This is a genomic window from Methylosinus sp. R-45379, from assembly GCF_001644125.1.
Lineage (GTDB): Bacteria > Pseudomonadota > Alphaproteobacteria > Rhizobiales > Beijerinckiaceae > Methylosinus.
Window position 1 is genome coordinate 1 of sequence record NZ_LUUM01000113.1, and the last position, 53,578, is coordinate 53,578.

59 protein-coding genes, 2 tRNA genes and 2 pseudogenes (1 of these 63 cut by a window edge) are annotated in these 53,578 nt (G+C 65.4%); 34 read left to right on the forward strand and 29 right to left on the reverse strand.

From position 1 onward, the window contains the following. Positions 1-954: pseudogene (locus A1351_RS05595) on the forward strand (DNA-directed RNA polymerase subunit beta'); the annotation flags it as partial. A 245-nt stretch (positions 955-1,199) separates the two neighbouring features. Here A1351_RS05595 and A1351_RS05600 read toward each other — a convergent pair. From A1351_RS05600 to A1351_RS05615, 4 genes are all read right to left on the reverse strand, one after another. Then, positions 1,200-2,060: a hypothetical protein gene (locus A1351_RS05600; RefSeq protein ID WP_245267425.1), complete on the reverse strand. Its 861-nt coding sequence runs from the start codon at positions 2,058-2,060 to the stop codon at positions 1,200-1,202. Between the two features lie 67 nt (positions 2,061-2,127). Further along, positions 2,128-2,655, reverse strand: coding sequence for a translation initiation factor IF-3 (gene infC, locus A1351_RS05605; protein ID WP_024881579.1), 528 nt, complete (start codon positions 2,653-2,655; stop codon positions 2,128-2,130). Between the two features lie 200 nt (positions 2,656-2,855). Then, on the reverse strand, positions 2,856-3,083 hold the full coding sequence (locus A1351_RS05610) for a zinc ribbon domain-containing protein (RefSeq protein ID WP_024881578.1): 228 nt from the start codon (positions 3,081-3,083) through the stop codon (positions 2,856-2,858). A gap of 94 nt (positions 3,084-3,177) precedes the next feature. Next, positions 3,178-3,795 (reverse strand): DUF2239 family protein, encoded by a 618-nt coding sequence (locus tag A1351_RS05615; RefSeq protein ID WP_024881577.1) that lies wholly within the window; start codon positions 3,793-3,795, stop codon positions 3,178-3,180. A 123-nt stretch (positions 3,796-3,918) separates the two neighbouring features. On the opposite strand from A1351_RS05615, the gene A1351_RS05620 reads away from it, so the two are divergent. Continuing rightward, positions 3,919-5,103 carry a sorbosone dehydrogenase family protein gene (locus tag A1351_RS05620; RefSeq protein ID WP_064032472.1) on the forward strand — a complete coding sequence of 395 codons (1,185 nt, stop codon included), beginning with the start codon at positions 3,919-3,921 and terminating at the stop codon, positions 5,101-5,103. Between the two features lie 70 nt (positions 5,104-5,173). Next, positions 5,174-5,482: a DUF1778 domain-containing protein gene (locus A1351_RS05625; protein WP_064032473.1), complete on the forward strand. Its 309-nt coding sequence runs from the start codon at positions 5,174-5,176 to the stop codon at positions 5,480-5,482. A gap of 126 nt (positions 5,483-5,608) precedes the next feature. On the opposite strand, the pseudogene A1351_RS23755 reads toward A1351_RS05625, so the two are convergent. Continuing rightward, positions 5,609-5,731 (reverse strand): annotated as a pseudogene (locus tag A1351_RS23755) (transposase); the annotation flags it as partial. Positions 5,732-5,844: 113 nt separating this feature from the next. Here A1351_RS23755 and A1351_RS05630 point away from each other — a divergent pair. Continuing rightward, positions 5,845-6,270 carry a DUF6869 domain-containing protein gene (locus A1351_RS05630; RefSeq protein ID WP_024881574.1) on the forward strand — a complete coding sequence of 142 codons (426 nt, stop codon included), beginning with the start codon at positions 5,845-5,847 and terminating at the stop codon, positions 6,268-6,270. Between the two features lie 49 nt (positions 6,271-6,319). On the opposite strand, the gene A1351_RS05635 is transcribed toward A1351_RS05630, so the two are convergent. Both A1351_RS05635 and dapF read right to left on the reverse strand, forming a co-directional pair. Continuing rightward, the gene (locus tag A1351_RS05635) at positions 6,320-7,477 is read right to left on the reverse strand and encodes a MiaB/RimO family radical SAM methylthiotransferase (RefSeq protein WP_064032475.1); all 1,158 of its coding nucleotides are present in this window, start codon (positions 7,475-7,477) and stop codon (positions 6,320-6,322) included. Beyond that, positions 7,474-8,340, reverse strand: coding sequence for a diaminopimelate epimerase (dapF, locus tag A1351_RS05640; RefSeq protein WP_064032532.1), 867 nt, complete (start codon positions 8,338-8,340; stop codon positions 7,474-7,476). The genes A1351_RS05635 and dapF overlap by 4 nt, the downstream gene beginning before the upstream one ends. Positions 8,341-8,429: 89 nt before the next feature. Between dapF and A1351_RS05645 the strand changes: the two genes are divergently transcribed. Further along, positions 8,430-9,170 (forward strand): GyrI-like domain-containing protein, encoded by a 741-nt coding sequence (locus A1351_RS05645; RefSeq protein WP_064032533.1) that lies wholly within the window; start codon positions 8,430-8,432, stop codon positions 9,168-9,170. Positions 9,171-9,186: 16 nt separating this feature from the next. Here A1351_RS05645 and A1351_RS05650 read toward each other — a convergent pair whose 3' ends face one another. From A1351_RS05650 to A1351_RS23760, 4 genes are all read right to left on the reverse strand, one after another. Next, the gene (locus tag A1351_RS05650) at positions 9,187-9,474 is read right to left on the reverse strand and encodes a DUF1778 domain-containing protein (RefSeq protein ID WP_024881570.1); all 288 of its coding nucleotides are present in this window, start codon (positions 9,472-9,474) and stop codon (positions 9,187-9,189) included. Positions 9,475-9,551: 77 nt separating this feature from the next. Then, the gene (locus tag A1351_RS05655) at positions 9,552-10,001 is read right to left on the reverse strand and encodes a hypothetical protein (protein WP_024881569.1); all 450 of its coding nucleotides are present in this window, start codon (positions 9,999-10,001) and stop codon (positions 9,552-9,554) included. Positions 10,002-10,119: 118 nt separating this feature from the next. Continuing rightward, complete coding sequence (locus A1351_RS05660) at positions 10,120-10,344, reverse strand: helix-turn-helix transcriptional regulator (RefSeq protein WP_026599658.1); 225 nt, start codon at positions 10,342-10,344, stop codon at positions 10,120-10,122. Between the two features lie 5 nt (positions 10,345-10,349). Next, positions 10,350-10,913, reverse strand: coding sequence for a DUF2975 domain-containing protein (locus tag A1351_RS23760; protein WP_026599657.1), 564 nt, complete (start codon positions 10,911-10,913; stop codon positions 10,350-10,352). A 128-nt stretch (positions 10,914-11,041) separates the two neighbouring features. Between A1351_RS23760 and A1351_RS05670 the strand changes: the two genes are divergently transcribed. The 3 genes from A1351_RS05670 to A1351_RS05680 all read left to right on the forward strand — a co-directional run bounded on the left by A1351_RS05670 (position 11,042) and on the right by A1351_RS05680 (position 13,316). Then, on the forward strand, positions 11,042-11,674 hold the full coding sequence (locus A1351_RS05670) for a hypothetical protein (protein WP_024881566.1): 633 nt from the start codon (positions 11,042-11,044) through the stop codon (positions 11,672-11,674). A gap of 94 nt (positions 11,675-11,768) precedes the next feature. Then, entirely contained in the window at positions 11,769-12,470 is a 702-nt protein-coding gene (locus A1351_RS05675; protein ID WP_024881565.1) for a TerC family protein, read from the forward strand. A gap of 6 nt (positions 12,471-12,476) precedes the next feature. Next, positions 12,477-13,316, forward strand: a complete 840-nt coding sequence (locus A1351_RS05680) for an alpha/beta hydrolase (RefSeq protein WP_064032476.1) — start codon at positions 12,477-12,479, stop codon at positions 13,314-13,316. A gap of 3 nt (positions 13,317-13,319) precedes the next feature. On the opposite strand, the gene A1351_RS05685 is transcribed toward A1351_RS05680, so the two are convergent. Both A1351_RS05685 and rpsU read right to left on the reverse strand, forming a co-directional pair. After that, the gene (locus A1351_RS05685) at positions 13,320-14,195 is read right to left on the reverse strand and encodes a tetratricopeptide repeat protein (RefSeq protein ID WP_083967168.1); all 876 of its coding nucleotides are present in this window, start codon (positions 14,193-14,195) and stop codon (positions 13,320-13,322) included. A gap of 106 nt (positions 14,196-14,301) precedes the next feature. Further along, positions 14,302-14,541, reverse strand: a complete 240-nt coding sequence (gene rpsU, locus A1351_RS05690; protein WP_024881562.1) for a 30S ribosomal protein S21 — start codon at positions 14,539-14,541, stop codon at positions 14,302-14,304. 312 nt (positions 14,542-14,853) lie between these two features. Here rpsU and A1351_RS05695 point away from each other — a divergent pair, with 312 nt between their 5' ends. Beyond that, entirely contained in the window at positions 14,854-15,708 is an 855-nt protein-coding gene (locus A1351_RS05695; RefSeq protein WP_064032535.1) for a nitroreductase family protein, read from the forward strand. Between the two features lie 399 nt (positions 15,709-16,107). After that, entirely contained in the window at positions 16,108-18,042 is a 1,935-nt protein-coding gene (thrS, locus tag A1351_RS05700) for a threonine--tRNA ligase (protein ID WP_064032477.1), read from the forward strand. A gap of 114 nt (positions 18,043-18,156) precedes the next feature. On the opposite strand, the gene A1351_RS05705 is transcribed toward thrS, so the two are convergent. From A1351_RS05705 to A1351_RS05745, 8 genes are all read right to left on the reverse strand, one after another. Then, entirely contained in the window at positions 18,157-19,563 is a 1,407-nt protein-coding gene (locus A1351_RS05705) for a HAMP domain-containing sensor histidine kinase (RefSeq protein ID WP_064032478.1), read from the reverse strand. Continuing rightward, positions 19,560-20,237 (reverse strand): response regulator transcription factor, encoded by a 678-nt coding sequence (locus A1351_RS05710; RefSeq protein ID WP_024881558.1) that lies wholly within the window; start codon positions 20,235-20,237, stop codon positions 19,560-19,562. The genes A1351_RS05705 and A1351_RS05710 overlap by 4 nt, the downstream gene beginning before the upstream one ends. 390 nt (positions 20,238-20,627) lie before the next feature. After that, positions 20,628-21,476: an energy transducer TonB gene (locus A1351_RS05720; RefSeq protein ID WP_024881556.1), complete on the reverse strand. Its 849-nt coding sequence runs from the start codon at positions 21,474-21,476 to the stop codon at positions 20,628-20,630. Then, positions 21,473-21,922, reverse strand: a complete 450-nt coding sequence (locus A1351_RS05725; RefSeq protein ID WP_024881555.1) for a biopolymer transporter ExbD — start codon at positions 21,920-21,922, stop codon at positions 21,473-21,475. Before A1351_RS05725 ends, A1351_RS05720 begins: the two co-directional genes overlap by 4 nt. Beyond that, positions 21,923-22,570 (reverse strand): MotA/TolQ/ExbB proton channel family protein, encoded by a 648-nt coding sequence (locus A1351_RS05730; protein ID WP_024881554.1) that lies wholly within the window; start codon positions 22,568-22,570, stop codon positions 21,923-21,925. 128 nt (positions 22,571-22,698) lie between these two features. Further along, complete coding sequence (locus tag A1351_RS05735; RefSeq protein WP_245267451.1) at positions 22,699-25,050, reverse strand: TonB-dependent receptor; 2,352 nt, start codon at positions 25,048-25,050, stop codon at positions 22,699-22,701. A 472-nt stretch (positions 25,051-25,522) separates the two neighbouring features. Beyond that, entirely contained in the window at positions 25,523-25,726 is a 204-nt protein-coding gene (locus tag A1351_RS05740; protein ID WP_024881552.1) for a hypothetical protein, read from the reverse strand. A 52-nt stretch (positions 25,727-25,778) separates the two neighbouring features. Further along, complete coding sequence (locus tag A1351_RS05745; protein WP_024881551.1) at positions 25,779-26,489, reverse strand: L,D-transpeptidase; 711 nt, start codon at positions 26,487-26,489, stop codon at positions 25,779-25,781. 362 nt (positions 26,490-26,851) lie between these two features. Here A1351_RS05745 and A1351_RS05750 point away from each other — a divergent pair, with 362 nt between their 5' ends. The 4 genes from A1351_RS05750 to A1351_RS05765 are packed head-to-tail and all read left to right on the forward strand — an operon-like array spanning position 26,852 to position 29,324. After that, entirely contained in the window at positions 26,852-27,136 is a 285-nt protein-coding gene (locus tag A1351_RS05750; protein ID WP_024881550.1) for a DUF2282 domain-containing protein, read from the forward strand. A gap of 60 nt (positions 27,137-27,196) precedes the next feature. Continuing rightward, positions 27,197-28,066: a DUF692 domain-containing protein gene (locus A1351_RS05755; protein WP_064032479.1), complete on the forward strand. Its 870-nt coding sequence runs from the start codon at positions 27,197-27,199 to the stop codon at positions 28,064-28,066. 14 nt (positions 28,067-28,080) lie between these two features. Next, positions 28,081-28,842 carry a DNA-binding domain-containing protein gene (locus tag A1351_RS05760; RefSeq protein ID WP_064032480.1) on the forward strand — a complete coding sequence of 254 codons (762 nt, stop codon included), beginning with the start codon at positions 28,081-28,083 and terminating at the stop codon, positions 28,840-28,842. After that, positions 28,839-29,324, forward strand: coding sequence for a DoxX family protein (locus tag A1351_RS05765; protein WP_024881547.1), 486 nt, complete (start codon positions 28,839-28,841; stop codon positions 29,322-29,324). The genes A1351_RS05760 and A1351_RS05765 overlap by 4 nt, the downstream gene beginning before the upstream one ends. Positions 29,325-29,736: 412 nt before the next feature. On the opposite strand, the gene A1351_RS05775 is transcribed toward A1351_RS05765, so the two are convergent. Both A1351_RS05775 and A1351_RS05780 read right to left on the reverse strand, forming a co-directional pair. Further along, complete coding sequence (locus A1351_RS05775; RefSeq protein ID WP_064032482.1) at positions 29,737-30,144, reverse strand: hypothetical protein; 408 nt, start codon at positions 30,142-30,144, stop codon at positions 29,737-29,739. 97 nt (positions 30,145-30,241) lie between these two features. Continuing rightward, positions 30,242-30,318 (reverse strand) — tRNA-Met (locus A1351_RS05780). 186 nt (positions 30,319-30,504) lie between these two features. On the opposite strand from A1351_RS05780, the gene yidD reads away from it, so the two are divergent. Next, a complete protein-coding gene (yidD, locus tag A1351_RS05785; protein ID WP_051465467.1) occupies positions 30,505-30,831 on the forward strand; it encodes a membrane protein insertion efficiency factor YidD in 327 nt (108 codons plus the stop codon). A gap of 2 nt (positions 30,832-30,833) precedes the next feature. Here the strand turns inward: yidD and A1351_RS05790 are convergent, their stop codons facing one another. Beyond that, on the reverse strand, positions 30,834-31,727 hold the full coding sequence (locus A1351_RS05790) for a hypothetical protein (protein ID WP_064032483.1): 894 nt from the start codon (positions 31,725-31,727) through the stop codon (positions 30,834-30,836). A gap of 116 nt (positions 31,728-31,843) precedes the next feature. Beyond that, complete coding sequence (locus tag A1351_RS05795; protein WP_024881474.1) at positions 31,844-32,179, reverse strand: hypothetical protein; 336 nt, start codon at positions 32,177-32,179, stop codon at positions 31,844-31,846. A gap of 141 nt (positions 32,180-32,320) precedes the next feature. On the opposite strand from A1351_RS05795, the gene A1351_RS05800 reads away from it, so the two are divergent. From A1351_RS05800 to A1351_RS05815, 4 genes are all read left to right on the forward strand, one after another. Then, positions 32,321-32,692, forward strand: coding sequence for a helix-turn-helix domain-containing protein (locus tag A1351_RS05800; protein ID WP_024881473.1), 372 nt, complete (start codon positions 32,321-32,323; stop codon positions 32,690-32,692). Further along, positions 32,689-33,537 carry a DUF6456 domain-containing protein gene (locus A1351_RS05805; protein ID WP_024881472.1) on the forward strand — a complete coding sequence of 283 codons (849 nt, stop codon included), beginning with the start codon at positions 32,689-32,691 and terminating at the stop codon, positions 33,535-33,537. The genes A1351_RS05800 and A1351_RS05805 overlap by 4 nt, the downstream gene beginning before the upstream one ends. A 360-nt stretch (positions 33,538-33,897) precedes the next feature. Further along, a complete protein-coding gene (locus A1351_RS05810; protein ID WP_064032484.1) occupies positions 33,898-35,679 on the forward strand; it encodes an ABC transporter ATP-binding protein in 1,782 nt (593 codons plus the stop codon). A 78-nt stretch (positions 35,680-35,757) separates the two neighbouring features. Then, positions 35,758-36,162 (forward strand): rhodanese-like domain-containing protein, encoded by a 405-nt coding sequence (locus A1351_RS05815; protein WP_036309047.1) that lies wholly within the window; start codon positions 35,758-35,760, stop codon positions 36,160-36,162. On the opposite strand, the gene A1351_RS05820 is transcribed toward A1351_RS05815, so the two are convergent. Continuing rightward, positions 36,143-37,099: an S-adenosyl-l-methionine hydroxide adenosyltransferase family protein gene (locus A1351_RS05820; RefSeq protein ID WP_051465465.1), complete on the reverse strand. Its 957-nt coding sequence runs from the start codon at positions 37,097-37,099 to the stop codon at positions 36,143-36,145. The genes A1351_RS05815 and A1351_RS05820 overlap by 20 nt on opposite strands. A gap of 428 nt (positions 37,100-37,527) precedes the next feature. On the opposite strand from A1351_RS05820, the gene A1351_RS05825 reads away from it, so the two are divergent. Both A1351_RS05825 and A1351_RS05830 read left to right on the forward strand, forming a co-directional pair. Beyond that, positions 37,528-38,136 (forward strand): TetR/AcrR family transcriptional regulator, encoded by a 609-nt coding sequence (locus tag A1351_RS05825; RefSeq protein ID WP_245291584.1) that lies wholly within the window; start codon positions 37,528-37,530, stop codon positions 38,134-38,136. Beyond that, positions 38,133-38,606, forward strand: coding sequence for a hypothetical protein (locus tag A1351_RS05830; RefSeq protein WP_024881467.1), 474 nt, complete (start codon positions 38,133-38,135; stop codon positions 38,604-38,606). Before A1351_RS05825 ends, A1351_RS05830 begins: the two co-directional genes overlap by 4 nt. 375 nt (positions 38,607-38,981) lie before the next feature. Here A1351_RS05830 and A1351_RS05835 read toward each other — a convergent pair. Beyond that, positions 38,982-39,071, reverse strand: a tRNA-Ser gene (locus A1351_RS05835). Between the two features lie 240 nt (positions 39,072-39,311). Between A1351_RS05835 and A1351_RS05840 the strand changes: the two genes are divergently transcribed. The 5 genes from A1351_RS05840 to gor all read left to right on the forward strand — a co-directional run bounded on the left by A1351_RS05840 (position 39,312) and on the right by gor (position 45,497). Continuing rightward, on the forward strand, positions 39,312-40,715 hold the full coding sequence (locus A1351_RS05840; RefSeq protein WP_198162232.1) for a M23 family metallopeptidase: 1,404 nt from the start codon (positions 39,312-39,314) through the stop codon (positions 40,713-40,715). Positions 40,716-40,795: 80 nt separating this feature from the next. Next, positions 40,796-42,610: an ABC-F family ATP-binding cassette domain-containing protein gene (locus A1351_RS05845; RefSeq protein WP_064032486.1), complete on the forward strand. Its 1,815-nt coding sequence runs from the start codon at positions 40,796-40,798 to the stop codon at positions 42,608-42,610. A 111-nt stretch (positions 42,611-42,721) separates the two neighbouring features. Then, a complete protein-coding gene (gene rpiA / locus A1351_RS05850; protein WP_064032487.1) occupies positions 42,722-43,438 on the forward strand; it encodes a ribose-5-phosphate isomerase RpiA in 717 nt (238 codons plus the stop codon). Between the two features lie 38 nt (positions 43,439-43,476). Next, complete coding sequence (locus A1351_RS05855; RefSeq protein WP_024881462.1) at positions 43,477-44,037, forward strand: DUF2059 domain-containing protein; 561 nt, start codon at positions 43,477-43,479, stop codon at positions 44,035-44,037. Positions 44,038-44,129: 92 nt separating this feature from the next. Next, complete coding sequence (gene gor / locus A1351_RS05860) at positions 44,130-45,497, forward strand: glutathione-disulfide reductase (RefSeq protein WP_064032488.1); 1,368 nt, start codon at positions 44,130-44,132, stop codon at positions 45,495-45,497. Positions 45,498-45,564: 67 nt separating this feature from the next. Here gor and A1351_RS05865 read toward each other — a convergent pair whose 3' ends face one another. Both A1351_RS05865 and A1351_RS05870 read right to left on the reverse strand, forming a co-directional pair. Next, positions 45,565-48,072, reverse strand: a complete 2,508-nt coding sequence (locus A1351_RS05865) for a TonB-dependent receptor (protein ID WP_064032489.1) — start codon at positions 48,070-48,072, stop codon at positions 45,565-45,567. An 80-nt stretch (positions 48,073-48,152) separates the two neighbouring features. Next, the gene (locus tag A1351_RS05870) at positions 48,153-48,518 is read right to left on the reverse strand and encodes a DUF2946 family protein (protein WP_024881459.1); all 366 of its coding nucleotides are present in this window, start codon (positions 48,516-48,518) and stop codon (positions 48,153-48,155) included. 139 nt (positions 48,519-48,657) lie between these two features. Between A1351_RS05870 and A1351_RS05875 the strand changes: the two genes are divergently transcribed. The 8 genes from A1351_RS05875 to A1351_RS05910 form a co-directional block, all read left to right on the forward strand. Further along, positions 48,658-49,038 carry a hypothetical protein gene (locus tag A1351_RS05875; protein ID WP_051465462.1) on the forward strand — a complete coding sequence of 127 codons (381 nt, stop codon included), beginning with the start codon at positions 48,658-48,660 and terminating at the stop codon, positions 49,036-49,038. A gap of 178 nt (positions 49,039-49,216) precedes the next feature. Continuing rightward, the gene (locus A1351_RS05880) at positions 49,217-49,858 is read left to right on the forward strand and encodes a MotA/TolQ/ExbB proton channel family protein (RefSeq protein WP_024881457.1); all 642 of its coding nucleotides are present in this window, start codon (positions 49,217-49,219) and stop codon (positions 49,856-49,858) included. After that, the gene (locus A1351_RS05885; RefSeq protein ID WP_024881456.1) at positions 49,858-50,388 is read left to right on the forward strand and encodes a biopolymer transporter ExbD; all 531 of its coding nucleotides are present in this window, start codon (positions 49,858-49,860) and stop codon (positions 50,386-50,388) included. Before A1351_RS05880 ends, A1351_RS05885 begins: the two co-directional genes overlap by 1 nt. After that, positions 50,385-51,104: a hypothetical protein gene (locus A1351_RS05890; protein WP_064032490.1), complete on the forward strand. Its 720-nt coding sequence runs from the start codon at positions 50,385-50,387 to the stop codon at positions 51,102-51,104. The genes A1351_RS05885 and A1351_RS05890 overlap by 4 nt, the downstream gene beginning before the upstream one ends. Before the next feature lie 27 nt (positions 51,105-51,131). Next, positions 51,132-51,500, forward strand: coding sequence for a hypothetical protein (locus tag A1351_RS05895; RefSeq protein ID WP_024881454.1), 369 nt, complete (start codon positions 51,132-51,134; stop codon positions 51,498-51,500). Between the two features lie 27 nt (positions 51,501-51,527). Continuing rightward, on the forward strand, positions 51,528-52,043 hold the full coding sequence (locus tag A1351_RS05900; RefSeq protein ID WP_024881453.1) for a hypothetical protein: 516 nt from the start codon (positions 51,528-51,530) through the stop codon (positions 52,041-52,043). A 54-nt stretch (positions 52,044-52,097) separates the two neighbouring features. Next, on the forward strand, positions 52,098-52,484 hold the full coding sequence (locus A1351_RS05905; protein ID WP_245267419.1) for an energy transducer TonB: 387 nt from the start codon (positions 52,098-52,100) through the stop codon (positions 52,482-52,484). Between the two features lie 64 nt (positions 52,485-52,548). Then, positions 52,549-53,578 carry the 5' portion of a sialidase family protein gene (locus tag A1351_RS05910; protein ID WP_024881451.1) on the forward strand. The gene runs 260 nt beyond the window's last position, so only the first 1,030 of its 1,290 coding nucleotides appear in the window; it begins with the start codon at positions 52,549-52,551; the stop codon falls past the right edge of the window.

The window sequence follows — 53,578 nt, forward strand, 5'->3', positions numbered from 1 at the left end:
AAGGTGATCAAGCTGCAGCGCGGCGGCGACGCCCGCTACACGCTGCCGGTCGACTCAATCATTGCGGTCGAGCCGGGTGGGCACATCAAGGCCGGCGACATTGTCGCGCGTATCTCGCTCGAGAGCGCCAAGACCCGCGACATCACCGGCGGTCTGCCGCGCGTCGCCGAGCTGTTCGAGGCGCGCCGTCCCAAGGATCACGCGATCATCGCGGAGATCTCCGGCACGGTGCAATTCGGCCGCGACTATAAGAACAAGCAGCGCCTCTCGATCGTCCCGCATGAGGAAGGCGCGGATCCGGTCGAATATCTGATCCCCAAGGGCAAGCACATCCATCTCCAGGACGGCGACGTCGTGGAGAAGGGCGACTATATCGTCGACGGCAATCCGGCGCCGCACGACATTCTGGCGATCAAGGGCGTGGAGGAGCTGGCGGCTTACCTCGTCAATGAGATTCAGGAGGTCTACCGGCTGCAGGGCGTCAACATCAACGACAAGCACATCGAGGTGATCGTGCGTCAGATGTTGCAGAAGGTCGATATCGTCGATGCGGGCGACACCGGCTTCCTCGATGGCGAGCAGGTCGATCTCACCGAGCTCGAGGAGGCCAACGCCAAGGCGCTCGAGGAGGGCGGCAAGCCGGCCCATGGCACGCCGGTCCTGCTCGGCATCACCAAGGCCTCGCTGCAGACGCGCTCCTTCTTCTCGGCGGCCTCCTTCCAGGAGACCACGCGCGTGCTCACCGAGGCGGCGGTCAATGGCAAGGTCGATCCGCTGGTCGGTCTCAAGGAGAATGTCATCGTCGGCCGGCTGATCCCGGCGGGCACGGGCGCTGCCATGGCGAAATTCCGTGGCATCGCAACGGGCCGCGACGATCTCATCATCACGCAGCGCGCCGCCGAAGCCGAAGCGCGCCCGACGACACCGCGCCTGCCGCCCGCCGCGGCGGAGTGAGGCGAGGGGTTTTGTCCCTCTCCTCTACAGAGGAGGGGGAGAGGCCCGCGCAGAATGAAAAAGGCCGCCAGCGATTGGCGGCCTTTTTTTATTCCGTATCAAAGCTGTTTCGAGCGGATTCGAAGCTGCGTCATGCTCGGAAAATGGCCGGCGCCCTCATCCGACCCGGCTACGCCGGGCCACCTTCTCCCACGCGTGGGAGAAGGATTCGCGCCGAGTCTTTTGTGCCAGCGCAAATCCGAGCCTCAGCGCTTCTTCTTCTTCCCCTCGGCTTCCGCCGTCTTTTTGAAGCCGCTCGCCAGCTGCGTGCCGAGCGTGAGGGCGCGCGCCTCTGTCACGCGCAGCGCGCAATAGCCGAAATCCGCCTCCTGCACATAGGAGCGGCAAATTTCCTCGCGGCGCGCGGAAAAGCCGGCCTGCTCGCGGACGAGCTCCTTGCGCTGGCCCTTTTCGGATTTCATCTTGTCGTAGAGCGCTTTGTAATCATTGCGAACGGTCTGATCTATGCGCGCGCGCGTCGTCAGCATTTCGCCGGCCCGCTTGGGGTCGAACTCGCCGGCCCCCATGCCCCAGAGTCCATTGGGGTCGGCGCGGCAATCGGCCTGCTTCAGCTCGCATGCCCTGCCCTCGGAGCTGACCAGAATTGCGCCGTCGAGCGCGTCGAAGCCGAAGGGGCAGGCGGGAAATTCCACCTCATAGCGAAGAAGCCCGCTGGTCGTCTGCCGCGGCGTCAGGCGCAAGGGCTCGGACACCTCGATGCGGCAGGTTTCCCCGGAGCGCGTCAGCCGATCGCCCACAAGCGACAGCCGCGCGACCTCGAGCGCGCCGCCACGCCGTTGCAGCTCGATCGAGCCGCGCGCCTCGCCATCTTGATAGAGGATGCGTCCGACGATCGTCTCCTCGCTCGGCAGCTTGGGCGCGACGGGCGTCACGGCGGCGCGGGGCTTGGGCTTGGAGCCGGGCTCGACGGGGGCCGCGACAGAACCCGCCGGCGCCGGCGCGACCGCGCCCGGCAGCGCCATCTGAGCGATGGCGCCGGTCGTGGCGGGGAGCGCCGAAAGAAGCGCCGCGCCGGAGAGAATCGCGCGGAGGGAGACGTTGGACATGAAAGACAACAAAGACTGAAAGACGCGGCCTCGGCAAGTGCGGATCGAGGCCCCGCCCGAAGCCGCGTCAGCGCGGCGCCAGCACCATGATCATCTGCCGGCCTTCCATGGACGGCTCGAGCTCGACCTTGGCGATGGTCGCCGTCTCCGCCTTGACGCGAGTCATCAGACGGTAGCCGATATCCTGATGCGCGATCTCGCGACCACGAAAACGCAATGTGACCTTGACCTTGTCGCCCTCCTCGAAGAAGCGCTGCACGGCTTTCATCTTCACATCATAGTCGTGCTCGTCGATGCCGGGACGGAGCTTGATCTCCTTGACCTCGACGATCTTCTGCTTCTTGCGGGCCTCGGCGGCCTTTTTCTGCTCGAGAAATCGAAATCTGCCGTAATCGAGAATTTTGCAGACCGGCGGCTCGGAATTGGGCGCGATCTCGACGAGATCGAGCGCAGCCGTTTCCGCCAGAGAGAGGGCGTCGACAAACGGAACCACGCCGTGGTTCTTGCCTTCCGAGTCGATCAGTTGCACCTCGCGCGCGCGAATCTCCCGGTTGATGCGCGGACCCTCTTTCTGTGGGGCCGCGGTGCTCTTCATTGGACGGCGAATGGATGTTCTCCCTTCAGGATGAATTCGATCGTCTTCCGATCCGATCCGATGCGCGAGAGAAAGCGGCGTAAGCCGTCATTTCCCCCGGGGCTACCCGGCGGAGGGCCGACGCCGAAAGAATCTCACTCTCCTCGACGAAGTCAACCGTCGATATAGAACTATTCGCGGCGAACGCCTGAAATTCGCGCTCACCCGCAGTCGGCGAAAGCGGGGCAGGAGGCTCCGCAGCCGCCCCCTCCGCCCATGGAGGCGCAGGAGGCCTCGGTCTCGCCGCCGCTCGCCGGCTTGGCGATCAGCGAGAGCTGGCGTGTCAATTCGACGCCGCCGCAGGCCGGACAGGCGGGAATATCGTCCGAGCGAACCAATGTCTCGAATTCATTGTCGCAGGAATTGCAGCTATAGGCGTAGAGCGGCATTTAAATCCTCGTCGCCGGAAACGGGTGTCGCGCGTTACATGCGCTCCCGATCGCGCCATTGCAAGCCGCGGCCACCGTGTCGTCGTCGTTCCGCTCACGCGCCGCCGCTTTCGGCGAGGCGTAGCGCATAGGCGCGCACATCCTGCGGCCAATCGGCCATGAGCGATTCGAATCGCGCCGCGTCGCCGGCGAAGAGCGCACGCAGCGCCTCCTCATAGCCGGGGAGATTTCCGGCGACGGCGGCGAGAAATCGATAGGCGGCCTCGCGCGCCTCGCGCTTTTGGCTCTCGGCGCCGCCCTCGCGGCGCGCAGTCTCGACGAGGCGGCGCAGCGTCGCCGAAGCGCCGCCCGGCTGCGCGGCGAGCCAGTCCCAATGGCGCGGCAGCAGCGTGACCTCACGCGCCACCACGCCGAGCTTGGGCCGTCCGCGACCGCGCGCGCCTTCCTCCGCGCCTTCCTCCGGCGCGGCGTCGCTGCGCTGCCCGGCCGGCGGGGCGGCGGCGAGGCGCGCGATGATCTCCGGCTTGGCGCCGCGCAGATCGAGATCGACCACCTCGCCGGTGGCGTCATCGAAAGTGAGGATATAACCATCGGCCGCATCGGCGTTCTTCACCGCCAAGGCGACCTCTACCAGCGGGCCGGCGGCCAGCATGCGGCCATCGGCGAAAGCGGCGCAGGGCCGCGACAGGCGGGAGAGAGCGTCTTTTTCCATGCGCTATTTATACCCATGATAAATTTGTCGAGTCAATAATACCCGGGCTAAATAATCGGCGCGCCGGCGGCGGGTTGCTCCCCTATCTTTCTTAAGAGGCGCGGCCGCCCCGGAGATTCCTCCATGATCGCCCGATTCTTTCTTTGCCTCTTTCTGTGCGCGACGACCTCGCTCGCCGCCCATGCCGTGCCTTCGGCGGAGGCCGAGGCCAAGCAAATCGAAAAGGACCTGCGCCGCATTCAACTGCCGGAGGGGTTTTCCATTTCCCTCTATGCGCTGGTTCCGCATGCGCGCACGCTCGCCATCGGTCCGCGCGGCGAGGCGATTTTCGTGGGCACGGATGCGAGCCGCATTCATGTGCTGACGCCGGGCGGCGAGCGCGCCGCCTCTGTCGAGACTTTCGCCGCGGACGCGCCTTTCGTGATTCCGCATGGGCTCTGCTTCGACGAGGATGGAACATTGTTCGTTGTCGAGCAGAATCGCGTTTCGAGCTTCGCTTCAGCCGAGAAGGACTGGCGCCGGCTCGCCTGGAAGGATGCGCGCAGCCTCGCGCCGCAAGGCGGGCTCATCCCCGTCGCCGAGCAGAGCGCCAATCACACGACGCGCGTCTGCCGCATCGGGCCGGACGGCAAGCTCTATGTCTCGCTGGGCCAGCCCTATAACGTCACGCCGCGCGACAAGCTCGAGCTGTTCGAACGCATCGGCATGGGCGGCATAATCCGCATGAATCGCGACGGCTCCGGCCGCGAGGTTTTTGCGCGCGGCATTCGCAATTCGGTGGGCATGGATTTCGATCCTTCGGATGGGACGCTCTGGTTCACCGACAATCAGGTGGATCGCATGGGCGACGACACGCCGCCCGGCGAGCTGAATCGCGCGCCGCTGGCGGGGCTGCATTTCGGCTTTCCCTGGTATGGCGGCGGCCATGTGCGAACTGACGAATATTCGCGCGATACGCCGCCGGAGGGCATCGTCTTTCCGCAAGTGGAGGAGGCGCCGCACGCCGCGGATCTCGGCATGACCTTCTATCGCGGCTCGGCTTTCCCGCCTTATTATCGCGGCGGGATTTTCTCGGCGCAGCACGGCTCCTGGGACCGCACCATGCCGGTCGGCGCGCGCATGATGTTCACCCGCGTCGGCCCGGAGGGAAAGCGCGGCGTCAGCGAGCCTTTCGCGGAAGGCTGGAACGATGGCGATCCGCAATATCTCGGCCGGCCCGTGGATGTGGCGGAGCTGCCGGACGGATCGCTGCTGGTGACGGATGACCAGAATGGGGCGGTGTATCGGATTGTTTACAAGGCGCCATGACGAATGTCATTTTGTGTTGACGTTGTCCCTACTCACACTTTTCATTAGGTTGATCGTAGAGGAGAGCCGAATGGCGACCGAGGCGTCGAAGCAGGCCGCCGCACCGGCCAGAGAACGGCATGATTCCACAGTGAATGTGCGCATGTCGACGACGACACGCAATCTGATCGACACGGCGGCGTCGCTCATCGGCAAGACGCGCAGCGAGTTCATTACGGCGAGCGCTCGACAGCATGCGGTCGACATATTGCTCGACCAACGTCTGTTCGTGCTGAGTGAAAAAGACTTCGCGGAGTTCGAAACGGCGCTGGACCGGCCGTCACCGCCCAATGACGAGCTGAGAGCGCTGCTGAAGAAGAAGCTTCTATGGGAGAAATAGAGCGCGGGGCGAGATTTCATGCACTCGTGCGGCTCGATCCGCCCAAGCATGTTTTTCGGACCATCGACTGCGGCAAGCGGCAGCTGAATGAATGGCTGAAGCAGCACGCGGTCGCGAGCGAAGGACGCGCTCGGGCAAGTCGCGCCACGGCGTACCCGACCGCAGTGTCCAGAATATGCCGTTTAGAGCGCGGCGGTCATCGACGCGCGGCACGCCTCGCGGCTCGTTGGGTAGCAGTGGATGGGTCATGCGCCATTCGTATGGGCTCACGCCGACGCTGAATCAGATATTTGCGCGATATGAAAGTCGTCAGTCCGCATTCGTCCCCCTTGCGAACACAGATGTTGCACAGGCTGTCGTACATGACTTGGACGAATCCCACCCCAAACGAGCTTGCAGCCGATTGGATAGCCTGCCGAGGGAGCGTTGGAAGTGACGCGTCGAACGGTTTGGCGCAGTTTTTATTGTCGGACTTCCCGCGAGAGGAGCCGGAACTCACGTGGGACACGATCATGTTGATCGTGAAAGCCTACCCGGAGGCAGACTTTTACGACGAAGCCGCAACGGAAGCGCAGGCGGTGTGCTGCGCACTTGCTGCAGGCCCCGTCGAAGACTTGCTCTCGTTCCATGGCCGAGACTATATCGATAGGTTCGAAAGCGAAGCGCGCCTAGATCGGCGAATGGCTTGGGTTCTCGGTGGTGCGTGGCAGTTCGAGATGAGCGATGAAATTTGGGATCGCGTTCGGCTTGCGGCGGACGACACGTATTGGAAACGCAACACTTCCTAGCGGCAGCTATCCACCCCATCTCGGTCATTCGGTTTTATGGGTTCGCGGCCTAAATCATTCGCCCGCTCAACGCCTTCCCGTCATGCCCCGTCACGCGCATTTCCAGCATGCGCCCCGCCTCCGCGCCGGGCGTGCGCAGGGCTGTGAAATCTTCGGCGCGGGCCATGCCGCCTTTTTCTGTCAGCACGCGCAACGTCTTGCCGATCTGCGCGTCGAGATGGCGCCCGAGCGCCGCTTCTCCGGCCGCGCGCAGGCGGGCGGCGCGCTCCTTCACCAATGCGCCATTCACTTGCGGCATCAGCGCCGCCGGCGTCCCCGGACGCGGCGAATAGGGGAAGACATGCAGATGCGTCAGCCCGCATTCCTCGACGAGAGCGAGCGTGCGGGCGAACATGTCTTCCGTCTCGGTGGGAAAGCCGGTGATGAAATCGGCGCCGAAGACGATATCCGGCCGCGCCGCGCGCAGCTCGCTGCAAAAGCGAATGGCGTCGGCGCGCGAATGGCGGCGCTTCATGCGCTTCAGGATCAGATCGTCGCCCGATTGCAGCGAGAGATGCAGATGCGGCATCAGGCGCGGCTCGGCGGCCATGCAATCGAAAAGCGCGGCGTCCGCCTCTATGCAGTCGATGGAGGAGAGCCGCAGCCGTTCGAGCTGCGGCAATTCCCGCAACAGCGCGCGCGCGAGGCCGCCGAGCGTAACGCCCTCGGCGGAATAGCTGGTGAGATCGACGCCGGTCAGCACGATCTCGCGCTTGCCGCTCTCGACCAGCCGCCGCGCCTCGGCGACGACCTCGCCCGGCGCGATGGAGCGCGAGGGGCCGCGGCCGAGGGGAATGATGCAGAAAGTGCAGCTATGATCGCAGCCGTTCTGCACGGCGAGAAAGGCGCGCGTCTGCCCTTCGGCGGCGCTTTCGGCGCGCGGCTCGCCCGGCTCGGTGAGCACGCGCGTGACGCCATCCATTGCGGCGAAGCTCTGCGGGTCGATGCGCGCCGCGCAGCCGGCGACCACGATCTCGGCCGTTGGCCGCTCGCGCTTGAGGCGGCGGATCGTCTGGCGCGCCTGACGCGTCGCCTCGGCGGTCACGGCGCAAGTATTGACGATGACGCGCTCGTTTTGCGCGCCGGCGCGCGCCTCGCGCAGCAGCCGCTCGGAATCGACGTAATTGAGGCGGCAGCCGAAGGTGACGATGTCGACCGCGGCGGTCACGCGTCCAGCTCGGCGAAGTAGCCGGCTTCCAGCGCCGTCTCGAATTCGAGCTCGACGTCGCCGGTCATCATCACATGATCGTCCGTCCCCCAAGCGATGACGAGCTCGCCCCCCGGCAGGCGAATGCGGGCCTCGCGGGCGGAGAGGCCGGCGCGGGCGGCCGCCACCAGCGTCGCGCAGGCGGCCGAGCCGCAGGCGCGCGTCTCGCCCGTGCCGCGCTCCCAGACGCGCAGCAAAATCTCGTCCGGCGCAATGATCTTGGCGAAGGAGATATTGGCGCGCTGGGGGAAGAGCCTGTGATGCTCGAGCTGCGGCCCGAGCGTCGCGAGATCCATGGACAGCGGGTCCGCGACGAAGAAGACCGCATGCGGATTGCCCATGTTGACAGCCGAAAAGGCGGCGGGCGCCCCCTGGACTTCAGGCGCGAGCGGCACATTTCTCGTATCGGGGGCTTCGGCGGCGAGCGGTATGTCCCGCCAGCCGAGTCGAGGCGCGCCCATATCGACGGTAAAGCGCGTCTCGCCCGCGCGCCATGTGCGCACCGGGCCGGCGTCGGTCTCCAGCGTCAGCGCCTCGCCTTCCCCGGCGCGGCCGAGCACATAGGCGACGCAGCGCGTGCCATTGCCGCAGGCGGCGGAGAGCGAGCCGTCGGTATTGTAGATGCGCATATAGGCGTTCGCGTCCGCATGGCGCGGCGCATGCAGGACCATCAGCTGGTCGAAGCGCAGGCCAGGGGCGCGGGCGATGGCGCGCGCCTCGGCGGGCGCGACCTCGAGGCCCGCGCTGCGCAAGTCGAGAACGAGGATTTCATTGCCGATCCCGTTCATGCGAAAGATCGGGAGTCCGGCGAGCGGGCTGGTCATCATGCCGTTCATTTCCTGTTACAGGCGTATATAGAGAATCGAATCGCGACGCTATGGCCGGCGCCCGCGCTTTCAAGAGGACGAGACCCATGAGCAATTCGAGCGATGAGGGCTTCACGCAGAGATTGAAGCGCGCTTGGCCCTTTGTCGCGGGTCTGGCCGTTCTCGCCGTCGTCGCGGGAGCCTTTTTCGGCGCGACATCCACTTCGCCCACCCCCACCGCCGTCGTTCCGGCGCCGAGCGCGCAGGTCGCGGCGGAGACGCCGCAAAAGTCCGCGCCGGACAGCCCCGTCGCGCCGAAGCCGACGCTGGACCTCAACGAGCCCTCTCAGGCCGAGGCGGAGGCGCAGGCGCAAGCCGACGCCATCGCCGGTCAGGCGACCGATATCATCGCCCGGCCCGTCCTCAAATTGCGCGGGCAGGGCACATGGGCGGACGGGCTCAAAACGCTTTCCGAGGCCATCGCCAATCTGCGCATCGCCGCCTCCAAGACCGGCCTCACCGTGGACGGCCGCCCGCTGGTCGCCTTCACCGAGACGGATGACAATGGCTTTCATTTCGAGGCCATGCTGCCGCTGACGCGTCCGCCCGAGGCCAAGACTAAGTTCGAGCATGGCGTCGAGGCCGGCGCCTCGCCCGCCGGCAAGGCGCTGAAATTCCAGCATCGCGGGCCTTATGAGGAGATCGACTCGACCTATGAGGCGATCACCGCCTTTCTGGACGAGAAGGGCCTCGACACGAAAAATCTGTTCGTCGAGGAATATCTCACCGAATTGAAGACCAGCGATGACGATGGGCTCGAGGTGGATATCTACGTGTTCTTGAAGTGAGAGCGGTAATCCGCGGTCACTTCGGAGCCTCGACGAGACGGCGATAGGCGTCGGCGGCGCGCAGCAGCCCCGGCGCCGGCGTCGGCGGGTCGAGGACGGCATCAGCGAAAATTCGCTGATCTTCCAACGAGAGACGGATGATCTGTGTTTCCGCGATCGTGCGCAGCGCCGCTTCCAGCGCGGCGACGACCACGAAATCACCGACGCTGCGGCCTTGAATTTCGGCGGCGCGTTCGATCATGGCCAGCGCCTCCGATCCGAGACGCGCTTCCAGCCTCGCCGTTCGCTCATTGTCCGCGCTCATGACGTCTCCGAAAGTCGGCCTAATTATGTATGGCGGATAATTGATCGTCTCGTTCGCTTCTGGCCATCATTGTGCTCTCAATGTTCTGCATTCAAGAAAGCTTGCGTCATCACATAGCTCAAAAGCATCGTCGAATAAGTGAGGATCGAGGAAGCGCTCCATCGATCCCATCGTCCTGTTCTCCGCGCCCAACCGATGAGCAGGTAAACGAACACGAGAAAAGGAATCCAGTTGAAGAGGAATCCATAAATGAGGGTTGCTGATAGTCCTAATAAGAGCAGAGGCAGAGCGCGTATGAGCGCTGCAAGGAATGGCATATCGTAGAATGTTCTGATAACGAAGGCGTCGAATATCAAAAAGATCATGGCGGTTTGCAGCAAGAAGCCAGGAAAGGCCGTAACCGACATGCACAGGGTTGGCCTCCACCCAAAGCGGTACGTCGCGACACCCCAAATAATCCCCGTGACTGCGAGAGTGCCGAACCACCTCGCCGCAAAATATTCCAGGTGGCTTCCGAGATATTCCATTCGCTTTCCTCTACACAATTCGGCGCAATGCTATTTCCAAGCTAACGTGAGCCAAACGAGTTCCGTCCGTAAGTAGCCGCGGTAGCAGGAAACTGCTACGCGCGCCAATGTGAACAAATCAACCTCCCTTTCCCTCCGCCTCCGGCCGATATTCCAGAATGTCGCCCGGCTGGCAGTCCAAGACCTCGCAGATCTTCTCCAGCGTATCGAAGCGAATTCCTTTCACCTTGCCGGATTTCAAAAGGCTCACATTCTGCTCGGCGATGCCGATGCGTTGCGCGAGATCGCGCGAGCGCATTTTGCGCCGCGCGAGCATCACGTCGAGATTGACCACGATCGTCATGGCGCTCACACGAATTGCGCGTGCTCGCCGGCGATGTCGGCGGCGGTCTTGAAGATATGGGCTATGGCGATCAGCATCAGCAGAAAGATGACGTTCAGCAGATCCTCGAGCCTTATGTAGCCGTGATGGCTCTGCGCGTAGGGAAGATGCGCGGCGATGGCCAGAATGATCGCGGAGCGCATCGCCACGTCCAGAAGGACTGTGAACAGTCCGATGACGCCCGCGCGCCGCAGCCATAACGCCGCCTCCGCGGAGAAGACGCCGCCCTCGAGATAGAGGCTGAACACGCGCCACAGGCAAAAGCAGATGACGGCGGCGAAGACCCAGACGACGAGGCTCAGCGCCGTCGCCGCCGCATATTGGCCTTGCGAAGCGCCCGAAACGTCGATCTGCAACAGCTCGCGATAATGGCGGCCGACCTTTCCGGGATCGGCCCAGAAGGTCAGCATAGCGAGCAGATCGGCCGCCGCGAAGAAAATGACGAGCGCGCGAATCGTCTGGCAGATCCAGCCGATGCGCGCCCGCAGCGCGGAAAGACGCGGGTCTTGGAATGCGGTGGCGTCGGTCATGGATTCTATCCTTTTCGCCTTTTCGGCCGCGTCGGCAAAAATTGCCAACATGCGCGATGGAAACAATTTGACACATATTATTTTTAATGTCAAATATGAAAATATCATCGAACAACAGGAAGCGATCCATGACCCGCGGCCTCCCGTCTCTCGCGCTCGCCTCTGCTCTTTTTCTTTCGGCCTGCAACGGCGTTCCGCTCTCCACGCAGTGGAAGCTGCGCTCCTTCGATCTCTCGACCGCCGATGTCGCGCCGCTCCGCGTCGCCTTGCGCGCGCCCGATTGGCTCGAGCCGACGCCGACGAGCGCGCGCGTCGTCGTGACCTATTGGCGCGAGGACGAGGAGACGGCGAAGCGCGTGCTGACAATTCGCCTCGTCGCCGCCGCGCATGCGGAAGACCGGCCCATTCTCGCCGGGCTCGACTCGGCGACGAACGGCGAACTGATGGTTTTCGAGGCCGACAGGCGCGATCTCGCCGCCATTCGCGCCGCGCAGGAGGAGGGAAAGCGCTGGCGCGAGAGCGGCGCGAAAGCCCATGGCTCGCTCGATCTCGAGGGCGGGCTGTTCTGCCGCCGCGCGGAACTCCCGAGCGGGCCTCTGCTCCTGGACGTCTACGCCCATGCGGATGACGCGCTCGGCTGGCTGCCTCTGCTGCTCGGCCATGACGCCCACGCGCCCGGCGCGGATGAGAAGAAGCTCGCCGAATTCATGCCGCCTTGCGCGCCGGCGCCGGCCAATATCGCGGCCAAGACGCGGCGATAGCGCGAAGCGCTGCCGATCTCGCTGGCGTTGGCCCCATGAAGCGCGATATGATCGCGCGCATACTGCCCTCGGGCAGGGTTGGACACCCAAGTCAATGAACGGCGACGAGCTTTCCGTCGGCTTCCAAGTCTTAGAGATCATCTGGATCGATCTGCTTCTCTCCGGCGACAATGCGATTCTCATCGCTCTCGCCTGTCACAAGCTCCCGAAACAGCAGCGACGATGGGGCATTTTGCTGGGCGCGGGCGGCGGCGTGCTGCTGCGTATCGCCTTCGCCTTCGTGGTCATTCAGCTCATGGCGATTCCGGCGCTCAAGGCGCTCGGCGGCCTGATGCTGCTCGGCGTCGCCACCAAGCTGCTCGTCGACGAGACCGAGCATCATATGGAGGCCAAAGAGGACCTCTGGGGCGCGGTGGCGGCCATCATCATGGCCGATGCGGTGATGTCGCTCGACAATGTCATCGCCATCGCCGGCGCGGCGGAAGGCTCCATGCCGCTCATCATCTTCGGTCTCGCCGTGTCGGTGCCGATCGTGGTCTTCGGCGCCGGCCTGCTGATGCAGGCGCTGTCGCGCTTTCCCATTCTGGTCTGGGCGGGCGCGGGCCTGCTCGGCTGGATTTCGGGCGAGCTCATCGCCAGCGATCCGATCTGGGAGAAATTCGGCTGGACCGCGCCGGCGCATTTCGAATTCGCCGCCTCTGTCGCCGGCGCCGTTCTCGTGCTCGTCGCGGGCTTCATCGCGGTGAAGCTCGAGGAGCGCGCCGAGGCGCGGCGCAAGGCCGAAAGCGGAGGCTGATCGCCCATGGCGCTCGCGCTGCTGAAATGGGCGGCGCTCGTCGCTATCGGAGCCTATGTTCTGGCGGCGGCGGGGCTCGGCTTGTTTCAGCGGCGCCTGCAATATCTGCCGGACACGCGCCAAATCTCGCCGCAGCAGGCGGGGCTCTCCGGCGTCGAGGAGCTGAAGCTCGCGACCTCAGACGGCGAGACGATCGTCGCCTGGCATGCGCCGCCGCGCGAGGGGCGGCCGGTGCTGCTCTATTTCCACGGCAACGCCGGCGGGCTCGTCGATCGCGTCGCGCGTTTTCGATTTTTCATGGGCGAGGGCTATGGCTTTCTCGCCATCGCCTATCGCGGCTATGCGGGCTCCAGCGGCGCGCCGACGCAAGAGGGCCTGATTCGCGACGCCGAGGCCGCCTATGCGGAGGCCCGCGCGCGCGGCTATGGGCCGGAGCGGATCGTCATCATCGGTGAATCATTGGGCTCGGGCGTCGCGACGCAGCTCGCCGCGCGGCGGGAGGCGGCGGCGCTGGCGCTCGACTCGCCCTTCTCCTCGGCGGCCGATGTCGCCGAGACGCGCTATGGCTTTCTGCCGGTGCGCTGGCTGATGCTGGATCAGTTCCGCTCCGATCTCGCCATTCGCGACGTGCATGTTCCCGTGCTGATCGTGCATGGCGACAAGGATGGCGTGGTGCCGATCGCGCTCGGCCGCAAGCTCTTCGATCTCGCCAATGAGCCGAAGCGCTTCGTGATCGTGTCCGGGGGGCAGCATCTGGTGCTGGGATTGCCGGACGTCTTCCCGCGCGTCGCCCGCTGGGTGGACGCCGCGCTGGCGACGCCGCGGCGTCTCGAGGCGAGCGATTGAGGCTCAGCCGCGCGAGGAGCCCTGTTTCGCGATCGGCTGCTGCGGATCGAGCGCCAGAGCGCGCTGATAGGATTCGCTCGCCTTCTGGCGATTGCCCTTGCGCTCATAGGCGAGGCCGAGCCACGCCCAGGCCGGCGCGCTCTTATTGTCGACATTGAGCGCCGCGTTGAAATCCTCGATCGCCTTGTCGTAATTGCCCATCGTCACGAGGCTCTCGCCGCGCGCCTGATAGGGCGCCGCCGCGAAAGGATCGCGATCGATGGCGTTGTCGAAATCGGTGACGGCGCGCTGATTGTCGCCGCGCTTCTGATGGATCAGCCCGCGTGCGTGAAACGCCTGTGCGCTCTCGGGATTGAGCCGGATCGCCTGGTCGAGGTCAGAGAGCGCCTGCTCCAGATTGCCCTGCGCGCGCAAGAGATTGGCGCGGCCGATATAGGCCGGGGCGTGATTGGGGTTGACGTCGATCGCGCGGTCGAAGTCGAGCCGCGCCTGATCGTTGCGGCCCGTCTGGCGGAAGGCGAGGGCGCGATTGGTGAAGGCGGCGGCGCTGCTGGGCTCGATCTTGATCGCCTGGGAGAAATCGGCGATCGCCTCCTGGAACTGGCCGATCTTGGCCAGCGCCACGCCGCGCGTGTTGAAGGCCTCGGCGCTGGGATTGCGGCGCACGACCTCGGACAGCGACTCTATATTGGCGTTGGCGGCCCTTGGATCGGCGGCGTCGGTCTCGGCGAAGCCCCGTCCCGGCGGCCGCAGCACGCCGGCGGTCTCACAGCCCGAGAGGGCGAGCAGAGTCAGGATCGCGACGCCCGCGCGCAAAGGCGCGTGGCGACAAAATGCGGGGGACGTCCGGCGAACCGCCGATCCGAGCGGCAATTCCATTCCGTCCGACCTCCTCAGACAAGCCCTGAAAGCGCTTCGAATGCGCGACGAAGACGAATCATAGCGGGCAATTCGGCGAGATTTCGACGCGCCCGCGTCTTTCTGCTCAGCGGCCGCCGACGGCGGGCTTCGGCTTCATCGGCAGCAGGCCTTCGCGCTGCAGCTTCTTGCGGGCGAGCTTGCGGGCGCGGCGCACGGCCTCGGCCTTCTCGCGGGCGCGCTTCTCCGAGGGCTTCTCATAATGGCCGCGGAGCTTCATCTCACGGAAAATACCTTCGCGCTGCATCTTCTTCTTCAGCGCCTTGAGAGCCTGGTCGACATTATTGTCGCGGACGAGAACTTGCACGAAGCGATCCTGTTTCTAGAGGCGGCGCGCGCCCCGGTTGGAGACGTTGCTGCGGGTGAGAATAGTCGGTCGGGCGCTGACGGAGCGCCTGACCCGTGCGCGGGGAATTAACAGAACTGCCCGGCGTTGTCCACAAGGAGCAGCTCGGACGACGCCGCTATCCGTATAAGCCGAGGGGTCCGGCTCGTCCCGCCGGCTTCCGGTTTTCCCGCGGGGCCAGGGTGGATTTTTGCGGCGGCTTTCGTCACCATGCCGCAAAGCGCGCGAGCGCGCATCTCGGGCGCGCGTCACGCGGCGTTTTCTGGAGACGATATGAACAAGCCGATCACGAGAGGGGAATTGAGCGCGGCCGATGGCGCGGAGGCGATCCGCGCCCGCTATCGCCGCGACGATTCGCCGACCCCGCCCGTTTGGAACGAGACGCTGGACCTTCTGCTCGCGCATCGGTCCATCCGCGCCTATCTGCCGGAAAAAATTCCCGCCGAGACTCTGGCGACCGTCGTGGCCGCCGCGCAATCGGCCGCCACCTCCTCCAATCTCCAGGTGTGGAGCCTCGTCGCCGTGGAGGATGAGGCGCGCAAGAGCCGCCTCGCCGATCTCGCCGGCAATCAGCAGCATATTCGCGACGCGCCTTTGTTTCTTCTATGGCTCGCTGATCTGTCGCGGCTCGAGAATATCGGCAAGGAGCAGGGCCGTGACGGGGCGGCGCTGCCCTATCTCGAAATGTTCCTCACCGCCGCGATCGACGCCGGCCTCGCCGCGCAAAATGCGCTGACCGCGTTCGAATCGCTCGGCTATGGCGGGGTCTATATCGGCGGGATTCGCAACAAGCCGGAGGAGGTGGCCAAGGAGCTGGACCTGCCGCCGGGCGTGTTCGCCGTCTTCGGCATGGCGGTCGGCCGCCCCGATCCGGCCAAGGCCGGCGGCGTGCGCCCGCGCCTCGGCCAAGGCGCCGTTCTGCATCGCGAGCAATATGCCTGGAACGAGGCGCAGCGCGAGGCGGTCGCCACTTATGACGAGAAGTTCCGCGATTTTCAAAAAGAGGCGGGCCTTCCCGAGCAGGGCTGGATTCGTCAGGCGCTCTCCCGTGTGCGCGGCCCCGAGAGCCTCAGCGGCCGCGACCGGCTGAAGGAGGCGCTGCGGGCGCTGGGCTTCGCGTTGAAATAGCTGGCGCTCGGCCTCCGCCTCGAGGGGCTAGCGAATGCGCACATCTTCCTCGCCGCCGCGACGTCATGGCCGGGCTTGTCCCGGCCATCTACGCCAACGCGCGCCTGGGTGTCTCGGAAATCTGGCGTGAGCCGAAGCTCCGGCTGTGTCCGACGTGGGATGAAACCATCGATGGCCGGCGCTTTCCCTTCGGTTTCTCAGCTGCTTGGCGTGGATGGCCGGGACAAGCCCGGCCATGACGGCCGCAGTGTCTCGCGATATGTGAGTCCGATAGCCCTCCGCGCCGCGCCGGCGATTGCCAAGCGCGACATGCTTGCCTTATCAATGCCCCCGGCCCATCTCGGGCCGCACGCGACTTACGCCGACTTGTATCGGCGAGTGGGCGCATGAGGAGAGCATATGATCGCCGTAACCTTCCCCGACGGGGCGTCCCGTCAATTCGAGCCCGGCGTTTCCGGCCTCGATATCGCCAAGAGCATTTCCCCTTCCCTCGCCAAGCGAACCGTCGCCATGGCTCTCGATGGAGAGCTGCGCGACCTCGTCGATCGCGTAGACCGCGACGCCAAAATCGAGTTCGTCGGCCGCGAGGACCCGCGCGCGCTGGAGCTGATTCGTCACGATTGCGCGCATCTTCTGGCGGAAGCGGTGCAGGAGCTGTTTCCCGGCACGCAGGTCACCATCGGCCCGGTGATCGAGAACGGCTTCTATTACGATTTCTATCGGTCCGAGCCCTTCACGCCGGACGATCTGCCGGCGATCGAGAAGAAGATGCGCGAGATCGTCGCGCGCGACGCCGCCATCACCAAGGAAGTCTGGAGCCGCGATCAGGCCAAGACCTATTTCACGGCGAAGGGCGAGGCCTTCAAGCGTGAGCTGATCGAGAGCATTCCCGGCGGCGAGGATCTGAAGATCTATCGCCAGGGCCATTGGCTCGACCTGTGCCGCGGCCCGCATCTGCCGTCGATCGGCAAGGTGGGAACCGCCTTCAAGCTGATGAAGGTGGCGGGCGCCTATTGGCGCGGCGACCACAACAACCCGATGCTCTCGCGCATCTATGGAACCGCCTTCGCGAAGCAGGAGGACCTCGACGCCTATCTGCATCGCCTCGAGGAGGCCGAGCGCCGCGATCATCGGCGCCTCGGGCGCGAGATGGACCTGTTCCATTTTCAGGAAGAGGGGCCGGGCACGATCTTCTGGCACGAGAAGGGCTGGGCGCTGTTCCAGAGCCTCGTCTCCTATATGCGCCGGCGCCAGAAGGCCGCGGGCTACAAAGAGGTGAACACGCCGCAGGTGCTCGACCGCGCTTTGTGGGAGACCTCCGGCCATTGGCAGACCTATCGCGAGAACATGTTCCTCACGAAAACTGAGGACGAGCGCATCTTCGCGTTGAAGCCGATGAACTGCCCCGGCCATGTGCAGATCTTCAAGAACGGCTTGAAGTCCTATCGCGACCTGCCGGTGAAGATCGCCGAATTCGGCATTGTGCATCGCTATGAGCCGTCGGGCGCGCTGCACGGCATGATGCGCGTGCGCGCCTTCACGCAGGATGATGCGCATATCTTCTGCAACGAGGACCAGATCATGGAGGAGGCGTTGAAGATCAACGACCTCATCCTGACGATCTATAAGGACTTCGGCTTCGACGATGTGGTGGTGAAGCTCTCCACCCGGCCGGAGAAGCATGTCGGCTCTGATGAAGCCTGGGCCAAGGCCGAGGCGGCGCTCCACAAAGTGCTGGAAGAGCTTTCCGCGCGGGGCCTCAAGACCGGCGTCAATCCGGGCGAGGGCGCCTTCTATGGGCCGAAGCTCGAATATACGCTGCGCGACGCCATCGGCCGCGAATGGCAATGCGGCACGACGCAGGTGGACTTCAATCTGCCGGGGCGTTTCGGCGCCTTCTATATCGGCGCGGACAGCGAGAAGAAGACGCCGGTGATGATTCACCGCGCCATGTTCGGCTCGCTGGAGCGCTTCACCGGCATATTGATCGAGCATTACGCCGGTCATCTGCCGCTGTGGCTCTCGCCGCTGCAGATCGTCGTCTGCACCATCACGCAGGACGCCGATGATTATGCGCTCGAGGTCGCGGCGGAGGCGCGCAAGCTCGGCCTCGCGGTCGATCTCGATCTGCGCAATGAGAAGATCACCTATAAGGTCCGCGAGCATTCGCTGGCCAAGGTCCCGGCGCTGCTCGTCGTCGGCAAGAAGGAGGCGGCCGAGCGCACCGTCTCCATCCGCCGTCTCGGCTCGCAAGCGCAGAGCTCTGCGAGCCTTGCCGACGCGCTGGCCGCGCTCGCCGCCGAGGCGACGCCGCCGGATGTGAAGGAAGCCTGAATCGCGAGATGAAGGACGGGGCCGGCGGCGGAAACGCCCCGAGCCCCGTTTCCGTCCGCGGCGCTCGCCTCAGAAACCGATCGTCGCGTCGCAGGCCAGTTGCTTTGTTGCCGCTCAGAGCTGCGCCTGTGCGTCCTCGTCCAGAGCTTCACGACGCATCGGGAAGGACATCACGAATGTCGCCCCGCCCCCCGGCGTGGTCGCAACGCCGATGCGGCCGCCGAGCATTTCGATCAGCTCCTCGACGATGGCGAGGCCGAGACCGTTTCCCGGCGCTTCGTCGCCGCGCCGCCAGAAGGGCTCGAAGATGAGCTCCCTATGCTTTTCATCGACTCCCTCTCCATGATCGATCACGCGAATCGTGCGATCGGCGCCGACCCGCACGAGCACAGTCCCGCCCTCCGGCTCGGCGCGCAACGCATTGTCGATGAGATTGGCGAGGGCGCATTCGATCGCGACGCGATTGCTGCGCAGAGCGACGGGCGCCGTGGGCGCCTCGAAGGCGATGCGACGGCGGGCCTTGAAGATCAGCGGCGAATAATCGGCGACGATGCCGCGCGCAACGGCGCTGAGATCGAGATCTCGATCCGGCGACGCTTGGCCTTCGCTCAAGCGCGCGGCGACGAGCATCTGCTCGACGATCAGTTGGATGCGGCGCGTGTCGCGCTGGAGATCGACGCGAAAGCCGCGCTCCTCCGGGTTTTCGAGGCGCGCGCGCAGAATCGCGACCGGCGTGCGCAATTGATGCGCGGCGTTGGCGGTATAGCGCCGCATGCGCGCGACGCTGGCGTCGAGACGCTTCAGCGTTCGATTCACCGCATCGACGAGCGGGCGGATCTCGCTCGGCGCATCATCGACGCATAGGCCTTGGCCGAGCGATTCGAGATCGATGCGTTCGGCCGCTTCCGCCGCGCGCCGCAAAGGGGCGAGGCTGCGTCGCACGGCGAGCCAGGCGACCGCCGCCGAAACGGAGAACACCACCGCGAGATAGAGGCTCTGGGAGACGAGCTCGTTTCGAAAAGCGTAGACGACATCCTTCCAATTGAAGGTCATGCCGCCGGAGGCGATGAACAAAGGCCCGGTCGGAGTCTTCCAGCGCCAGGCGGAGGCCGCCGTGCGACGGCCCGCATCGGAGATGAAGAAAAAGTCGAGCCCGCGCGTCTCTACCGAGGTGATCCCGATGAGCGCCGCGGAAATGTCCTCGGAGGAGCCGCGGAGAGCCGGTCCGCGCATCGACTCCAGAGCGGCGTAACGCAATGTCGGGGTTCGGCGCATCTCGTCGCGGAGCGTCTCATTGGGCTCGATATGGAGCGTTCCGTCCGCATCCCGCACGATCGATTGCAAGACCAGATCGCGAATATAGTAATAGCTGTAGAATTCATCGAGCCAATAATCATTGGCGCCGACGATGCCGAGCCCGCCGAGCGCCGTCGTTCCGAGCCATGCGACGACGATGGCGATGAGCTGCATATAGGACAGATCGACGATCAATCGGCGCGTGAGCGAGGGCGGCGGCCTCATTCCTCCGTCTCGCAGAGAAAATAGCCGACGCCGCGCACCATATGAATGTCCACCCGCGCCTCGAGCTTTTGCAGGCGCGCGCGCACGCGGGAGACGATGATCGTCAGCGCATGCGACTGCACAGGCTCGTCGAAGCCCCAAATCTCCGAGGCCAGAGCCTCGCGCTCCGCGACACGGCCCGCGCGGCGCACGAGCCCCTCGAGCAGAGCCAGCTCGCGATGATGGAACACGGCGGGCCGGCCGTCGATGGCGACGGCGCGCGTTCCAAGGTCGAACTCCAGCGCGCCGACGCGGATCGGCGGGGCGGAGTCGGCGCCCGGACGGCGCAAGGCCGCGCGAATGCGCGCCATCATCTCGTCGAGATCGAAGGGCTTGGTGAGATAATCGTCGGCGCCGGCGTCGAGGCCGTTGATCCGCTCGTCCACCGCATCCAGCGCGGAGAGGACCAGCACGCGGCTGCCGGGCTGGCGCCGTCTGATCTCCGGGACGATGGCGAGACCATCCCCATCCGGCAGTCGCCGATCCAGCATGGCGACGGCGTAAGAATGCGCCCGCAACGCCTCCAGCGCATCGCCCACCGAGCCGACATGATCCACCGCGAAGCCGTCGCGCCGCATTCGCCGCCGGATTTCTCCCGCGAGCTCGCTCTGATCTTCCACCAAGAGAATTCGCATGGGCGCCGCTCCCTGCGTATCGACCGGACATGCTCCCGCAAAGCGAGAGCGAGGCCGAAGTCTTCCTCGGTCACGGGCCGCATGGCAAGCGCCTGCGCCTGCTACGGCGTCTTCGAGCGGCGAGAACGGGCGCGACGCTTCGTCGATCCGGCGATCGAAGCCGAGGCGGCTCCAGGCCCGGCGTTTCGGCGGGCGGGCTTTATAGCGTTGAAATGCAAATCGTCTCTATTCGAGAGGCGCGGCGTCGAATCGAAAAGCGACTGCGATTCGGACCGAACCGCAGTCGCAAAGCGCTCGGCGGCCAGCAGCGCTTTCGCGGCCGCGCGGAGCTCCGGCGCGGGACCGCATTCTCTGCCGTGAAACGCCGGCGTACGAGATGCGCCCCTATTCTCAGCGGTCGTGACGAATATCGAAACGGATCGTCGTCTTGCCCTGGAAGCGGCCAGCGGGCGGCGGCGGCGCGACAGTCGCTTCGACCATGGCGAGAGCGGCGTGGTCGAGCGCCTCGTCGCCAGCGGATTTGACGATTTTGCGCTCGATCATATGGCCGTCGGCGCCCACGGTGAAAGTGACGACGGCGTCGCCCTTGACGCCGCTGCGACGCGCCTGCGGCGGATAGAACATGTGCTTTTGAATTTCGGCGAGGACCCGCGCGCCATAGCGGGCGCGCGTCGCGCCGCTCGGCGTCTTGCGCCCGTCCAGCGCGCCGACGCGATCGGCCGAGGAGGAGGAGGCTTCCGACGCCTGCGCGGCCGCTGTCGCCTCGCGCTGTACCTTGCCGTCCGCCGTCGGAGCGGGCGTCTGCTCGCTGGAATGCTCGCGCCGCTGCTCGAGCGTCGGCTTGCGCTCTTCCTCGCGCGGCTCGTCCTCGGGCAGCTCCAGAGCGTCGGGCGCGCGAATTTTCGGCGCGGCCATGGCGAGCGCGGTCGGCGCGTCGGGCGCCGAAGCCTTCGGCGCTTCCGCCATTTGCGCCTCGGCGGCCTCCTGCGCGATCGTGCTGTCCATGTTGTGCGCCAGCTCGTCGGGCGCGGTGTCGGCGCTGGCCTGCTGCGCGGCGTCGCCGTCCTGCACATAGGCGAGATCGAAACTGTCCGCCGTCGAGCTCGGCGGCTCCACCGTCGTCATGGCGAGAAGGCCGAAGATGGCGAGATAGACGAGCGGCGGCGCGGCGCCCGCGACCGGCCGCAGCCAGCGCGGACGCAATTGCGGAAATTGCTCGGGCTCGGCGACATAGGTCATTTCGCGGCGCCTTTCGCTTCGGCTTTCGCGTGCTTCGCCTGCATCGACAGAATGGCGATATGGGTCATGCCATTGGACGAAAGAGCGTCCATCAGCGTCACCAGATCGCCGAGCGAGGACTCCTTGTCGCCGCGCAGATGGATGACATGAGAGAGATCGCCATTGATCTTGGCGCGCACCGCTTCGACGATGCGGTCGAGCGGAATCTCGTCCGGCCCCAGCATCAGCCGTCCGTCCTTGGCGACGGTGATGACCACGGGCTCCTTGGGATTGACGGGCTTGGCGGAGCGCGCCTGGGGAAGATCGACCTTCATGCCCTGCGCCATCATCGGCGCGGTGATCATGAAGATGACGAGCAGCACCAGCATCACATCGACGAGCGGCGTCACATTGATGTCGGCGAGGGGCTGGAAGCCGCCGGAGCCGCGCTTGGCGGAAAAAGCCATTTAAGCGGCCTCCGCGATGCGGCGCGCGCCATCGCTCTCGACGCCGCCGACGAGCGTGATGGCGTGCTCCTCCACATGATCGCTGAGCGCTTCGCCCGTATGCGCCAGCGTGCCGCCGAGGCGGTTGAAGCCGATGGCCGCAGGAATGGCGGCGGCTAGGCCATAGGCGGTGGCGGCGAGCGCCTCGGCTATGCCCGGCGCGACGACGGCGAGGCTGGTGTCCTGCGAGTCGGCGATGCCGACGAAGCTCGTCATAATGCCCCACACCGTGCCGAACAGGCCGACGAAGGGCGCGACAGAAGAGATGACGGCGAGATTGGGCAGGCCCGCTTCCGTGGCGACGAGCAGCTTGCGCGCGGCGCGGCCCGTGGTCTCGACGATGCGCGCCCGGCGCTCGCCGACGCTTTCCCCCGGCACCATGACGCGGGCGGCGCGCGCCGCCTCGGCCATCACAGGCGCGAGCAGCGGCGGATGGCCTCCGTTCTGCGCCTCGCGGATCGCCTTGCGCAGGCGCGTCGCCAGCACGGCGACCTCGATGATGATCGCCCAGCCCCAGAGCGAGGCGACGCCGAGCGCGATCATCACGAATTTGCCGACAACTCCCGCCTGCATGAACAGCGAGACCGGCGAAATCGATATGGCTTCCATCTGAGCTCATCTCCAGCGGGCGCCCGAGGCTCCCTTTCTGGAAGAACTCGCATGGCGCCTCTACGCAACGTTTCGATTACGAAACGCCCGGCCGCTCGCGCGGCCGGGCGGAAATCTGTGCATGACGATCAGAAATCGACCTTCAGCGCGCCATAGAACAGCCGACCCGCCTGGAAGGAATAGGTCAGCTTGGTGTTGGCGACCGAGAGAAGGCCGGTCGGATCGCCGGCTATGGCCGTGACCGAGCGATTGTCGGCGATATTATTGACGCCGAGCTTCACCTCGATCTTATTGTCATGGCCCCATTCCTTCAGCCATTGGCCACGCGCGCCGACGACGAGATCGGTCGAGGCGTAGGACGGGATATAGTTGAGCGTCGGATTGGTGAGGCCGGAAGCGTAGATCGACGCCCATGAGCGTTGGCCGACGGCGCCCCATTGGTCGCCGACCTGCTTGTGCAGCAGCGAGCCGAAGAACTGCCCGTCGTCATAGACGACGCCGCCGACGGCCGTGTAGCGCGGCGCGGCGCCGACATAGAGCCCGGCATATTGGCCCTCGAGGAAGCGCGCGTCCGAGATGGAGCCATTGGCGGTGAGCGCGAGGCCCTCCATCAGCTGATAGGTGAGCTCCATCTCGACGCCGCGATAGCGCGCCGTTCCGCCGTTCTGATAGTTCTGCGTCTTGTCGGCGTTGGTGATGACGATCGGGAAGTTGTTCGCCGTGACCTGATAGATGGCGATATCGGCGGCGAGCTTCTCGGTCTTGTAGACGGCGCCGAGCTGGAAGTTGGTCGTCGTCTGCGGCTGGATATTGTTCGAATCCGGATTGACGACATAATAGGCCGAGACCGTCGGAACCAGAAAGCCGCGCGACGCCTGTCCATAGACGGCCAGCTCCGGCAGAACCTTATAGCGCACGGAGAGGAAGGGCAGACCAGCGCGATAGGTATGGTCGTAATAGAGCGGCGTGAGCGTCGTCTGATTGATGCGCGCCGTATGATTGCGATCGAAGGACACGAATTTATAGCCGGGCGTGATGGAGAGGCCGTCGATCGGGCGCCACTCATATTCGAGCCAGGGCTGCACATTCTGATAATGCGAGGCGAGATCGAGCTTATAGGAGCTCTGATATTGCGAGACCGAGGTGGCGATCGACGGAAAATCGACGCCATTCGTATAGTCCGTGTAGAACTGCCGGCGCCAATTGTCGCCGCGCTCCCACCAGACGCCAGTGCGCAGCTCGCCGCTCGCATAGCCCGCCGCGACATCATATTTCGCGTCGAACATATTGCCCCAGGCGCGATAATTATTGATCTGCAGGAAGCCGAGATCATGCTGCTTGGGCAGATTGATGCCCGTCGCCTTGGGCTGCACGCCATAGAGCGCGGAGCCTTCCACGGTCTGATCGGCGGAATTGCGCTGATACCAGGGATACCAATAGGAGTAGGTGTAGGATTTGTTGTTGAAGCTTATGCCGAAGGCGTCCCACTTCAGATTCACATACTCCATGTCCGTCTGCTTCTCGGACACGTTGTTGCCGAAATATTGCTGCGACGTCGGATCGGAGCCGACGGCGCCGTAATGCGAGCCCGCGGCGAAATACTGCGGATAGGTGATGCTGCTGACATTGCGATAGTGCTCTCGGCTGTAATTGCCGAACAATGTCACATTGACGAAGCCGAAATCGCGATCGGCCTTCATCAGCCAGCCATTCTGCTCGACCGTTCCATACTGCTGCGCGCCGGCGGTGTCGGAGTGCGAATATTGCACCAGCGCGCGCACGCCCGTCGTCTTGTCGAGGCCTGACTGCAAGGTCTCGGTGGTCACGAAAGTGCTGTAGCTGCCGTAGGAATTTTCGATGCTGCCGCCGAATTTGTCGGAAAGCTCGAGCGAGCGCAGCGCCAGCGTGCCGCCGAAGGTCGCATAGCCCGTCTGGGAGGCCGGGCCGGGACCGCGATCGACGGTCGCGCCGCCGATGAAGCCGCTCGGGAAATAAGAGGCCGAGTGGTGCGAGGGATTGTTCTCGTCGCCGAACGGAATTCCGTCGAAGGTGACATTGTACTGGCCGTCGGTGAAGCCGCGCCAGCCGCCCTTATTGGTGTCGCCGATGAGGCCATTGTTGGCGGTGGCGACGGCGCCGGGCGTATATTTGATGATCTCGTTCAGATCCGCGCTCGGCTGGATCATGTCGCGAATGACTTTGTCGCTCACGATCGAAGTCGGCTCGATCGCGTCGAGCGGCGCCTGCGAAGGCGCGAGCGCGGGAGCCGAGCCGGGAGGCGCCTTGGAGCCGACGGCGCTGGAGGCGAACACGGGAAGCTTCGAAGCGCCTGCAGCCGCCACCGGCGCCGCAGCGGCGACTTGCGCGGCGCCATGAGCAGCGCCTGCATTGCCGCCGCTCGTCCGGGCGACGGCCGGAACATGGCGCATATGCGCCTTTGCGACGGCTTTCGCCTTTTTCGGCTTCGCCTGGCGCGACACGACCGTCAAGGCGCCGATATCCGTCTGCGCAATAGCTTGAAGCGGTGGGGCCGCCGCTACGATGAAACCGAGCACGAACGCAGAAGCCTGCGTATTCAGCCTATGTTTGGACATCCCATAACCCCAGCTCTCGACCCCAGACTCGTCCCGCTGCTCGCGGCAATGCAGGAAAAGGCCGAGTCATTGTTTCAACGCGATTCCAACGCCGAGCCGGCCTCCACATTCGGCTGGAAACGCTTTCGCCTGCGCTTTCGCTTTCGGCTGGGGACGAGCCGTTAAGGAGCCGACATGACAGTCTCGCAACGTTTCTTTGAATTCGATCGAAATCACTCTGGGTGCGACAAATTTGCTATGGTTGCCCAAGAGTTCACTCATGGCTGTCCAAGTGTTCACTCATGGCGCCGCGACAGAGGCGGCATGCCGTCGCGCGCAATATTCCGGCGCGCCGATGCTATCGTTTCATTCTGTTATTTCAGTCGTTTCGGGGGGCCATGTGCTCGAACGCGGCCTCGAGGCGAGGCGAGGCGACGGAGGCGAGATTCACACGAGCCACACGGATCAGAAATAAAATGGCTCGATCAGAAATATATTCGAAATAAATAGAAACAAATGAATTGCGCAGATCATCATGGGCGCCGGCCTCTGCGCCGAAGTGTCGGAAACGCAGAGAAATCACGGCGAGGCGCGCTAAATCGGCGCGCTGCGGCGCTGGAATGAGCGATCGCAGGCTATGCCGGCAGGATCACCACTTTCGTCTTGATCGGCGTTCGTGAATAGAGGTCGATCATGTCCTGACTGAGGAGGCCGGTGCAGCCGCTCGTAACGCCGGTCCCGATCGTCTCTGGGTCGCTGGTGCTGTAGATCGTGTAGACCGTATAGACGCCGTTCCGATAGAGATAGAGCGCGCGGGAGCCGAGCGGATTGTCCAGACCTCCCGGCATGCCGCTGGCATATTTGCGCGCCTCCGGCTGGCGCTGGATCATCTCCTTGGGCGGCGTCCAGACAGGCCATTCGGCCTTGCGTCCGACATAGGTTTCGCCGCTCCACAGGAAGCCGGCGCGGCCGACATTGGCGCCGTAGCGGGTGGCGTTTCCGTCGCCTTCGATACGGTAGACAAAGTAATTGCTGGGATCGACGATAATCGTGCCGGGCGCTTCCTTGGTGTCGTAGCGCACCGTCTGGCGATAGAATTTGGGATCGACCTTGCGAAGATCGACCGCGGGAATCGGGAACTTCTCATGGGGCAGCGGCCCGTAGAGCTTCGCCACCTCGGCCGGGATCACGCGGTCGGAGGTCGCGCAACCGGCGAGTCCCAGCGCGCCGAGACCGGCGGCGGAGCCGAACAGAAACGACCGGCGGTCGAGGCGCCCCGTCCCGAGCCCGAGCAGAGATCCTTCATTTCTTTCGCCAGCGTCGGCAATCCCATCATCCGTGATCATGATTTCGGATTTTCCCATGTCCTTTCGTCCGGCCGGAGAATGCTCCTGCGTGAATCCACCGAACCTCTTCGTCGAGCTGAAATTGCCGTCACACGGCTCGATTGGCAAGCAAGAGCTTTGCTGCGCGGCGCTCGCCTCGCGCCAAAGTCGGTAATGTCCGGGGCGTCTCGCAGCTCGTGGCCGCTTCGGTCGCCTATTGCGGCGCGACGCCGACCGGCTGGGGCGTCGGCTCGGTCACAGGGGCCTCCTACTGCGTTTGCGGTCTTCGCCGCTTGCGCGGAAAATCGAGAGTCCGTAACAATTTTCGCAGTTGCGCGAATTTAGCTTGCACGCCGGTTTCGGCGCATAAGAGGAGGCATCGGATGGATCGTCGTACTTTCAATCTCGCGCTGGCGGGATCGCTCACCACGGCTCTCACCCTCTTGGCTTCCGCCGCTCCCGCGGAGGAAGAGGGTAAGGAAAAATGCTTCGGAGTGGCCCTCAAGGGTCAGAATGATTGCGCCGCCGGCCCGGGGACGACCTGCGCCGGATCGTCCAAGATCGATTATCAAGGCAACGCTTGGAAATATGTTCCGCGCGGAACCTGCGCCTCGATCAAGACGCCGTTCGGCAATGGCTCGCTGGAAGCGCTCAAGCGGCCAGTCTGATTTTCGCAACGTTCCGTAACAGAGGCGCGCGTGGAGAGACAGAGGCGCGTGGAGAGAAGCATGGACGAAGTTGTTTCGACCTTTTCGTCCCGGCTTCCCGCTCTCGCTGGGGTCGGCTTCAAGCCGGCGCATTTCGATGCGATTCTCTCTGGCGCGCCTTCTGTGGGATTTTTCGAGATTCACGCGGAAAATTATATGGGCGATGGCGGCCCGCCGCATCGCCAGCTTTCGCGTCTTCGCCAGGATTATCCGCTGTCGATTCACGGCGTCGGACTTTCGATCGGCTCCGGCGAGCCGATCGATCGTCGACATTTGGAGAGAGCGCGCATCCTTTGCGACCGCTATCGCCCCGAGAGCTTTTCCGAGCATCTGGCCTGGTCGACGCATGGCGGCGTCTTTTTCAACGATCTCCTGCCGCTGCCCTACACGCGCGAAACGCTGGAGCGCGCGATCGAGAAGATCGACGAGATCCAGAGCTGTCTCGGGCGTCAGATTCTGCTGGAAAATCCAGCGACCTATCTCTCTTTCGTGGAAACGGAGATTTCCGAGCCGGAGTTTCTCGCCGAGATCGCCGATCGCAGCGGCTGCGGATTGCTTCTCGACGTCGAGAACATCTATGTGACGGCGACGAACAAGGGCTTCGACGCAGCCGCCTATTTGTCCAGATTCGCTTTCGCTCATGTGCGCGAGATACATCTCGCCGGCCATTTCGAGTCGCGTGGCGCGAGTGGCGAGCCTTTTGCGCTCGACGCCCATTGCGCGCCTGTCGCCGAGGCCGTATGGGCGCTTTTCGCTCAGGCGCTCGCGCAGACAGGTCCTGTCGCGACCCTCATCGAATGGGACAATGAAACGCCCGAATGGGCGGCGCTCGCTCAGGAGGCGCAGCGCGCGCAATCCGTTCTCGACAACGCAGCGCGGCGGGCCGCATGAGAGAGGCCTCTCGAATGTGGGAGAGAACGCAGGCGCAATTCGCCGCCGCTCTGCGTGAGGCGCGCCTCGCGGCGCCTGCTTCTCTGGTTTCCGAGAGGGGCGCGGCCGCCGATCGTTTCGAGGTCTATCGCAATAGCGTCATCGGCGGGCTCATCCGGGCGCTGGCCACCCGCTTTCCAGCCGTAGAGCGTCTCGTGGGCGAAGAGTTTTTCGCCGCAATGGCGCGCGAGTTCGTGCTCCTGCGGCCGCCGACATCCGCTGTGCTGCTCGAATATGGCGAGGATTTCGCCGATTTCGTCGCGGGCTTCGCGCCCGCTTCGGAGCTGCCCTATCTCGCCGATGTCGCGCGGCTCGAGGATGCGCGCGTGCGCGCCTATCACGCCGCCGACATAGAGCCGCTGTCGCCGCTATCGCTGGCCTCGGTCGCTCCCGATCGTCTGGCGGAGCTCACCTTCGAAATTCACCCATCGGCCTTCGTCCTGCGATCCGATCATCCGATGGTGACGATATGGGCGATGAATGCGGGCGAAGCCGAGGCGGCGCCGCTCGGGCATTGGGACGGCGAGGACGCTCTCGTGACCCGTCCGCGAATGCGCGTCGAGACACATCGCCTCGCGCCCGGCGGAGCGGCGTTCCTTCAGCGCCTCGCCGCGGGCGCGCAATTCGGCGACGCCGTTCGCGCCGCGATCGCCGAGGAGCCGACATTCGATCTATCGATGGCGCTCGTCGAGGCGCTCACGGCAGGATTTTTCACTGCATTCGGAGGTGACACATGAATGATTCCGCTCATGAAGCGACGCGGCCCGCGTCGGGAGCGTCGCTCTGCGTCCTCACGCAGCGCGTGATCGGGACGCTCGAACGCATTCCCTATTCCCTCATCGCGCTCGGCGCCCGCATTTTCCCGGCAGCGGTCTTCTGGCAGTCTGGACAGACGAAGCTCGAGGGTTGGCGCGTCTCGGAAAACGCAATTTATCTCTTCAAGGAAGATTATAAGCTGCCGCTGCTCGATCCCGTCGTCGCGGCGCATGCCGCCACGATCATGGAGCATATATTTCCGGTTCTGCTCGCGTTCGGTCTCGCGAGCCGGCTCGCTGCGGCGGCGCTGCTCGCCATGACGCTGGTGATCGAAATCTTCGTCTATCCCGACGCCTGGCCGACGCATGGCGTCTGGGCGACCTGCCTGCTGCTCGTCGTTGCGCGCGGACCCGGCGTCATTTCGATCGATCGCCTGCTGCCGCGCCGGTGCGCGCGCATGTGAGAGCGGGCGCGTCACGCGGACAGCGAAATCCTCGTCACCAGACCGTCCGCGAACCATTGCGCGAGGAAGCCGGCGGCGCGCTGCAACAGTGTCTCGTCATTGCTCTGAAACTCGAGCAGCGTAGCTCTTGCCCGCTCGCGCCTCCATGAGCGCGAGACGCTCGTCCTCGCCGATCTCGCGAAAGACAGGCTCGTCGTCTCTGCGCCAGAGCAGGATCGTTTCGACGCCCGCATGGACGGCGTCTCGGCCGCGTCGCCATCGACAAGCGCGCCGTGGAGGCGCGCGGCGCGCGGCACAATGTCGATACGAGCATCGGCGCTGTGACGATATGAGCACGCGCAAAGGTCGACGCGCCGAAGCGCTTCCAATTGACATCCGCCGCCCCGCGACGCTCGGCCGTATCAATAATCGCTTAATCGTTCCGGTGAAGCGGCGAATGCACGCCGATCGGATGGTCGACCGCCCGAGCGGCGGCGATGAGGCGCAGCCCGGCGCGCTCGAGCATCTCCCATTCGACCCTCTGGTCCTCGGTATCGGGACCGGGAACCGCATGGCTTCGACGATCTGGCCAAAAATAGCTCACCGCCTGGGAGCGGTGATCGGTGCCGATCCTGAACTCGGCGATAATCGGCATGATACGCGACAACATTCGGAGCGCCACCGCGTAGGAGGCGGTCCGCAATGCGAATTGGACATGTTTTTTAGGGGCGCCGGGATTCGCGAAAGGGTCAAACCGGATCTGGAACCAATAGCGACCGTCCCGCCGCGTCAAAAAGCTCGCCCGCGCCATGCGCATTCCACCGCTGTTCGGCGTCGCCATGAACGTGGTCCTTCGACGCGGAAGGGTCACGTAGAGCCGACTACCGGCTGCCGGTTAAACCATTGTGCAGATTGGATTATTCCAGCGTTACGGCGAGTGGTAGCGGAGGAGGGATTCGAACCCCCGACACAAGGATTATGATTCCTCTGCTCTAGCCGACTGAGCTACTCCGCCCCGCGTCCTCTCGGACGAGCGTCGGCGGATATAGTCGACCCTCGTCAAAAGTGTCAAGCCGTCGTCCGGGGAATTGTCGCTCGCGGAGACCGCCTCGGCTTAGGAGGCGCGTGGCTTTTAGTCCAGCCGCGTCGGGCTCGCCGCGATCGATTCTGTCGCGCAATGCTTGCCGTGATAGGATGGGGCATGCTCGGATCGCTTCCCGCGCGGGCCGCTCGCGCGCTCATCCTGCTCTATCGGCTCAGCCTCTCGGCCTTTATCGGGCGCGAGTGCCGCTATTTGCCGAGCTGTTCCGAATATGCGGATGAGGCGATCCGTCGCCACGGCCTGTGGGCCGGCGGCTGGATGGGCTTTGCGCGTCTGTGCCGCTGCCGGCCGGGCGGCGGCGATGGCTATGATCCGGTTCCGCTGTCGGCGCCGGCGGCGGCGCATTCGCTCGCGCCCTGGCGCTATGGGGCGTGGCGGCGGCCGCTCGTCTGCGAGGCCGTCGAGAACGGAGATCGCGCGCGGTAAGATCAGGAGCGCGCCATCAGCTCCACGGCGAGGCCGTAGATGCGCAGGCGGATCGGCTCGGGCAGAGCGCGCAGCGCCTCGAGATAGGTTTGGCCGAGGGCGCAGGTCTTCTTGTCGTCGAAGGGCGGATCGGGCGTCTTGCCGTCCAGCAGCGAGTCGATCTCCGGCTTGCGCAGGCCCCGCGCAGCCAGCGCCTTCTCCAATGCGCGAAAATCCTCCTCGCTCGGCGCCGAGCGCTCTAGCTGCTTGGCTTGGCCGCTGGCGATGGCCTCGAGGCCGACCACCGCCATCTCCGCGACCAGCGCGCGCCGCCGCGCCGCGAAGCTGTGGAAATCCTGATCGACGCCGCCATAGAGAAAGGCCGCGCAGAGCTTCTTGTTCTCGGCGGAGATGGCGCGCAGCACATCGAGCTGCAGATCGAAGACGCGGGCGAGGACCAGCGGCTCCGCCCTGGCGGCGAGCACGCCGCGCGACTGACGCAGCCGGCGCACGGATTCGGCGAGATAGAAATCGACGCTCGCCGTGTCCGCGCCGACGCTCCGCTCCTGCGCGAAAGTCTCTATGGCGGCGGCGTAATCGGTCGGAAAGGCCTGGCGCATGCGCTGAAAAAACGATCTGTATTCCTCTGTGGCGGCGATCGCCTGCTCTATGCGCTCGCGGGCGGCGAGGCGGGGGGCGCGGGCGGAAGGGCGCGGGTCGGCCGGCTCGGGCGCGGGCTCCGACGCGGCTTCGGCGAGCGGCGCCTCTCGGGTCTCGGCGATATGAGTCGGCTCAGCGATATGGGCCGGCTCGGCGATTTTGCGGCCGGGGCCTAGCGCCATCATCACCAGTCCGAGGCCGAGACAGAGCGCGACGATCGCGCCCGTCGCCAGAGCGAGCAGCCTTTCCAAGAACATGGTCGGTCTTTCGATATGCCCGCTCGGGGAATGGAGCTTCGAACGCAAATACCAATGGAAAGGCTTTTCTAGCTCAATCCCGGCGGCCGACAAAGAGCGGGCCGGCTCGGTCGGCCTCATGGATGCGCGCGAGCGTCTCTTAGCGCCGCGCGGGCGAGACGCAGCGCGCGCGCCTGCTCGGCGCGATGCGCCACGAGAAGCGCGATATGGCGCGAGAGATCATAGGTCCAATGGCCGGCGCGGGCGCGTTCGGCCCGCAGCGCGCGCTCCAGCTCCTTCAGCACCACGGCGGCGGCCTGCGGCGTTTCGGCGGCGATGACGCTGCGCGACAGGCGATGAAACGAGCGCAGAAATTCCTCGCGGCGATAGGCGTCGGCTTTTGCGCGCAGCGCGCTCTGCAGGCTTTCCCGCGCGGCGGCGCGCAGGCGATCGGGTGATGGCGGATTTCGCATGAGGGTCCTCCCGCGCCGAAGCATGGGCGAGGGGCGGGGGATGGGGATAAGTTTTTTATCCGTTGTATAGGATTAAATTCATGATAGCGTCAGAGAGGTCGCCGGCTCAGCGCCGCTGACGCCCCGCACAGGCGAGACAGAATGCCTCTCCGACGAAACGCTCATTTTCCTTCATCGGCGCTCTGCGTCGCCGCGGCTTCCGCGGCCTGCGGCGTCGCGCCGGAGGCTCTGCGCGGCGCAAGCCGTGGGCGCGCCAATGTCGCCGACGCGCGCCATCTCGCCGTCTATCTCGATCATGTCGCTTTCGGCGCGAGCCTCTCGGCCTGCGGGCGCGCTTTTGCGCGTGATCGCGCCAGCGTTCGTCACGCCTGCGCGCGCATAGAGGATCGCCGCGACGAAGTGGATTTCGATCGCGCCGTGGCCGCGCTGGAACAAGCCCTGCGCGCGCAGCGGCGCCTCATCGAGACAATCGCTTTTTCCTTCACCTCGCATCCGACGGGAGACGATTCATGAGCACCACTCAGCGGCATAGTGACGAGACCGACGCGCGCGCGCTGCGCCGTCTGCTGGAGGCGATGAGCGAGCCCGGCGCGCAGGCGATGGCCGACCCGCTCGGCGCCCGGTCGATCATCGTCGCCGCGCCGCGCAAGGGCGTCACTGTCGCGCGGGCGCGTCTCGCCCAAAGCATCGCCGATATAGCGGCGGCGCGCGGATTGGCGCGCTGGGACGGCGCCGGCGAGGCGCGCCGTCTGCATCTGACAGATGAGGGGCGCGCTCATCTGAGACGCCTCGCGGCGCCGGCCGAGGCGAACCCCTTTTTCGCGCAGCACAGCGCGCTCGCGCCGCGCGTGGTGGAGAAGGGCGCGCGCCCGACGCTGGTCAATGAGGGCGAGAGCCCGCTCGCCTGGCTCGCGCGCCGCAAGGATCGCGACGGCCGTCCCTTTCTCGCGCCGGAGCAGATCGAGGCCGGCGAGCGCTTCCGTCGCGATGTGACGCAGGCCGCTATTCTCCAGCGCGTCACCGCCGATTGGGAGGCGGCGATCGGCTCCGCGCGCGGCGGCGGCGCGGGCGCCGATATCGCCAATGTGGCGATCGATGCGCGCCGGCGACTCTCTCACGCCTTCGATGCGGTGGGGCCGGAGCTCGGCGGATTGCTTACCGATGTCTGCGGCTATTTGAAAGGCCTCGAGCTCATCGAGAGCGAGCGAGGCTGGCCGCAGCGTTCCGCCAAAGTGGTGCTGAAAATCGCGCTCGAGCGGCTCGCTCTGCACTATGGATTGGCCAGTGAGGCGCAGGGGCCGGAGCGCGCGCGCCATTTGCTGCATTGGGGCGTTGAGGATTATCGTCCTACCCTCTGATGCGCCGAGCTCCGGCGGCGCGGTTGACAGAGCGGAGCTTTGGGCGCATGAATCTCGCCATATTGCACTGCAATATGGCGCGTCGCATCAGCGACGCTCGTCATCTCTATCGGGGAGTCGCCATGATGAAATTCGTCATGTCTCATCGTTCCCCGGGCCGCGCCTAGAGAGTTCAGGCAATGAGCCCGGTTCGAAAATACCGGGCTGCTCTCTCGCGCATGTCGCTCCGCCGATCCTGTCGGCGCTGACGACTTTCTCACGAAAGACATTCCGGAAACAGCCGCGACGCAGCCTCGTCTCGCGTCGCCTCGCGCCCATTCACGAAAAAGGGATCGGGACATCTCGCGTCCCGCAGGATTCATGTCCGCCTATTTGACCACGCTGCGCTTCGCGCTCCGCTATTGGCTTCTCTCGCCGCGCCTGCTCGCGGCGATGCTCGTCGCTCGCCTCATCTCCAATGTCGTCGATGTCTTCGTGCCCGTCGCCTCCGGCCATCTCGCCGATGTCGTCGCCGGCGAGAGCCGCGAGTTCGCTCCGGCGCTTTCGGCGCTCGCCGTGTTTCTCGGCACGGTGCTGCTGTTTCATTGCCTGCGCAATTTCGTCGCCTTCTCCGTCTGCCATGTCGCCGCTCACGCCATGGCGGCGCTGGTGCGCGACGCCTTTGCGCGCGTGCAGCGCTTCTCGGCCGACTGGCACGCCAACGCCTTCGCCGGCGCGACGGTGCGCAAGATCACGCGCGGCGTCTGGGCCTTCGATTCGCTCAGCGACACGCTGATCTTCGGCATGCTGCCGGCGGCGACGGTGATCGTGGCGATCACCTGTCTCCTGTCCTGGCGCTGGCCGCTGCTCGGCCTCGTCGTGGCGATCGGCATCACGCTGTTTCTGGCGATTGGCGTCGGCCTCTCGCTCGGCTGGATCAGCCCTGCGGCGCAAGTGTCGCAGGCGCTCGATTCCGCTGTGAGCGCGCGGCTCGCCGATTCGATCACCGGCAATCAGATCGTCAAAGGCTTCGCCGCCGAGACGCGCGAGGATGCGAGCTTCACGGCGCTGGTCGCCGATTGGCGCAAGCGCACGCTGATCTCCTGGTATCGCGGCACGACGGTCGGGCTGCTGCAGGCCGTGGTGATGATCGCCATGCAGGCGACCTTGCTCGGCTGCGGGCTGATGCTGTGGTCGCAGGGCGGCATGACGACGGGCGATGTGGTGAGCCTCATCGGCATACAGGGGCTCATCAACGGCTATTTGCGCGACATTGGCGAGCACGTCCGCAATCTGCAGCGCGCCGTCAATGAGATGGAGGATGTCGTCGCGTTCGACGCGCAGGAGCCCGATGTGGTCGATGCGCAGGGCGCGACGCCGCTGGTGGTGAAGCGCGGCGAGATCGTCTTCGACAATGTGACCTTCGGCTATCCGAATGCGCGCAGGAATCTCTATGAGAATTTCTCGCTGACGATCCGTCCGGGCCAGCGCGTCGGCCTCGTCGGCGCCTCGGGCGCCGGCAAGACGACCTTCGTCAAGCTGCTGCAGCGCCAGTTCGATCTCGATGCGGGCCGCATTCTCATCGACGGACAGGACATAGCCTTCGCCACTCAAGCCTCGCTGCGGGAGGCGATCGGCATCGTCGCGCAGGAGCCGATCCTGTTCCATCGGCCGCTCGGCGAGAATATCGCCTATGGCAGACCCGATGCGGCGCAATATGAGGTCGCGGAAGCGGCGCGTCTCGCCCATGCGGATATTTTCATCGAGCGTCTGCCCGACGCTTATGAGACTCTGGTGGGCGAGCGCGGCGTGAAGCTCTCGGGCGGCGAGCGCCAGCGTGTGGCGATCGCGCGCGCCATTCTCGCGGCGACGCCCATATTGGTGCTGGACGAGGCGACCTCCTCGCTCGATTCCGTGTCCGAATTCCATATTCGCGCGGCGATCGAGCAATTGTCGGCGGGACGCACGACGATCGTCGTCGCGCATCGCCTATCGACGGTGCAGCGGCTCGACCGCATATTGGTGTTCGACCATGGCCGCATCGTCGAGGACGGCTCACATGAGGAGCTGCTGCGCCTTTCGGGCGGCGTCTATCGGCGCCTGTTCGACACGCAGGTCGGCGCCGGCGACTCGCTGGAAGAGGCGATCGAGCGGGCGGGGTGAGAGCCCCGCCCCTTCGGCGATACGAATTTTCCTCGATCGAAAATGAATTGCCGTCACCAGAGCAGAGAAGCGACTCGAATGGCCGAGGAATCGAAAATCGACGCGGCGCGGATCGCCCATTATGCGGCAAAGCTCGAATATGAGATCGACTCCTGGGACCTTCGCGCATGTGAGGAGGAGGTCGTCATCATCGACGCGCGCTCGCCCGAGGCCTATGAAAAAGAGCACATTCCCGGCGCCATCGGCTTTCCGCATCGGACGATGACCGCGGAGACGACGATGCATCTTCGTCGCGATATCCTCTATGTGACCTATTGCGACGGCGTCGGCTGCAACGCATCCACCAAAGGCGCTTTGAATCTCGCCCGACTGGGGTTTCGCGTCAAAGAGCTGATCGGCGGTCTCGACTGGTGGAAGCGCGACGGCTACGCCACCGAAGGCGCGCAATCATGCGCCGGCGGCGTTACGGGCTGCGCCTGTTGACAACAGCTGCGTCTCGGGGCGCTTGTGCGAGCTCGGCGCGCGAAAGCTCGATCGTCCAGTCGAGGCCGGAGTCGACGCCATAGCTCTTGGCGAAATCGCCGAGATTGAGCGCGACGGCCATGTCGAAGAGGCTGTTGACGTAAACGAGCGGGCGTCCCTGCGGAACGTCGCCGAATGTGCGCTCATAGGGCGCGTCGAGATCGGCGACGAGCCGATCGCCATGGCGAATGCGCAGACGCACCGTCTCACCCAGCGAGATTTTCAATTCGTCGAACAGGGTTTTCGGAATGTTCGACCATACATTGCCGAAATGCGCGTCGAGCACGGGAATGATTCCGCTGACCGCATCGCCTTTGCGTTCCGCCGCGCGATAGGAAATCGTGACCAGCGCTTCCGGCGGCAGCTTGCGCCCGATCTGCTCGAAGCTCTGCGCGCCCGCCGCCAGACGCGCGCCGGCATAGGCGAAAATATCGCGGCCGTGAAATGTGTGGGATTGCTCGGAGCCGGGCCTGCGGTTCACGCTCTCGTCGATCTCGCGCACTTCCTTCACGCCCTCGCGCTCGGCGACCAATGTCAGCAGCCCATTGTTGGGCGCGAGGAAAAAGCGGCCGCTCAGCGTCTCGAGCGCAATGGCCAGCCGTCCCGTTCCGACGCCGGGATCGACGACGGCGACGAACACGGAGCCTTTCGGCCAATAGGGCTCCGCCTGATAGAGACGATAGGCGCCGGCGAATACGCTTCCAGGATCCTCATGGCTGAGATCGGCGACCAGAAGATCCTGCGAGATGGAATAGGCGACGCCTTTCATCGCGGCGACGGCGCCGTCCGCCGTTCCGAAATCCGTGAACAGCACCAGCGGCGCACGCGCCGCGGCGACGCCGCAAGAGAGGCAGAAGAGAAGAGCGACAGCGAGCGCGCGAATCGACGAATGAAGCATGGGCGTTCCATTTTCAGAGGCCGGACCGCCAGCGGCGCTGAATTTCTGGGCGCGTCGAAGCGGGAAATGCGAACCCTTCTTTCACGATAGACGCGATATCGCGCATTGCGCTATGCAAATAATATAAAATACTTACGCACGCCGTCCTAGGGGCTTGTATAGCACGCCTGTAAAGCTGCTCCAGCTCTCGGCGGCCAGCGCCTCCCATGATTTGTGCACGGGATTCTTGGGGTAGGCGCGGGGTCGAGGGCCGGTGGCGTCGCGGCCCCGAGCGGAGCTTCGAATTCTTCCCGGGTCATCTTGGGCCTCCGAACTCCGTCGGAAGGCGAGTAGGCGCGCTGTCGAGAGACGGGCGCCGCCGGCGTCGCGCGCCGGGATTGACTGGCGGCGACTGATGTGTCACACAGTATGACATGACAGCACAAGCTATGACTCCCGTTCGCGGCGCCTATAAGGCGATGACGCGAGAGCGCATTCTCGACGCGGCGATCGAGCTGATGGCGAAGACTGGCGCGGAGCCGGTGACCATCGCCGCCGTCGCCGCAGGCGCCGGGGTGACCCACCGCACCGTCTACCGCCACTTCAAGACGCGCGATGATCTGATCGAGGCGGTGTGGCCGCGGCTGCAGCAGCGGGTGTTGTCGAAGGGCTTTCCGCGAACCGCGGACGATCTGGTCGCGACGCCCGGCCGCTTGTTTCCACGCTTCGACGAAAACGCGCAGCTGGTGCGCGCTTCCGCCTTTTCCGAGGCGGGCCTCGAGGTCCGCCTGCGCTCCAACGCGGAGCGGCAGGAAGCGATGCTCGCCTGCGTCGCCGACGCTCTTCCCGGGATGGAGCCGCAGGCGATGCGCCGCCGCGCCGCCGTGGCGCAGCTGATCGACAGCGCCTATGCCTGGGCGGCGCTCAGGGATTTTTGGGGGCTCGACGGCGTCGAGGCCGGACGCGCGGCCGGCGAGGCGCTGGCCGTGCTGCTCGGTCGACGCGGTCCGTCCGACGATGCGCCGTTTCCAATCGAAGAAGAGAGGAGTGAGACATGAAGCTCGTTCACGCCAGCATTCCGGCCGATGATCCCAAGACCGCCGCCGAGGTCCTCGCCGACATCATGGGCGGCGAGGCTCTGCCCTTTCCGCCCGCCGGCGCCGACGCCTTCATGGCGTGGTCGAAAGACGGCGCGATCGAGCTCGAGATCGTGCCGCGCGGCCGCACGCTCCACTTTGACGACGAGCAGGGAAACTGGCGTCCGTCCTCTGTCTCGAGCCGGCTTTCCGAGGTGCATTTGGCGATTGCGGTGGCGAAATCGGCCGAGGAGGTCCTCGCCATCGCGCAGGCGGCAGGCTGGCCGGCGCGTCGTTGCGACCGCGGCAATGGGTTGTTTCAGCTCGTCGAAGTCTGGGTCGACGGCTGCTTTATGATCGAATTCATGGATCCCGGCCAGGCGCGCCGTTATGAAGAGGTCGTCACCCCAGCGAGCTGGAAGGCCTATCTCGCGCAAGCGGCGCTTCGCTAGGGATTGCGCATGTGGATCGACGCTCTTCGGCATGGCCGAGCGTCGAAATGGCGCCGCAAGAGAGGATTGAACGCAGAGATTCTCTCGTGCGCATTCAACGACTTCAAAAACTTATGGGCGCGCGCGATACAGTTGAGATATACATCAAAGATTCTTTGCGGTTTCGGCGAAAGCGAGCCGGTTTCAACCGCTTGCCGCCGCCCCCCCGCCGGCAGCCTGCTCCGCGCCCTTATCACCGCTCCGATACGTGCCCGCACCCGACCTCGACGCCATCATTCTGGGCGCCATTCTATGGCGCCGCTGTAGAGAAGCGGACGGTGGCAAAGCCCCGAGTTCTGAGCAATTCTCTGTTAACGCGCATTTAAAGCCAGAGATTGGCGGAGAGGGAGGGATTTGAACCCCCGATACGGTTGCCCGTATGCCGCATTTCGAGTGCGGTGCTTTCAACCACTCAGCCACCTCTCCGGAGGCGAAAGCGGGGACTTGCCCCGCTCGCGGCGAAGCGCCCAATAGCACGCGTTCGCCTCGGCGATCAAGGCTCGAAACGCGATCCTTTCGCCCAGCCTCGCTCGAGGCGCGAAGGTTAACGATCGGCAGACGGCGCAGATTTGCCGATCGTTAACCTTAATGAGGTGTAACAGGCCGCCGGCCTCCCTTTCGCGCGCTCGCGGCTCGCGCGCCGGGGCGGCCCTCTGGAACATGCGCATGCCGAAAGCCAACGATCACAGACCGCGACAAAAGCGGCTTCCCTTCGTCGTCGAATTCTCGCTCGCCGCGCGGCGGCGGCGGCTGGAGCTGTCGACCCCGACGCTCGTCGTGGCGGGTCTCGTTCTGCTCGGGGCGGGGCTGCTCGCCCCTTGCGCGGCCGCTTATCTCGCTTTTCGCGACGACATGCTCGCCGAGCTGGTCGATCGCCAGACGCAGATGCGCTACGTCTATGAGGATCGCCTGGCCGCCATGCGGCTGCGGCTCGATCAGGCGACGAGCCGGCAGTTCCTCGCTCAGGGCGATGTCGAGAGCAAGGTGCAGACGCTGGTCGCCCGCCAGGCCAAGCTGGAGACGCGGGCGGCGCTGGTGGCGCGGCTCGTCGAAGGCGTCGCCTCCAAGGACGTCGCGTCTCCTCCTGTGACCGCGCAAAGGCGCGCGCCTCCTGTCGCCGCGCCGGCTGTGGGACTGCCCTCCGGCGCCAGCGCCTATGCGCCCGCGCCCGAGGAGCGGCCGGAGCCTTTCGCCGGTTTCGACAAGCCGCAGCCGGAGGGTCTCGAGCTGCGGCTGCGACGCGAGGAGGACGCGCCGGCCAAGCCGGCGGCCGAGCGCAGCGGCGCCTCCGCCCAGCTTTCGCCCCCGAGCGAATCACCCCGGCTCGCGGCGGAAGCCGACCTGCCGATGCAGTCGCGCCTCGAGCATTTGGAGGCCTCGCTCAATCAGGCCGAGCGCGAGCAGACCCAACGGCTCGGTCGGCTGGTCGAGCCGATTCGGGCGGCTACGGCGCGGCTACGGCGCGCTTTCGATGTCGCCGGCCTGCCGATCGAGCGCTTTCTTCCCAAGGGCCGCGCCTCCAAGGCGCAGGCCGAGACCTTTGCCGGCGGTCCTTTCGTGCCGGCCGAGCGCAGCGATCTCTTCGAGCGCGAGCTCGGCGCCGCCGAGACGGCCGCCACCACGCTCGAGGGGCTGCGCAGCGCGCTGCCCAGCGTGCCGCTGCGCAAGCCGCTCGCCGGAGTGCCGGAAACCACCTCCAACTTCGGCTATCGCACCGATCCTTTCTTCGGACGGGCGGCGCTGCATACGGGCGTCGATCTGCGCGATGATTACGGCTCGCCCGTGCGCGCCACGGCGGGCGGCGTCGTCGTCAACGCCGGGCCGAGCGGCGGCTATGGGCAGATGGTCGAGATCGACCATGGCTCCGGCCTCGCCACGCGCTATGCGCATCTCTCGGCCATCACCGTTTCCGTCGGCCAGGAGGTCGCTCCGGGCGAGACGGTCGGGCGGCTGGGCTCGACGGGCCGCTCCACCGGGCCGCATCTGCACTACGAGGTGCGGGTGGATGGCGAGCCGGTCGACCCCTCGCGCTTCCTGCGCGCGGCATCGACATTGGCGGAGAGCCATTGAGCCGGGCTGGCGTTATGGGGCGAGTGCGATAAAAGACGCGGAGCCGGCCTCGTCCCGCCGGCGCGGACATATCGGACCCCATGGCCCCGCCACCCCTTTTGACGCTCCAGAATGTCGGGCTGACGCTCGGCGGCAAGCCGCTTTTCGAATCGGCCGATCTTTCCGTCTCGCCCGGCGAGCGGCTATGTCTCGTCGGCCGCAATGGCTCGGGCAAATCGACCCTGCTGCGCATCGCCGCCGGCGAGGTGGAGGCGGATTCCGGCGCCCGCTTCCTGCAGCCGGGCGCGAGCCTGCGCTATCTGCCGCAGGAGCCCGATCTCTCGAAATTCGAATCGACGCTCGATTATGTGGTCGCCGGCCTCGGCCCGACCGACGATCCCTATATCGCCAAGGCGCTGCTGCTCGAGCTCGGCCTCACCGGCGAGGAAAATCCGCGCAGCATCTCGGGCGGCGAGGGGAGGCGGGCGGCGCTCGCCCGCGCGCTCGCTCCGGAGCCGGACGTGCTGCTGCTGGACGAGCCGACCAACCATCTCGATCTGCCGGCGATTCTCTGGCTCGAGGAGCGGCTCGCCGGGCTGCGCTCGGCGATCGTCGTCATCAGCCATGATCGCCGCTTCCTGCAGGATCTGACGCGCTCCACGGTCTGGCTCGACCGCGGGCGGACGCGGTATTTGTCGCGCGGCTTCAAGGATTTCGAGGCCTGGCGCGACCGCGAGTTCGAGGAAGAGGAAAAGCAGCAGCACAAGATCGACCGCAAGATCGTCGCCGAGGAGCATTGGGTGCGCTATGGCGTGACCGGCCGGCGCAAGCGCAATCAGAAGCGGTTGTCGGACCTCCACGAGATGCGCGCGACGCGGCGCCGGCACGTCGGGCCGGTGGGCGATATCAAGCTCGATGTCGCCGAGGCGCAGGCCTCCGGCGCGCTGGTCGTCGAAGCGCGCGGAATTTCCAAGTCTTTCGGCGAGCGCGTGATCGTCGACAATTTCTCGACGCGGGTGATGCGCGGCGATCGGCTCGGAATAGTGGGCGCCAATGGCGCCGGCAAGACCACGCTGGTCAAGCTGGTGACGGGGACGCTGGCGCCCGACGGCGGCCATGTGCGGATCGGCGCTTCGGTCGAGATGGCGACGCTGGACCAGAGCCGCGCCAGCCTCGATCCGCAGACGACATTGAAGGATGCGCTGACCGGCGGCGGCTCGGATTTCGTCGAGATCAACGGCCAGCGCAAGCATATCATCGGCTATATGAGGGACTTCTTGTTCGGCCCGGAGCAGGCGCGGACGCCGATCGGCCGTCTCTCGGGCGGCGAGCGCGGGCGGCTGCTGCTCGCCCGCGCGCTGGCGCAGCCTTCCAATCTTCTGGTGCTGGACGAGCCGACCAATGATCTCGATCTCGAGACGCTCGATCTCTTGGAGGAGATGCTCGCCGATTATCCGGGCACGCTGATCGTCGTCAGCCATGATCGCGATTTTCTCGATCGCGTCGCCACTTCGGTGCTGATGTCGGAGGGCAATGGCCGCTGGCTCGAATATGCCGGCGGCTATTCCGACATGGTGACGCAGCGCGGCGAGGGCGTTCAGGCCAGAAGCGCCGCCGCGGCCCCGCGCGAGGAGAAGCCGAAAGCAGCCGGCGCGCCGAGGCCGAAGGCCGCCGCCAAGCCGCGCCTCTCCTTCGCCGAGCAGCATGCGCTGACGACGCTGCCGGCGAAAATGGAGGAATTGCGCGGCAAGAGGGAGAAGCTGCAGAAGTTTCTCGACGATCCCGGCCTCTATGCGCGCGATCCGGCGAAATTCGCCGAAGCCGGCAAGCTCCTCGCGAAAGTGGAGGAAGAACTCGCCGCCGCCGAGGAAAGCTGGCTAGAGCTGGAGATCAAGCGGGAGGAGATCGGCGGGTGAGGCGCCTCACCCTCCGCCTTTGAGGAATAGCCGGCCGCCCCGCCGTTGCTTTCGGCCGACGAAACGACTATCCGGCCTTTTCTCCCTATCGACCGACAGAGGACGCCGCCCATGCCCGCCCCTTCCGCCGATGAGCTGAAACGACAGGCGGCCGCCGTGGCCCTCGAGGCCGTCGCGCCAGGAATGCGGCTCGGGCTCGGCACGGGCTCCACAGCGGCGCATTTCGTCGATCTGCTCGGCGCAAAGGTGAAAGCGGGGCTCGACGTGCTCTGCGTTCCCACGTCAGAGCGCACGCGCGCGCAGGCCGCCGCGCTGGGCGTGCCGCTGGCGACGCTGGAGGAGGCGCCGGAGCTGGACCTCACCGTCGACGGCGCCGATGAGTTCGACGCGAAAATGCGCCTCATCAAGGGCGGCGGCGGCGCGCTGCTGCGCGAAAAAATCGTCGCTGCAGCGTCGAAACGCTTCATCGTCATCACCGACGAATCGAAGCGGGTCGAGACTCTGGGCGCCTTTCCGCTGCCGGTCGAGATCGATCCTTTCGGCGCGAAGGCGACGCGGCTGCATGTCGAGCGCGCAGCGCGCGATCTCGGCCTAATCGGGACCGTCGGCCCGCGGCTGAAGCCTGACGGCCATGTTTTCGTCACCGACGGCGGCCATTTGATCCTCGATTGCGCATTCAGCGCGATTTCCGATCCCGACGCGCTGGCCGATCGCCTCTCCGCCATTCCCGGCGTCGTCGAGCACGGTTTGTTCATCGGCCTCGCCACGGCGGTGGTCGTCGCCGGCCGCGACGGCGTCTCGACGCTGGGCCGGCTGGGCGCGGCGTAACCGAGCGACGCACGCCGCCGAATTGGTTTCACGAGGAGATGTCCCGAGTGATTTTTCGTCTGACGATCGGTTTCGCCGCGCTCATTCTGGCGACCGCCGCCATCGCCGCCGAGCAGCGGCCGGGCGCCGCCCCTGCGGCGGCCGTCTCGCCGCCCATCGCCTCGGCTCCCACGGTCGCGGCCACGCCGGCGCAGCTGGCGCTGGCGCGAGCGGTTCTCGTCGAATCTGGCGTCGCCTCGTCTTTCCGGCTCATCATTCCGCAATATCTCGAGCAGATCGCCCTTTCGGTGACGCGCACGCGGCCCGAAATGGTGCCGGACCTCAATCTCGTGCTCGCCGCCGTGCGGCCAGAATTCGACAAAAAGGTCGAGGAGATGGTCGACAGCGCCGCGCAGCTCTACACGCAGCGTTTCTCGCCCAAGGAGCTCGAGGATGTCGCCGCTTTCTTCAAAAGCGCCTCGGGTCGCAAATATGTCGGCATGCAGCCGGTGCTGATGAGCGACATGTTCGTCGCCATGCAGGCGTGGTCGCAGAAGATTTCCGTCGACATGATGACGCGCGTGCGCGAAGAGATGCGCAAGAAGGGCCACGAGCTCTAGCCGCCCCATGAACGGAGAAATCTGGAGCGGGCGAGCTCTGGCGGGACCCGTGCGGGCCGTTCGCCCTCGGGTCGCAGATTCCGGGGTTCGAAATGGCAGAGCATGATTATGATCTCGTCGTCATCGGCGCAGGCTCGGGCGGCGTTCGCGCGGCGCGCATCGCCGCCGGCTATGGCGCGAAAGTCGCGATATGCGAGGAGTTCCGCATCGGCGGAACCTGCGTGATCCGCGGCTGCGTGCCGAAAAAGCTCTATGTGATGGCGAGCCGCTTCCACGATGATTTCGAGGACGCCGCCGGCTTCGGCTGGCGCGTCGGCGAAGTGGCGTTCGACTGGAAGGCGCTGGTCGCCGCCAAGGAGGCGGAGATCACCCGCCTTTCCGGCCTCTATGCGCAAAATCTCGAGAAGGCCGGCGTGGAGGTCATTCGCGAGCGCGGGGTGATCGCCGGGCCGAATGAAGTGTCATTCGCCGGCGGCAAGCGCGTCTCGACGCGTTATATTCTGGTCGCCACCGGCGGCGCGCCGACGCTGCGGCCGGACATTCCGGGCCTTGAGCTGGCTATCTCATCCAATGAGATTTTCGATCTGCCGGAACTGCCGAAGAGCCTGCTCGTCGTCGGCGGCGGCTATATCGCCGTGGAATTCGCCAGCGTTTTCGCGCGGCTCGGCTCCAAGGTCCATTTGTCGCTGCGCGCCGATCTGCCCTTGCGCGGCTTCGACGAGAATTTGCGACGTCTGCTCGACGAGGGGCTCGTCAATGCGGGCATAGAGATTCACCGCGGCGCTCTGCCCACCAAGCTCGAGAAGACGGTCGGGGGACTCGTCGCGACGCTGCAGAATGGCGCGCGTCTCGACATAGACGCCGCTCTGCTGGCGACCGGCCGCGCGCCGCTGACGCAGGGCTTGGGGCTCGAGGCGGTGGGCGTCGCGATGAAGGAGAGCGGCGCGATCATCGTCGATGATTATTCGCGCACCAATATTGCGTCCATTTACGCCGTCGGCGATGTGACGGATCGCATTAATCTGACGCCCGTCGCCATTCGCGAGGGCCATGCTTTCGCGGACACTGTGTTCGGCGGCAAGGATGTCCGCGTCAGTCACGATCTGGTGCCGACGGCCGTGTTCACCACGCCGGAGATCGGAACCGTCGGCCTCGGCGAGGCCGAGGCGCATGCGAAATACGGTCGGCTGAATGTCTTCGAGACGAGCTTTCGGCCGATGCGCGCGACGCTGTCGAAGCGCGCGGAAAAAGTCTTCATGAAGATTTTGGTCGACGCCGCCAGCGATCTCGTCGTCGGCGTGCATATACTGGGACCGGAGGCGGGTGAGATGGCGCAGCTGCTCGCCATCGCGCTGCGGCTCGGCGCGCGCAAGGCCGATTTCGACGCGACAATGGCGCTGCATCCGACGCTCGCCGAAGAGCTGGTGACGATGCGCACGCCGAGCCGCGTCGTCGAATAAAAAAGCGAGCCCGAGGGCTCGCTGCGTCGCGAGGCGATCCGAGAAGAACCCGGATCGCCTCGTCCGATCATCTCACAAACGACACGTCGAACAGCGGCGGCTCGTCTCCCTCGAAGAATATTCCGCGCTCGCCCTTGTCGCGCCCGAACTCATATTTGGCCGACATCGTGTAGGTGCGCTGCGGGAAGGGATGGAACAGGAAGTATTTGTAATTGCCGATGTTGTCGATGCCGAAGTCGAAGCTGATGTGCTTGTTCCACTTGTAGTGGATCTTCGTGTCGACGACGAAGAAGCGGTCGAAGCTCTGATAGACGCCATGAGCGATGTCGTTATTGGCGAGCGTCGTCCACATCTGGCCCTGATAGCGGGCGGCGACGGTGAAGGCCCAATGATCGTCGGGCCGATAGGTCGCCTCCATGGTGGCGCGCCAATCCGGCACATTGGGCACACGCTTGCCGGCGACCGAGAGCGCCCAATTGTCGTAGTTCGTGCCGCCCGAAGGCGCCCATTTGCTGTCGGAGATGACGCGAGCGTTGAGATAGGTCACGCTGCCGACGAGCTCGAGTCCCTTGATGACGACATTGTCCTTGCGCGCCGCGAGCTCGACGCCGCTGTTGCGGACGCGATCGACATTGGTAGTCTGCGAGGCCGTGAAATTCTGCCCGGTGACGAAAGTGCTCTGCGAGATGATCGCGTCGCGCACTTCCTCGTCGAACAGCGACACGCGCACCGAGCCGTCCGCGCCGATCTTGCGCTCGACCGCGAGCTCCTTGCTGAGCGCCACTTCCGGCCGCAGATTGGGGTTGGGATTGACCACCGTTCCCGTCGCGCCCGGGATCGTCGTCAGATTATAGAGCTCCTTGGCGGTCGGGAAGCGATTGGCGAGGCCGATCGAGCCGGTGACCGTCCAATCCTCGTCCGGCGTCCATTGCAGCGAGCCTTTGGGAGAGAAGCGCGTGTGATAGAGCGTCGGCTGATAGATCGGCAGCATGCTCGCCGCCGTCGCCGTCGACCCGAAGCCATTGGCGTTGATGGAGCCGAGCGACTGATTATAGCCGTCCGACGCGACCCAATGCTCCCAGCGGCCGCCGACGGTGAATTTGAACTCTTTCGAGATCCTCCACGCGTCCTGCGCCCACAGAGCCTGAGTGCGCGTCGTGCCATTGCCGATCGAGGCCGCGACGCCATAGGACGAGGCCATGCCGCTCGTCCAATTGGTTGTGAGCCAGGTGGGATTGTTCAGATGGAACTGATCCCCATGCAGGCCGAAGCTGATGTCGTGCCCGGCGAGCACGCCGTCCGGCCGCAGAATGCCCTTGAGGTCGAGCAGCGTCCAATAGGTGCCGTTGTAACGGACATCCTTGCCGGTCGAGGAATAGCCCACCGGCGCCGCCGTATAGGGCGAGCGCTGATCGGATTGCAGATAGGTGAAATGCGAGGCGGAGACTTCGAAATCGAAGGGTCCGCCCGTGTTGGATTTCACCGCCAGAGCATTGGTGAGCATCTTCTCCTGCACGCGGTAATAGCCGCTGCCGAAGCTCTGCATCGCCGAGGAGCCGATGCTGCCCGTTCCACTCGCCGCGCCGAAGGCCTGCAGCCCGCCGGAGACATAGGATTGCGGAATCGAGGTTCCGTCATTGCTCCAGAAGCCGAGCGTGTAGGTCGCGCGCAGAGTCGGCGTGAAGTCATAGGCCAATTTCAGCTTGGCGTTGACCTGATCGTTCTCGAGATTGCCGGAGGAGCCGAGAACGGTGGCCGGCCCGCCGAATTTGGTGTTGCCGAAAAAGGCGCCCGGCCAGCCATAGAGGCTGCTGGACGTCACATAAGTCAGCGGCTGCGTGGTGCCGTGAGCGTAATTGCCGGTGAGGAACCAGGAGAAATCGCCGATCTTGTCGCCGACGGTGGCGCTCGTCACCTCGGTGTGGAACAGCTTGCTCGTTCCATAGAGCGAGAAGTCCTGCAGCGAGACGGTCTGCTTGGCGGTGACTTCCAGTCTGTCGGGCATGCGCGTGGTGATCTGCAGCACGCCGCCCATCGAATTGCCCGGATATTGCGCCGAGAACGGCCCATAGAGCATGTCGACGCGCTCGATCTCCTCCGGCGCGACGAGGCCCCAGCGCGGGGCGCCGATGCTGTTGTCATTGCCGATGAGAGCGGTGAGCAGCAGATCGTCGGCATAGACGAGCGAGCGGGCGCTGGACGCGACGCCCCAGGTGCGCGTCTGCAGCACGGCCTGCGTGTCGCCACTGTTGCGTTTGCGGACGAACAGGCTCGGCAGATATTTGACCACGTCTTCCGTGTCGATGACGTTGATCGTCTCGTCGATCTGCTTGCGGGTGACGCTGGCGACAGTGTTCGGCAGAGCGAACTTCTGCACGAAGGCCGGCTTGCCGTCGGGCAGAGTCGGCGACCACACGGAGGTCGGCGCCGGCCGGCGTGACTGCGCGGGCTGTCCCTCGCCGCTGATATCGATCGTCGGCAGCGACTCCTGGGCGCGGGCCGGGAGAATGGCGGCGGAGCAGACGACGAAGAGAGCGCCGGCGGAAACGCCGCGCAGCAGATGGTGGCGATACATTTGTGATGTCCTTCCCTGACGCCCTCTCTTCGAGGGCGCGCGTCGAATTGCGGCGCTTTTTGCGCCGCGGCTTTGTCGCGTCAGGAGAAGGGAGGCGGCGCGCGGGTCGGCGCATTGTCGTCATCGCGCGAGAAGGGCGCTCCGGCAAATGCGACGAAGGCGCCGGCGGCGTGCGCGCGAGGAGGCTGCGTCGCCACCCACGCCATAGTGGTCAGAAGCGGCGGCGCGCCGGCGCCGAGCTCGCAGAAGGCGCAGGCGCCATGCCGATGGGATTGGTCGCTCTTGGGAGCCTGCTTGCCGAACTCCTCGGCCGCGTCGTTCCCCTCGACATGGGCGACGAGGCAGAGGCGGGCCGACTCGCCATGCGCGCGCATGCCGCCGAGAGGCGCTGTCAGCGCCTGGCCCAGCAGGGCGAGAAGGAAGAGGAGCTTTGCGACCGCCGCCATCGCGCGCGTTAACTCTATCGATAAACCAGCTGCGAATTAGCGCGCTTCGCCAAATAAATCCAAGACCCCGCAGATTGTCAGAAGTTAAAAAATCCGTTAAGAGACATTTATGTCACACACGGGGGGACAGCGCAGAGAAATGCGCGCGATCTGCGCGATCGCCGCTGTTTGCGCGCTCGTTTTCGCCCTCCTCGTTTCTGGCGCGCCGCATCGTCTTTCGAGCGCCGCCGTCCACGCGGGCGATCAGGCCGCTCGCGCCATGTGTCATGACGCGCTCGCCGACGCGGATGTCGGAACGCCGGACAGGCCGATCAAGAAAGGGGCGAACTGCCCCTGTTGCCTCGCCGCGCATTCTGGTCCGGCGGTTCTTCCTGGCCGTATTTTTGGCGCCTTGCGCCGTGAGACCGCGGCGCGGCCCGCCGTCTATCGAGCCTATGCCGCCGCGCAGCCGTCTTTCGCCCTATCGCAGGCGGTCAATGGCGCGCGCGCGCCGCCCGCCGATTTCGTCGCTCTGATCTGACGACAGACCGATTCCGCGGCGAGCGGCGCGGGATCGACGAAGCAGGGCTTCGACGGCGCCCCCCTCCTTTCGAGAGAGCGAGACATCGCCGTCGGACGAACAAAATCATAAGCAACAACAATCTGCTGATCCGCGGCGGCGTCGCGAGATCGAGGAACCCCAAGCGCGAGTGCGTCCTATGGATTACGGCTCAATTTCTCCTGTCACCATGTTCATGAACGCCGGCCCGGTGGGCAAGGTGGTCATGGCCGTCCTGCTGCTGGCGTCGGTCTGGACCTGGGTGCTGATCGTCGAGGGCGTCGTCGCCGTCGTGCGCATCGGCAAATCGGCGCGCGCTGCGCGCTCGGGTGGGCCGGCCGGCCTGCTCGCGCCGATCGAGGTCGCGGGCGAGCACGCCGCCTCCTTCGATCTTCCCGGCGAGTCCATCGGCGAGAAGCGCGAGCGCGTCGCCGAGATCATGAGCCGCGTCGGCCGCGAGCTGATGACCAAGGCGGAAGGCGGTCTGCCCAATCTCGCCGTCATCTCCTCTGTCGCGCCCTTCGTCGGCCTGTTCGGCACGGTGTGGGGCATTATGACCAGCTTCGCTGGCATCGCCCAATCGCAGGACACCAGCCTCGCGGTGGTCGCGCCGGGCATCGCCGAGGCGCTGGCCGCCACCGCCTATGGCCTCGCGGCCGCCATCCCCGCCTCGGTCGGCTATAACCGTATCGGCGCGGCTTTCGCGCGCGCCGGCCAGCAGGTCGCCCATTATGTCGAGGATAAGGCGCTCGACGCCACCAGCGGCCACATTGTCACGGCCAGAAAGCGGGAGGCCGCGTGATGGCCGGACTTCCGACGCGCTTCAAGAATGGCGACAGCCTCTATCAGCCGCTCGCCGAGATAAATGTGACGCCGCTCGTCGACGTCATGCTGGTGCTGCTCATCATCTTCATGGTGACGGCGCCTCTGCTCGCCAAGGGCATGAAGGTCAATCTCCCGCAGTCCAAGGCGGCGCAGCCGCTCAATCCCAAGGAGCCGATCGTCGTCGCCGTCTCCAAGGACGGCAAGGTGGCGCTCGGCGCCGATGAGGTCTCCCCCGAGGCGCTCGTCGACGGCATCAAGGCGATGATGGGCTCCGACACGAGCCGCATCGTTCATGTTCGTGGCGACAAGGAGGCCAATTACGGCGAGGTGATCGCCGTGATGGACAAATTGGCGACCAATGGCATCACCCACATCGCCATACTCACCGACTCGCGGCCGAAGGGCGCGGCGACGCCGGCCGCAGCCGCGACGGCGGCTGGAGCGAAGCCCGCCGCAACGAGCCCGGTTCCTGCGGCGGCGGTTCCCGCGGGAGGGGCGGCGAAATGACGGATGCGATCCTCTCCTCTTTCGAGCATGACGGGACGTCCCTGGGCGCCCCGCCGCCCGTCACGCCCGCCTGGCTGCGGCCGGCGAGCTTCGCAGGCGTCATCGTTGCCCATGCGGCGATCGGCTGGCTTCTGCTGAAACTGGCGGTCCCGAGCATCGCCAGCCTCGACTCGGTCAGCATGGAGCTCATTCCGCAGGGCGATTTCTTCGAAGCGCAGGAAGTGAGCGCTGCGGAGGAAGAGCCGCCGCCGCCCGAGGAGATCGAGCAGCCCGATCTCGCCATTCCGCCGCCGCAAGTGATGGCGCCCGATGCGCCGTCGCTGCCGCAGCAGAAAGAGATCGTCGAGAAAAAGAAGAAGATCGTCGAGAAGAAGAAGGACGTCGACCGCGACAAGAAGCGCGAGGCCGTCGCCCAGCGCCGGTTGGGCGCGCCGGAAGGGCAGTCACAGAGCAATGGCATGTCGCAGAGCGCCTATAAGGCGCTGCTCGCGGCGGCGATCCGCAGCCATACGCCTGGCACAGCAGGGCTCGGCGAAGGCACGGCGCAATGCACCTTCCATGTGACCTCCGGCGGCGGCATCACCAGCATCTCGGTCTCCGGCTCGTCCCCCGCCCATGCCGCTCTCGCGCGGCGAATATTGGGCTCGGTCCATGCGCCGCCGCCTCCCGGCGGATCGTTCGTCGCAAGTCAGAGCTTCCACTTCCACGCCAACTGAGGCGACGAAAAGATCGAGAGACGCGAAATGAGATTGTCGTCGCTGACGATCGCCGGTCTGATTTCCGTCTCCGTCCTCGCCGCAGCAGACGCCGCCGCAAAGCCACGCGCTCCCGTGGAGTCGGCGGCGAATGCGTCGCCTTCGGCGGCGGATCGCATGTACAAATCGCTGCTGGCGCAGGCGATCCGTCGTCACACGCCGCATCGAGCGACCATCGGCCGCGGCGGTGCGTTTTGTAAATTCCTCGTCGGGAAAAGCGGCGGCATTACGATCATCGCCGCCTCGGGCTCATCGCCCGCTCACGCGACCCTGGCGCGGCGCATCATCGAATCGCTCCGCGCGCCGCCGCCGCCCAACGGGGCCTTTGTCGCCTCCCAGAGTTTTCACTTCAACTGAGCGCAAAAAAAGATCGAGGGACGTTCAATGAAAAGAATAGCGATATTGATGATCGCCGGGCTCGTCTCCGGCTCCGCCCTCGCGGTCGAGGGCGAAGCGGCGGCTCCTGCTGCGGCCGAATCCGCCGCCGCGCCTGCTCCCGCCGCGGCTCCTGCTCCCGCAGTGGCCGAGCACAAGGCCACGGAAGCCGAGCACAAGGCCAAGCCGCAAAAGGCCGCCGACAAGGAAAAGAGCAAGGACGCGGACAAGAGCAAGGACAAGAAGCAGGCCGAGAAGGCGAAGCCCGCCCTCTCCAAGCAGGCCTATGTCAAGCTGCTCGCCGCCGAGATCAAGCGCCACACGCCGAAGGCCTCCGACGCGCAGACCGGCTCGATCCATGTCGCCTTCACGGTCGGCGCCGGCGGCCGCATCGTGTCGCACAAGGTGCAGAGCGCCTCCAATCCGGCGCTCGAGCCCGTCGTCAATCAAATCCTCGCCGCGGTTCACACCGTGTCGCCGCCCGGCGGCTCCTTCTCCGCGGTGCAGGAATTCAACTTCCACTGATGCGGACCCCGCGCGGCGGCCCTGTCGCCGCCGCGCAAAACCAAATGCGGACCCATGATGAAACGCGCGACGCTCGTTCTTCTCCTCGCTCTTCCCGCCGCCGGCGCTCTGGCGACGGAGACGGATAAGCCCGGCGCACTGGCGGCGCCTGCAGCCACCGCCCCGGCGGCGTCGGCTCCCTCCGGCCTCTCCCAGAGCAAGTTCCTCGGCCTGCTCTATAGCGAGATCGCCAAGCGCACGCCGACGGCGAGTCCCGCCGGTCCCGGCTCGGCGACGGCGAGTTTCCACATCGACGCCGCCGGTAAGGTGGATCAGGTGACGATCGCCCAGTCGAGCAGCCCGAAACATGCGGAGATCGTCCGCAAGATTCTCTCCGGCCTGATCGCCCCGCCGCCGCCCGGCGGCTCCTTCGAGGGCTCGCAGAGATTCAACTTTCACTGACGCGGGGATGGCGGGCTTTCCGTCCGTCGAGAGACATTCCACTTCCGCTGAGAAAGACACCGCCATGAAACCCGCCGCGCTCGCCCTCGCCTTGGTCGCCGCTTCGAGCGCTCTCGCGCAGGAGAAGGGAGCCGCAGAGGAAAAAGCCGGCCGCGGCGAGAAAATGGGCCATATGGCCCATGCCGCGCCGCCGGCCTGCGCCGATCCGCTGCCCAAATGCGCGGTCAGCGCGACGCCCTCCTTCGGCGCCGATGGGCGGCTGTGGCTGACCTATTCTGTCGCCGGCAAGGTCTATGGCGCGGTTTCCAGCGACAATGGCAAGAGCTTCGCGCCGCCCTTCGTCATCGCGGCGCCGGCCGGAACGCTGGACGACAATGGCGAGGCGCGGCCCAAGATCGTCGCTCTCGCCGATGGGACTCTGGTGGCGAGCTTCACCACGCGGCCCGAGAAGAGCTATGAGGGCACGGTCTTCGTCACGCGCTCGACCGACGAGGGCAAGAGCTTCGCGCCGCCGCAGCCGCTCGTCGACGACAAGGGCCAGCGCTTCGAGACCTTCATCGTCGGCCCCAAAGGGCGCCTCTACGCCGCTTGGCTCGACAAGCGCGACGCCGCCAAAGCGAAGGCCGCCGGCGAGAGCTTCGAGGGCAGCGGCATAGCGGTCGCCTGGTCCGACGATGGCGGCAAGAGCTTTTCCGGCAAGAGCATTCTGCTCGATCACAGCTGCGAATGCTGCCGCATCGGCGCCGCGCTCGATCGCGACGGCCAGCCCGTCTTCATGTGGCGGCATGTGTTCGAGAATAATCGCCGCGACCATATCGCCGCCAAGCTCTCCGCCGACGGCAAGACGCTCACCGGCTCGCGCGTCAGCCTCGACGATTGGGCGACCACCTGCCCGCATCAAGGGCCGGCGATGGCGATCGACGCCGCCGGGCGCTGGCACATCGCATGGTTCACGCGCGGCAAGACGCGTCAGGGCCTGTTCTATGCGCGCAGCGAGGATGGCGGAAAGAGCTTCTCCGAGCCCGAGCGCATCGGCGACGCCGAGCGCGCGCCGCAGCGTCCGCAACTGCTCGTCAGCGGCGGCAAGCTCTACC

Excerpts from the sequence above, each read along its gene's own strand:
- A1351_RS05600 (WP_245267425.1), bottom strand. The coding sequence starts at position 2,060 with ATGTCCAACGTCTCCCTCCGCGCGATTCTCTCCGGCGCGGCGCTTCTT.
- infC (WP_024881579.1), bottom strand. The coding sequence starts at position 2,655 with ATGAAGAGCACCGCGGCCCCACAGAAAGAGGGTCCGCGCATCAACCGG.
- A1351_RS05610 (WP_024881578.1), bottom strand. The coding sequence starts at position 3,083 with ATGCCGCTCTACGCCTATAGCTGCAATTCCTGCGACAATGAATTCGAG.
- A1351_RS05615 (WP_024881577.1), bottom strand. The coding sequence starts at position 3,795 with ATGGAAAAAGACGCTCTCTCCCGCCTGTCGCGGCCCTGCGCCGCTTTC.
- A1351_RS05620 (WP_064032472.1), top strand. The coding sequence starts at position 3,919 with ATGATCGCCCGATTCTTTCTTTGCCTCTTTCTGTGCGCGACGACCTCG.
- A1351_RS05625 (WP_064032473.1), top strand. The coding sequence starts at position 5,174 with ATGGCGACCGAGGCGTCGAAGCAGGCCGCCGCACCGGCCAGAGAACGG.
- A1351_RS05630 (WP_024881574.1), top strand. The coding sequence starts at position 5,845 with ATGACTTGGACGAATCCCACCCCAAACGAGCTTGCAGCCGATTGGATA.
- dapF (WP_064032532.1), bottom strand. The coding sequence starts at position 8,340 with ATGACCAGCCCGCTCGCCGGACTCCCGATCTTTCGCATGAACGGGATC.
- A1351_RS05645 (WP_064032533.1), top strand. The coding sequence starts at position 8,430 with ATGAGCAATTCGAGCGATGAGGGCTTCACGCAGAGATTGAAGCGCGCT.
- A1351_RS05650 (WP_024881570.1), bottom strand. The coding sequence starts at position 9,474 with ATGAGCGCGGACAATGAGCGAACGGCGAGGCTGGAAGCGCGTCTCGGA.
- A1351_RS05655 (WP_024881569.1), bottom strand. The coding sequence starts at position 10,001 with ATGGAATATCTCGGAAGCCACCTGGAATATTTTGCGGCGAGGTGGTTC.
- A1351_RS05660 (WP_026599658.1), bottom strand. The coding sequence starts at position 10,344 with ATGACGATCGTGGTCAATCTCGACGTGATGCTCGCGCGGCGCAAAATG.
- A1351_RS23760 (WP_026599657.1), bottom strand. The coding sequence starts at position 10,913 with ATGACCGACGCCACCGCATTCCAAGACCCGCGTCTTTCCGCGCTGCGG.
- A1351_RS05670 (WP_024881566.1), top strand. The coding sequence starts at position 11,042 with ATGACCCGCGGCCTCCCGTCTCTCGCGCTCGCCTCTGCTCTTTTTCTT.
- A1351_RS05675 (WP_024881565.1), top strand. The coding sequence starts at position 11,769 with ATGAACGGCGACGAGCTTTCCGTCGGCTTCCAAGTCTTAGAGATCATC.
- A1351_RS05680 (WP_064032476.1), top strand. The coding sequence starts at position 12,477 with ATGGCGCTCGCGCTGCTGAAATGGGCGGCGCTCGTCGCTATCGGAGCC.
- A1351_RS05685 (WP_083967168.1), bottom strand. The coding sequence starts at position 14,195 with ATGGAATTGCCGCTCGGATCGGCGGTTCGCCGGACGTCCCCCGCATTT.
- A1351_RS05695 (WP_064032535.1), top strand. The coding sequence starts at position 14,854 with ATGAACAAGCCGATCACGAGAGGGGAATTGAGCGCGGCCGATGGCGCG.
- thrS (WP_064032477.1), top strand. The coding sequence starts at position 16,108 with ATGATCGCCGTAACCTTCCCCGACGGGGCGTCCCGTCAATTCGAGCCC.
- A1351_RS05705 (WP_064032478.1), bottom strand. The coding sequence starts at position 19,563 with ATGAGGCCGCCGCCCTCGCTCACGCGCCGATTGATCGTCGATCTGTCC.
- A1351_RS05710 (WP_024881558.1), bottom strand. The coding sequence starts at position 20,237 with ATGCGAATTCTCTTGGTGGAAGATCAGAGCGAGCTCGCGGGAGAAATC.
- A1351_RS05720 (WP_024881556.1), bottom strand. The coding sequence starts at position 21,476 with ATGACCTATGTCGCCGAGCCCGAGCAATTTCCGCAATTGCGTCCGCGC.
- A1351_RS05725 (WP_024881555.1), bottom strand. The coding sequence starts at position 21,922 with ATGGCTTTTTCCGCCAAGCGCGGCTCCGGCGGCTTCCAGCCCCTCGCC.
- A1351_RS05730 (WP_024881554.1), bottom strand. The coding sequence starts at position 22,570 with ATGGAAGCCATATCGATTTCGCCGGTCTCGCTGTTCATGCAGGCGGGA.
- A1351_RS05745 (WP_024881551.1), bottom strand. The coding sequence starts at position 26,489 with ATGATCACGGATGATGGGATTGCCGACGCTGGCGAAAGAAATGAAGGA.
- A1351_RS05750 (WP_024881550.1), top strand. The coding sequence starts at position 26,852 with ATGGATCGTCGTACTTTCAATCTCGCGCTGGCGGGATCGCTCACCACG.
- A1351_RS05755 (WP_064032479.1), top strand. The coding sequence starts at position 27,197 with ATGGACGAAGTTGTTTCGACCTTTTCGTCCCGGCTTCCCGCTCTCGCT.
- A1351_RS05760 (WP_064032480.1), top strand. The coding sequence starts at position 28,081 with ATGTGGGAGAGAACGCAGGCGCAATTCGCCGCCGCTCTGCGTGAGGCG.
- A1351_RS05765 (WP_024881547.1), top strand. The coding sequence starts at position 28,839 with ATGAATGATTCCGCTCATGAAGCGACGCGGCCCGCGTCGGGAGCGTCG.
- A1351_RS05775 (WP_064032482.1), bottom strand. The coding sequence starts at position 30,144 with ATGGCGACGCCGAACAGCGGTGGAATGCGCATGGCGCGGGCGAGCTTT.
- yidD (WP_051465467.1), top strand. The coding sequence starts at position 30,505 with ATGCTCGGATCGCTTCCCGCGCGGGCCGCTCGCGCGCTCATCCTGCTC.
- A1351_RS05790 (WP_064032483.1), bottom strand. The coding sequence starts at position 31,727 with ATGTTCTTGGAAAGGCTGCTCGCTCTGGCGACGGGCGCGATCGTCGCG.
- A1351_RS05795 (WP_024881474.1), bottom strand. The coding sequence starts at position 32,179 with ATGCGAAATCCGCCATCACCCGATCGCCTGCGCGCCGCCGCGCGGGAA.
- A1351_RS05800 (WP_024881473.1), top strand. The coding sequence starts at position 32,321 with ATGCCTCTCCGACGAAACGCTCATTTTCCTTCATCGGCGCTCTGCGTC.
- A1351_RS05805 (WP_024881472.1), top strand. The coding sequence starts at position 32,689 with ATGAGCACCACTCAGCGGCATAGTGACGAGACCGACGCGCGCGCGCTG.
- A1351_RS05810 (WP_064032484.1), top strand. The coding sequence starts at position 33,898 with ATGTCCGCCTATTTGACCACGCTGCGCTTCGCGCTCCGCTATTGGCTT.
- A1351_RS05815 (WP_036309047.1), top strand. The coding sequence starts at position 35,758 with ATGGCCGAGGAATCGAAAATCGACGCGGCGCGGATCGCCCATTATGCG.
- A1351_RS05820 (WP_051465465.1), bottom strand. The coding sequence starts at position 37,099 with ATGCTTCATTCGTCGATTCGCGCGCTCGCTGTCGCTCTTCTCTTCTGC.
- A1351_RS05825 (WP_245291584.1), top strand. The coding sequence starts at position 37,528 with ATGACTCCCGTTCGCGGCGCCTATAAGGCGATGACGCGAGAGCGCATT.
- A1351_RS05830 (WP_024881467.1), top strand. The coding sequence starts at position 38,133 with ATGAAGCTCGTTCACGCCAGCATTCCGGCCGATGATCCCAAGACCGCC.
- A1351_RS05840 (WP_198162232.1), top strand. The coding sequence starts at position 39,312 with ATGCCGAAAGCCAACGATCACAGACCGCGACAAAAGCGGCTTCCCTTC.
- A1351_RS05845 (WP_064032486.1), top strand. The coding sequence starts at position 40,796 with ATGGCCCCGCCACCCCTTTTGACGCTCCAGAATGTCGGGCTGACGCTC.
- rpiA (WP_064032487.1), top strand. The coding sequence starts at position 42,722 with ATGCCCGCCCCTTCCGCCGATGAGCTGAAACGACAGGCGGCCGCCGTG.
- A1351_RS05855 (WP_024881462.1), top strand. The coding sequence starts at position 43,477 with ATGTCCCGAGTGATTTTTCGTCTGACGATCGGTTTCGCCGCGCTCATT.
- gor (WP_064032488.1), top strand. The coding sequence starts at position 44,130 with ATGGCAGAGCATGATTATGATCTCGTCGTCATCGGCGCAGGCTCGGGC.
- A1351_RS05865 (WP_064032489.1), bottom strand. The coding sequence starts at position 48,072 with ATGTATCGCCACCATCTGCTGCGCGGCGTTTCCGCCGGCGCTCTCTTC.
- A1351_RS05870 (WP_024881459.1), bottom strand. The coding sequence starts at position 48,518 with ATGGCGGCGGTCGCAAAGCTCCTCTTCCTTCTCGCCCTGCTGGGCCAG.
- A1351_RS05875 (WP_051465462.1), top strand. The coding sequence starts at position 48,658 with ATGCGCGCGATCTGCGCGATCGCCGCTGTTTGCGCGCTCGTTTTCGCC.
- A1351_RS05880 (WP_024881457.1), top strand. The coding sequence starts at position 49,217 with ATGGATTACGGCTCAATTTCTCCTGTCACCATGTTCATGAACGCCGGC.
- A1351_RS05885 (WP_024881456.1), top strand. The coding sequence starts at position 49,858 with ATGGCCGGACTTCCGACGCGCTTCAAGAATGGCGACAGCCTCTATCAG.
- A1351_RS05890 (WP_064032490.1), top strand. The coding sequence starts at position 50,385 with ATGACGGATGCGATCCTCTCCTCTTTCGAGCATGACGGGACGTCCCTG.
- A1351_RS05895 (WP_024881454.1), top strand. The coding sequence starts at position 51,132 with ATGAGATTGTCGTCGCTGACGATCGCCGGTCTGATTTCCGTCTCCGTC.
- A1351_RS05900 (WP_024881453.1), top strand. The coding sequence starts at position 51,528 with ATGAAAAGAATAGCGATATTGATGATCGCCGGGCTCGTCTCCGGCTCC.
- A1351_RS05905 (WP_245267419.1), top strand. The coding sequence starts at position 52,098 with ATGATGAAACGCGCGACGCTCGTTCTTCTCCTCGCTCTTCCCGCCGCC.